General features: G+C 60.3%; 52 protein-coding genes and 1 tRNA gene (1 of these 53 cut by a window edge). 25 read left to right on the forward strand and 28 right to left on the reverse strand.

Features of this window, described 5'->3' with window-relative positions; translation table 11 throughout:
* Positions 1-97 precede the first annotated feature (97 nt).
* Positions 98-5494, forward strand: coding sequence for a PKD domain-containing protein (locus HNQ40_RS08745; RefSeq protein ID WP_221435437.1), 5397 nt, complete (start codon positions 98-100; stop codon positions 5492-5494).
* Entirely contained in the window at positions 5491-6444 is a 954-nt protein-coding gene (locus tag HNQ40_RS08750; protein WP_184677467.1) for a hypothetical protein, read from the forward strand. Before HNQ40_RS08745 ends, HNQ40_RS08750 begins: the two co-directional genes overlap by 4 nt.
* Positions 6445-6784: 340 nt before the next feature.
* Here the strand turns inward: HNQ40_RS08750 and HNQ40_RS18095 are convergent, their stop codons facing one another.
* Positions 6785-7003, reverse strand: a complete 219-nt coding sequence (locus tag HNQ40_RS18095; RefSeq protein ID WP_221435438.1) for a hypothetical protein — start codon at positions 7001-7003, stop codon at positions 6785-6787.
* A gap of 133 nt (positions 7004-7136) precedes the next feature.
* On the opposite strand from HNQ40_RS18095, the gene HNQ40_RS18100 reads away from it, so the two are divergent.
* Together HNQ40_RS18100 and HNQ40_RS08760 are read left to right on the forward strand one after the other, a co-directional pair.
* Complete coding sequence (locus tag HNQ40_RS18100; RefSeq protein WP_221435439.1) at positions 7137-7679, forward strand: hypothetical protein; 543 nt, start codon at positions 7137-7139, stop codon at positions 7677-7679.
* Positions 7565-8221 (forward strand): ABC transporter substrate-binding protein, encoded by a 657-nt coding sequence (locus HNQ40_RS08760; protein WP_221435440.1) that lies wholly within the window; start codon positions 7565-7567, stop codon positions 8219-8221. Before HNQ40_RS18100 ends, HNQ40_RS08760 begins: the two co-directional genes overlap by 115 nt.
* Positions 8222-8252: 31 nt before the next feature.
* Here the strand turns inward: HNQ40_RS08760 and HNQ40_RS08765 are convergent, their stop codons facing one another.
* From HNQ40_RS08765 to HNQ40_RS08800, 8 genes are all read right to left on the reverse strand, one after another.
* The gene (locus HNQ40_RS08765; protein ID WP_184677468.1) at positions 8253-8615 is read right to left on the reverse strand and encodes a winged helix-turn-helix transcriptional regulator; all 363 of its coding nucleotides are present in this window, start codon (positions 8613-8615) and stop codon (positions 8253-8255) included.
* Between the two features lie 230 nt (positions 8616-8845).
* Positions 8846-9634, reverse strand: a complete 789-nt coding sequence (locus HNQ40_RS08770) for a ThuA domain-containing protein (protein WP_184677469.1) — start codon at positions 9632-9634, stop codon at positions 8846-8848.
* Between the two features lie 76 nt (positions 9635-9710).
* The gene (locus tag HNQ40_RS08775; protein WP_184677470.1) at positions 9711-10256 is read right to left on the reverse strand and encodes a thioredoxin family protein; all 546 of its coding nucleotides are present in this window, start codon (positions 10254-10256) and stop codon (positions 9711-9713) included.
* Between the two features lie 59 nt (positions 10257-10315).
* The gene (locus HNQ40_RS08780; RefSeq protein ID WP_184677471.1) at positions 10316-10585 is read right to left on the reverse strand and encodes a hypothetical protein; all 270 of its coding nucleotides are present in this window, start codon (positions 10583-10585) and stop codon (positions 10316-10318) included.
* A gap of 123 nt (positions 10586-10708) precedes the next feature.
* Positions 10709-11128: a LolA family protein gene (locus HNQ40_RS08785; protein ID WP_184677472.1), complete on the reverse strand. Its 420-nt coding sequence runs from the start codon at positions 11126-11128 to the stop codon at positions 10709-10711.
* 82 nt (positions 11129-11210) lie between these two features.
* Positions 11211-11918 carry an SDR family oxidoreductase gene (locus tag HNQ40_RS08790; RefSeq protein WP_184677473.1) on the reverse strand — a complete coding sequence of 236 codons (708 nt, stop codon included), beginning with the start codon at positions 11916-11918 and terminating at the stop codon, positions 11211-11213.
* An 89-nt stretch (positions 11919-12007) separates the two neighbouring features.
* Complete coding sequence (locus HNQ40_RS08795; RefSeq protein ID WP_184677474.1) at positions 12008-12574, reverse strand: carboxymuconolactone decarboxylase family protein; 567 nt, start codon at positions 12572-12574, stop codon at positions 12008-12010.
* A 136-nt stretch (positions 12575-12710) separates the two neighbouring features.
* Complete coding sequence (locus HNQ40_RS08800; protein WP_184677475.1) at positions 12711-13307, reverse strand: TetR/AcrR family transcriptional regulator; 597 nt, start codon at positions 13305-13307, stop codon at positions 12711-12713.
* 274 nt (positions 13308-13581) lie between these two features.
* Here HNQ40_RS08800 and HNQ40_RS08805 point away from each other — a divergent pair, with 274 nt between their 5' ends.
* Both HNQ40_RS08805 and HNQ40_RS08810 read left to right on the forward strand, forming a co-directional pair.
* Positions 13582-13797 (forward strand): LexA family protein, encoded by a 216-nt coding sequence (locus tag HNQ40_RS08805; protein WP_184677476.1) that lies wholly within the window; start codon positions 13582-13584, stop codon positions 13795-13797.
* A gap of 128 nt (positions 13798-13925) precedes the next feature.
* On the forward strand, positions 13926-14525 hold the full coding sequence (locus HNQ40_RS08810; RefSeq protein WP_184677477.1) for a Y-family DNA polymerase: 600 nt from the start codon (positions 13926-13928) through the stop codon (positions 14523-14525).
* Positions 14526-14868: 343 nt separating this feature from the next.
* On the opposite strand, the gene HNQ40_RS08815 is transcribed toward HNQ40_RS08810, so the two are convergent.
* Positions 14869-15684, reverse strand: coding sequence for a DNA adenine methylase (locus tag HNQ40_RS08815; RefSeq protein ID WP_184677478.1), 816 nt, complete (start codon positions 15682-15684; stop codon positions 14869-14871).
* A gap of 41 nt (positions 15685-15725) precedes the next feature.
* Positions 15726-17798 (reverse strand): DGQHR domain-containing protein, encoded by a 2073-nt coding sequence (locus tag HNQ40_RS08820; protein WP_184677479.1) that lies wholly within the window; start codon positions 17796-17798, stop codon positions 15726-15728.
* 822 nt (positions 17799-18620) lie between these two features.
* On the opposite strand from HNQ40_RS08820, the gene HNQ40_RS08825 reads away from it, so the two are divergent.
* The 3 genes from HNQ40_RS08825 to HNQ40_RS08835 all read left to right on the forward strand — a co-directional run bounded on the left by HNQ40_RS08825 (position 18621) and on the right by HNQ40_RS08835 (position 21463).
* A tRNA-Gly gene (locus HNQ40_RS08825) sits at positions 18621-18692 on the forward strand.
* Between the two features lie 215 nt (positions 18693-18907).
* Positions 18908-20371, forward strand: coding sequence for an Asp-tRNA(Asn)/Glu-tRNA(Gln) amidotransferase subunit GatA (gene gatA, locus HNQ40_RS08830; RefSeq protein WP_221435441.1), 1464 nt, complete (start codon positions 18908-18910; stop codon positions 20369-20371).
* Between the two features lie 15 nt (positions 20372-20386).
* Positions 20387-21463, forward strand: coding sequence for an asparaginase (locus HNQ40_RS08835; protein ID WP_184677480.1), 1077 nt, complete (start codon positions 20387-20389; stop codon positions 21461-21463).
* 98 nt (positions 21464-21561) lie between these two features.
* Here HNQ40_RS08835 and HNQ40_RS08840 read toward each other — a convergent pair whose 3' ends face one another.
* From HNQ40_RS08840 to HNQ40_RS08850, 3 genes are all read right to left on the reverse strand, one after another.
* Positions 21562-22173, reverse strand: coding sequence for a hypothetical protein (locus HNQ40_RS08840; RefSeq protein ID WP_184677481.1), 612 nt, complete (start codon positions 22171-22173; stop codon positions 21562-21564).
* A gap of 163 nt (positions 22174-22336) precedes the next feature.
* On the reverse strand, positions 22337-23365 hold the full coding sequence (locus HNQ40_RS08845) for a UDP-glucuronic acid decarboxylase family protein (protein WP_184677482.1): 1029 nt from the start codon (positions 23363-23365) through the stop codon (positions 22337-22339).
* Positions 23366-23447: 82 nt separating this feature from the next.
* Positions 23448-23873, reverse strand: a complete 426-nt coding sequence (locus HNQ40_RS08850; RefSeq protein WP_184677483.1) for a hypothetical protein — start codon at positions 23871-23873, stop codon at positions 23448-23450.
* A gap of 146 nt (positions 23874-24019) precedes the next feature.
* Between HNQ40_RS08850 and HNQ40_RS08855 the strand changes: the two genes are divergently transcribed.
* A complete protein-coding gene (locus HNQ40_RS08855; RefSeq protein ID WP_221435442.1) occupies positions 24020-24616 on the forward strand; it encodes a hypothetical protein in 597 nt (198 codons plus the stop codon).
* Between the two features lie 53 nt (positions 24617-24669).
* The gene (locus tag HNQ40_RS08860; RefSeq protein ID WP_184677485.1) at positions 24670-25104 is read left to right on the forward strand and encodes a DUF501 domain-containing protein; all 435 of its coding nucleotides are present in this window, start codon (positions 24670-24672) and stop codon (positions 25102-25104) included.
* A 34-nt stretch (positions 25105-25138) separates the two neighbouring features.
* Here HNQ40_RS08860 and HNQ40_RS08865 read toward each other — a convergent pair whose 3' ends face one another.
* The 7 genes from HNQ40_RS08865 to HNQ40_RS08895 all read right to left on the reverse strand — a co-directional run bounded on the left by HNQ40_RS08865 (position 25139) and on the right by HNQ40_RS08895 (position 34916).
* A complete protein-coding gene (locus HNQ40_RS08865) occupies positions 25139-25573 on the reverse strand; it encodes a hypothetical protein (RefSeq protein ID WP_184677486.1) in 435 nt (144 codons plus the stop codon).
* A gap of 170 nt (positions 25574-25743) precedes the next feature.
* Positions 25744-26517: a DNA repair protein RecO gene (gene recO, locus HNQ40_RS08870; protein ID WP_184677487.1), complete on the reverse strand. Its 774-nt coding sequence runs from the start codon at positions 26515-26517 to the stop codon at positions 25744-25746.
* 89 nt (positions 26518-26606) lie between these two features.
* Positions 26607-29897, reverse strand: a complete 3291-nt coding sequence (locus HNQ40_RS08875; RefSeq protein ID WP_184677488.1) for a valine--tRNA ligase — start codon at positions 29895-29897, stop codon at positions 26607-26609.
* Positions 29898-30141: 244 nt separating this feature from the next.
* Positions 30142-31167: a sulfotransferase family protein gene (locus tag HNQ40_RS08880; RefSeq protein WP_184677489.1), complete on the reverse strand. Its 1026-nt coding sequence runs from the start codon at positions 31165-31167 to the stop codon at positions 30142-30144.
* 33 nt (positions 31168-31200) lie between these two features.
* Positions 31201-32469 carry a phosphoserine phosphatase SerB gene (serB, locus tag HNQ40_RS08885; protein WP_184677490.1) on the reverse strand — a complete coding sequence of 423 codons (1269 nt, stop codon included), beginning with the start codon at positions 32467-32469 and terminating at the stop codon, positions 31201-31203.
* Positions 32470-33032: 563 nt separating this feature from the next.
* A complete protein-coding gene (gene ffh, locus HNQ40_RS08890; protein WP_184677491.1) occupies positions 33033-34559 on the reverse strand; it encodes a signal recognition particle protein in 1527 nt (508 codons plus the stop codon).
* A 108-nt stretch (positions 34560-34667) separates the two neighbouring features.
* Complete coding sequence (locus tag HNQ40_RS08895; protein ID WP_184677492.1) at positions 34668-34916, reverse strand: hypothetical protein; 249 nt, start codon at positions 34914-34916, stop codon at positions 34668-34670.
* Between the two features lie 320 nt (positions 34917-35236).
* On the opposite strand from HNQ40_RS08895, the gene HNQ40_RS08900 reads away from it, so the two are divergent.
* The gene (locus HNQ40_RS08900; protein WP_184677493.1) at positions 35237-36169 is read left to right on the forward strand and encodes a flagellar hook-basal body protein; all 933 of its coding nucleotides are present in this window, start codon (positions 35237-35239) and stop codon (positions 36167-36169) included.
* 186 nt (positions 36170-36355) lie between these two features.
* Positions 36356-39136, forward strand: coding sequence for an isoleucine--tRNA ligase (gene ileS, locus HNQ40_RS08905; RefSeq protein WP_184677494.1), 2781 nt, complete (start codon positions 36356-36358; stop codon positions 39134-39136).
* A gap of 190 nt (positions 39137-39326) precedes the next feature.
* On the opposite strand, the gene HNQ40_RS08910 is transcribed toward ileS, so the two are convergent.
* On the reverse strand, positions 39327-40637 hold the full coding sequence (locus HNQ40_RS08910; protein ID WP_184677495.1) for a hypothetical protein: 1311 nt from the start codon (positions 40635-40637) through the stop codon (positions 39327-39329).
* 143 nt (positions 40638-40780) lie between these two features.
* Here HNQ40_RS08910 and HNQ40_RS08915 point away from each other — a divergent pair, with 143 nt between their 5' ends.
* From HNQ40_RS08915 to HNQ40_RS08930, 4 genes are all read left to right on the forward strand, one after another.
* Entirely contained in the window at positions 40781-41260 is a 480-nt protein-coding gene (locus tag HNQ40_RS08915; protein WP_184677496.1) for a hypothetical protein, read from the forward strand.
* Between the two features lie 101 nt (positions 41261-41361).
* A complete protein-coding gene (locus HNQ40_RS08920) occupies positions 41362-42186 on the forward strand; it encodes a sensor histidine kinase (RefSeq protein ID WP_184677497.1) in 825 nt (274 codons plus the stop codon).
* Positions 42176-43690 carry a sigma-54-dependent transcriptional regulator gene (locus HNQ40_RS08925; protein ID WP_184677498.1) on the forward strand — a complete coding sequence of 505 codons (1515 nt, stop codon included), beginning with the start codon at positions 42176-42178 and terminating at the stop codon, positions 43688-43690. Before HNQ40_RS08920 ends, HNQ40_RS08925 begins: the two co-directional genes overlap by 11 nt.
* Before the next feature lie 71 nt (positions 43691-43761).
* Complete coding sequence (locus HNQ40_RS08930) at positions 43762-44043, forward strand: DUF2007 domain-containing protein (protein ID WP_184677499.1); 282 nt, start codon at positions 43762-43764, stop codon at positions 44041-44043.
* 14 nt (positions 44044-44057) lie between these two features.
* Here the strand turns inward: HNQ40_RS08930 and murC are convergent, their stop codons facing one another.
* Positions 44058-45476 carry a UDP-N-acetylmuramate--L-alanine ligase gene (gene murC, locus HNQ40_RS08935; protein ID WP_184677500.1) on the reverse strand — a complete coding sequence of 473 codons (1419 nt, stop codon included), beginning with the start codon at positions 45474-45476 and terminating at the stop codon, positions 44058-44060.
* A gap of 170 nt (positions 45477-45646) precedes the next feature.
* Between murC and HNQ40_RS08940 the strand changes: the two genes are divergently transcribed.
* On the forward strand, positions 45647-47356 hold the full coding sequence (locus HNQ40_RS08940) for a glycoside hydrolase family 57 protein (protein WP_184677501.1): 1710 nt from the start codon (positions 45647-45649) through the stop codon (positions 47354-47356).
* A 3-nt stretch (positions 47357-47359) separates the two neighbouring features.
* Positions 47360-48094, forward strand: coding sequence for a non-canonical purine NTP pyrophosphatase (locus tag HNQ40_RS08945; RefSeq protein ID WP_184677502.1), 735 nt, complete (start codon positions 47360-47362; stop codon positions 48092-48094).
* Between the two features lie 21 nt (positions 48095-48115).
* On the opposite strand, the gene HNQ40_RS08950 is transcribed toward HNQ40_RS08945, so the two are convergent.
* Positions 48116-48406 (reverse strand): DUF1294 domain-containing protein, encoded by a 291-nt coding sequence (locus HNQ40_RS08950; RefSeq protein WP_221435443.1) that lies wholly within the window; start codon positions 48404-48406, stop codon positions 48116-48118.
* A gap of 16 nt (positions 48407-48422) precedes the next feature.
* Entirely contained in the window at positions 48423-48998 is a 576-nt protein-coding gene (locus HNQ40_RS08955) for a hypothetical protein (protein ID WP_184677504.1), read from the reverse strand.
* Between the two features lie 51 nt (positions 48999-49049).
* On the opposite strand from HNQ40_RS08955, the gene HNQ40_RS08960 reads away from it, so the two are divergent.
* From HNQ40_RS08960 to HNQ40_RS08980, 5 genes are all read left to right on the forward strand, one after another.
* Positions 49050-49331 carry a hypothetical protein gene (locus HNQ40_RS08960; protein WP_184677505.1) on the forward strand — a complete coding sequence of 94 codons (282 nt, stop codon included), beginning with the start codon at positions 49050-49052 and terminating at the stop codon, positions 49329-49331.
* A 109-nt stretch (positions 49332-49440) separates the two neighbouring features.
* Positions 49441-50916, forward strand: a complete 1476-nt coding sequence (locus tag HNQ40_RS08965; protein WP_246402820.1) for a 3-isopropylmalate dehydratase large subunit — start codon at positions 49441-49443, stop codon at positions 50914-50916.
* Positions 50917-51074: 158 nt separating this feature from the next.
* Positions 51075-51362 (forward strand): hypothetical protein, encoded by a 288-nt coding sequence (locus tag HNQ40_RS08970; protein ID WP_184677506.1) that lies wholly within the window; start codon positions 51075-51077, stop codon positions 51360-51362.
* Between the two features lie 984 nt (positions 51363-52346).
* The gene (locus HNQ40_RS08975) at positions 52347-54101 is read left to right on the forward strand and encodes a TolC family protein (RefSeq protein ID WP_184677507.1); all 1755 of its coding nucleotides are present in this window, start codon (positions 52347-52349) and stop codon (positions 54099-54101) included.
* 70 nt (positions 54102-54171) lie between these two features.
* Positions 54172-55029, forward strand: coding sequence for a hypothetical protein (locus HNQ40_RS08980; RefSeq protein ID WP_184677508.1), 858 nt, complete (start codon positions 54172-54174; stop codon positions 55027-55029).
* A 2-nt stretch (positions 55030-55031) separates the two neighbouring features.
* On the opposite strand, the gene cysC is transcribed toward HNQ40_RS08980, so the two are convergent.
* A complete protein-coding gene (cysC, locus tag HNQ40_RS08985) occupies positions 55032-55655 on the reverse strand; it encodes an adenylyl-sulfate kinase (protein WP_184677509.1) in 624 nt (207 codons plus the stop codon).
* 132 nt (positions 55656-55787) lie between these two features.
* On the opposite strand from cysC, the gene HNQ40_RS08990 reads away from it, so the two are divergent.
* Complete coding sequence (locus tag HNQ40_RS08990; RefSeq protein ID WP_221435444.1) at positions 55788-56309, forward strand: hypothetical protein; 522 nt, start codon at positions 55788-55790, stop codon at positions 56307-56309.
* 97 nt (positions 56310-56406) lie between these two features.
* Here the strand turns inward: HNQ40_RS08990 and HNQ40_RS08995 are convergent, their stop codons facing one another.
* Both HNQ40_RS08995 and HNQ40_RS09000 read right to left on the reverse strand, forming a co-directional pair.
* Positions 56407-57246 carry a CPBP family intramembrane glutamic endopeptidase gene (locus HNQ40_RS08995; RefSeq protein WP_184677511.1) on the reverse strand — a complete coding sequence of 280 codons (840 nt, stop codon included), beginning with the start codon at positions 57244-57246 and terminating at the stop codon, positions 56407-56409.
* Positions 57247-57323: 77 nt separating this feature from the next.
* Positions 57324-57671, reverse strand: partial view of an adenine phosphoribosyltransferase gene (locus tag HNQ40_RS09000; RefSeq protein WP_184677512.1) — the 3' portion only. The gene runs 168 nt beyond the window's last position; 348 of the gene's 516 nt are visible here — the last part of the coding sequence; the start codon falls outside the window, past its right edge; the stop codon is at positions 57324-57326.

The raw sequence follows: 57671 nt of genomic DNA on the forward strand, positions 1-57671 counted from the left end.
GGGATCGTATTCCAACCTGGTTTTTGCCAACGACCACGACATCGCTTCGCCGACAGCCGAATCGGTATTCTCAAACGTCAGGCTGTACGAAGAGCCGATGGCTCCTATTTTCTTCCCCAACTATTCGTTGCAGGGTGTGACGGGTCAGGATATTGAAGGCAGTAGCGTCATTGAGGACGGTGGTACGACACTCCGGCTGACCGGTAATCAGTGGAAGGCTATCGATCTTGGTAGCTATCAGATTACGGCCAACACCGTTTTGGAGTTTGACTTCAGCAGCTCTGCCATCGGTGAGGTTCACGGTATTGGTTTTGATAACGACATAACAGCCTACACGGGTGCGGTTGATGGCCCGCAGTACTTCAAGGTTGCGGGTACCCAGACCACCTCGGGTTTCAATGCCGTCTTCGACGATTATGATCCATCGGAAGGCACGAAGGCCTACAAGATCTACGTGGGCCACCACGCTTCGGGATCGTATTCCAACCTGGTTTTTGCCAACGACCACGACATCGCTTCGCCGACAGCCGAATCGGTATTCTCAAACGTCAGGCTGTACGAAGAGCCAGCTACACCGACGGTTATTATGGCCAACGCTACAGGGCCAAGTAGCGTTAATGAGGGCAGCCCCTATACACTTGCTCTATCGGCGTCCGGGGCAACCGTTACGACCTGGGAAATCGACTGGGGTGACGGCATGGTGGAAGTGCTTCCTGGCACCACGCAGTCCGCGACACATTTCTACGCCGATGGTGAGTCAGTACACAGCATTACCGCCACCGCGAGCAACGGTACGAACACATACAGCGTCAGCGGTTCGCAATCTGTTGGCGATTTCAATCGTGACGGATCTATAACGAACGATGACGGGCAGGCCGCGCTTTTCTTTTTGACACCATTAGGGTCGCTCAACGCGCCTTGGGATGTAGATTTGGTTGGCGACTTCAATGGTGATGGGATATTTAGCCAAGATGATCTTTCGCACTTAAGTGATGCGATCAACAATGGCACGCCGACGGGCTCATTTGTACCGGTTCAAGTCTTGGATGTCGCTCCCACGCTTTCGATTACTCGCAGCGCTGCTGTTGAAGTGGGCCAAGTTTACTCTTTGATGTTAGATGTTACGGATCCTGGTGAGGATGTGATCACTCAGTGGTCTATTGACTGGGGTGACAATTCGGTAATAGAAATTGAGCCCGGTTCCACTTCACTATTCACTCACAGTTACACGAATACCGGTACGTTTAAGATAATTGTTACTGCCGCGGACGATGCTGGTACATATACCAAATTAGTATCCGTTGAAGTAGTGCCACAGTTCACAGCTGATCCTAAAGGTATCGGCGACTTTAACCAGGATGGCCAGACTGATGCCGATGATATTGATATTCTTTACGGCTACATCAATGCGGTGGGGGTTGGCGGGCAGCCGCAAAACACGAGTCAACGAGCAGGCGATCTGTTTAACGATGGCGTCTTAGATCAGCGTGATATGGATCACTTGATTTGGGGCTTGCTCGGAACGCAATACGGTGATGTGAATCTGGATGGTATGGTAGACCATCAAGACGAAGATCTTATTGCTTCATACATGGGGGCCTCGGTAACAGGCTGGGAGTTAGGGGACTTCGATGGAGACGGCGATCACGATACCGCAGATCAAGCCGTTTTGGTTGCGAATTATGGGTTTCGTGCATACACCCCTGTCAATCTCACGGGAACCAATGGTAACGACATACTCTACGGTTTCCGCGGAGACGACGTAATTTCAGGTGGTGATGGTCATGACTTCCTCTGGGGTGGAGAGGGTAACGATACGATTGAGGGCGGGGTTGGCATTGACACAGTAGGGGGAATTTCAGCGGGAGATCTGGTACGTCAACATGAAGGCGTTGATCATGACGGTGACCGCATCATTAACATTCGTGAGGTTTTCGGGGTTGGGACCGATCCGGCAAGCTATCGAGACACAGATTTAGATGCGTTGCCCGACGATTGGGAGATCGCATACTTCGGGAGTGATCTTAGTGTCATCGGCAAAAACACAAATGGATCCTACAGCGACTTCGACAGTGACAACCTTACTGATTTTGAGGATTTTCTTTTCGGGACAAACCCGACTTTGGATGACAGTGACGGGGATAGTGTGTTGGATGGCGATGAGGTGCAGCAAGGATCTAACGCTCTATCATCCGCAGACGGCGGTATTGCACTAGCCTCTGATCATTACGAATACATCACGGTTAATGTGTATGATCCCAGTCTTACTGAACCCCACCCAGACCCGAATGTCACGTGGTATACCGGGGCGACGGAGCAGTGGGGAGTCCATCTTGGAAACATTTTCCATACATCATCTAATCCATTTAGTTTCCAAGAAGCAGAATCATATCGCTTCACTAAAGGGACAAGTCATGAAATACGTTTACAGCACCTATTGACTAAGCAGGAATTCCTAGATCTGGGTGGCGTGGCGGATTATGACTGGACTTTGAACTTCAGCGATTCTTCAGATTATTTTGTTATCGATAACAACACCCCTAAACTAACGGGTCTTCATTACAACTACGGCACCGACGGTTTCGACCTCACGCAAGGGTTGTCTGCAGACCTACACATCCCTCATTTTGATCTCGATATCGACTCTGATAATAATGAAGGCACCGTCCGTACGGATGACGAAGATCGTATTGAAGCTACCAATGATAAGCGAGTCGTCATTCATCGTGGCGACCGTGATGGCGATGGGGTTGTCGACACACACGACTATGATGGGGTCGCGGGCCTTGAGTTTACTCCTATCACATTGTCTTTGTCGGACAATCTACAATTCGCCAACGCCAGCGTTATCGATCTAACTTTTCACTATGATGCGGTCGAGCCCGTGGACTTGCTTGGCGCTGACACACCGCCGGTTGAGACTGGGGAGTTCCGGATTTGGAAGGCGAACGTAAGTGCAGACCGATCAGATTGGGCATCGTTTTACATCGAGCCCGACACCAAGATATCGGCGAGTTCTCTCGGGCTTCAGCCCGGCGGCTCGGTGACGTTATACCTCGAAGGGGTATATTCGTCGCCCGGCGAATCGCTGATCGTGGATGTTGATGTGACCGGCGAACTCTCGCCCGGCGAAACATGGCAAGGTACGTTGACTGACAAAGTACGAATCTCTTCTTCAGGGCTGGTAATCCATACGGATGCGGACAACGACGGGGATATTGACTATAACCGCCGCGAACATATCCATAAATATTGGGGCGCGGGTGGATTAACCGTGGTTAACCGCGGTGATATCGATGGTGACTCCATCCCTGATTTTGCCGACGGCATGAACCTCTTTGGTGCCTTTGAAGACACGGATGATCGGATCAAGGGTTTTCCGAAGTTCCAGAACCTGCGTGTAGGTATTCCGCAACTCAACAATACGGTAATCGATCAGGTCCGTTTTGTTTACAGCGATTCAGCCCCTGACCAAGTTCAACGCAATGAGATTGGTCAAATGGGTGATATGGTGTTCTCATCTTTCACCACGGAAACCCAAGGTCACTTCAGGGTGTGGTTGGCTGACGGGTATAGGAGGGATCCGGATGCGGTTAACGCCGCTGGCCCGGGCGACTATATACCTAGTGGAGAATGGTTGACCGCCCAGCAGCTCGATATCGAACTAGACGGCGGTGACACGCTTCACACCTATGTTGAATCGATAAACGGCTCTGCTGAGCCCCAGACCATATTGGTACAACTCCTCGCTAGCGACGGTACGCTCTACGAAGATATAGTCCGTTACACACCGTTCGACCCGGAAATCGTGGTTACGGAGGAGAAGATTGCTGGCTTCCAGGTGATTCATGGTGACGGTGTCAGCCCGATCTACGGAACATCAGGCAGAGATATTATATATGGTACCGCAAACGCGGATATCATCGATGCAGGAGATGGAGACGATCTTATCGTGACCTATGCCGGCAACGATAGCGTCAACGCCGGTGCGGGCGCGGATCGGATTTTCGCTTGGTCGGGCGACAAGATAATTGCGGTTGATTCCTCAGATATTGTCAGCCATCAGACGGGCATCAACCCAAGTGCGGTGTCTCTGACAAATAATGACGTGATTGATTTGGATATCGAAGTATCCGCTTCGGCTATTCAGGCTCAGGTCGTAGGGGCGGGTGGAGGTGGCCTAGCGGCGTTTACCGGCGAAGACATTATCGAAGCCTACAAATGGGCGTATGGAGATGATGATGTTTGGCTAGCAGCATATCAACATGCTGGTGGGGAAGTTCGCGGTGTAGCTGGGGATAACGTTTTGTTTAGTAAATGGAACTTCAACCGTTTGACAAACCCGAATACCGGAGGGCTTGTCGGTATGGAAGTCCTCATTCAATACAACATCGGCAACGTACTTGACGCTGCGATGGCGTTGAGAAAAGCCATCCTCAGCAAGGCTACGGTTTGGGGGCCCTCAGATTTCCAAGACTATATGAATATGGTTTTTGCTGATCCAAAAGTCGATCGGCAGACGTTTGATCAAACTATGCTGGCCTGGCGCGAGATGCGAAAACGCCAGATCGAGTATGTGAGGGAAACTACCTCATTGCTGGCATCTGTTTATCTTGAGGGTCTCACTATCGCTTTTGGTGCAGGAGCACAGCTAGCACTTGCTGTGATCGAATTACCCGACACAGTTAGAGACATTTCATCAGTCGCAAATGCTGCATTTAGCTTAGTGCGGAGTCTGCCTGGGCGTTTCGAAGATTGGGTTGATGACGAACCAGATCATAATGAAGGCCCATTGTTAGATGATGTTTTGCCAGGTGCTTCTTCAATTTTGGCAAACACCAATGCAAGCATAAATAATGAATCGGTCTCAAGTATTGATCTGGAATTTAGTGCCGTAGCTGCAGCTGGACAGAGGATCGCACGCGCATTGATTAAGCTTGGCGATTTTGGTGAATTCCGAGCTTATCGCGATGTTATCCGGCCAGTAATTAATGGGGTCGAGTCTCCTCTAGGATTTATATGGCGAAAAGATTTTGACCTTAAGCTTGATGTCAAGGAGTTTAATGGGCGACGCACTTTAGTCCTTGGTACGGCGCAAGAGACGGGCGGTACTCATGCAGCTACCATCAGCCGGATTACTAACGATATGCTTAAGAACGCCCCGGCACATAAAGAATATTTGTACGTCGGGTTGAATCGTTCGCTACGTACAATGCTGGACACGGGCGAGGCGTTAAATGGAAGTAAGCCCACGCGTTTGTTTAATGATCAGTTTTATCGTCACCGGCCTGATATCTTTGCGGTGTATCGTGATAAGAATTCGGGGTTGTTGAAGGTAGAGTTACATGAGGTAGTGTCGCAGACGCAACTCTCAGAGACTAGTCGTCAAGCGATTCAACAAAACTTGGATGATATGATGGCGCAAATAGGTAGACTTAGTGGAAGTCTTGTGACGCCTGTGACAAAACTCCATGATATGGATCCTGCATCATGAATATCGGTCCTGATAAAGAAGATTTAGCAATCTGCTTTGCAAGTCATTTAGGTTTAAGTGAGCCTCTGAAGGTTAAGTCGCTGTTTTTCTGGTTGTACCAGCAATATCTTGAACTTGGGTACCGTCCACACCACATGAGTTTCAAGGCTCAAGCGAGTGATCGGGTGCGTAAGTTTCGTGGTATCAATGACTGTAAAAACCGGATGACGGCTGATGAGTGGATGCGTACTGATAGTGTCGGATTAACTTATGGCGAGCCCCATCTCCGAAAGTCGGGCGGGCCAATCAGTTGGACGATGCAAAGCACTGTTAGTCGTCATTATGTGTCGGAATATGATCGCGAAGAATATTTTTGGATGAGATCGAGATGGGAGGCGGATTGGTGTGTATTTGCTGCGTGGAGCGGCATAAATGAAGCTGATGTGATAGCTAGGCAGATTGGTTTCGCCAAGCAGATAGTTGATGATTACGGTTATCTATTTTGGATGCGCCGCGGATCAGCTCCGAGTTTTTACATCGGCGGAACTGATTTCAGTACAGCCTGTCGAAATGAGGAACAAGCGAATAACGTGGGGGCGTGGCGGAATAATAAAGAGCATTTTAACGTCCCGCTTCTCCGTGACATCTATCCTTATAACTTTTTCACCAAGAAGTATCTCAACCTTCCGGTAGGTGACATAACCCTTGCGGGCTGGATCGACTCTGATCGTGGGCGGGGGGTGCTAACAAGGCTGACTGACAAAGTGATGATGTGGGAGCCTGTCGTTGAAAATATCCCCGCAATCCGGGAGACATTGTTCCGGGCAGGTGTGATGTTCTACTGGCGGTTCTACGCACAGGATGAATACTATCGCATGGACGGCCCCCGGTCGCTCCGAGACGACGAGGCAACCCCAGATATTTTCACGAAAAAATTTTATGAAGGACTTGATCCGAAATTGACATTATAGTTATCTGCAAAATCCCAGGTATCGGACCTGTGAGACGCGTTGTTCTGGGCTAAACCGATGCGTCGAACAACTCACTGGGCAGCCGGTTTGGGGTAGGCGTATTCGTGCGCCTGATTGACAATTGCTATTACGGTTCCCAGCTCATCGCAATCTCTTGGGGAGAACACCAGTACAAGACCAGGTGGCAACTTTCCCTGTTTAACCACGAAGTGATCTTCTCCCCACCTCTTTGATTTGGCTTCCTCGGCTTCCACGGCTTCCTTAGCTGGCAGCTGTACATGCTGCTGCCGCTGTCGGGGCGCGGGTGTATGTGTGCGGACTCCCGGCCCACAATGAAAGCCTAGTGATTGCACTCGACGTCTTCGTGCATGACCAGGGCGCGAGACCCGGGCACCGAAATGCCGCTGGGCTCGTTGTCGACGTGAGGTAACGAGAAGCACCATTCGTGCAGTTCATCGATAACGCCCTGCGGGCCGTGCTGGGTCAACTGCGAGTGAGGCAGGCTGCTGGTCGTCTCTGGGCTGGGGCCCGATCGCGGCTTTAGGCTGAATTGGCTCATGACTGACTCCATACAAGTAATTTTTAAAGCACTGCTATTTATATAGTACTAACTAAAAGTTAGTGTATAAAGGCAATTCGCCTCGGACAACCGTGGCTTAGACGCAATCTTTACAAACCAAGTACATACAACCATGACCATATTCAAAGTTGCCCTTATGGCCGTACTGTGCATCGCTTTAGGTGTTCAGGTTGCGGCATCCGATATCGAGACCCGCTCGCTCGATGAACTATACGCCGCAGCCCTAGCCCAAGGCGGGCATTTCGTTCTCCGCGCAGGTGGCGACAAGCCCGACCAGATCGATTACTACCTCGACAAGTTCAAGGCGCGATTTCCGGAGCTCAAAGTGACACACAGCGTGGACGTGAGTCTCAACCACGCGCCCCGCTACGACAACGCAAGGGAGGCAGGCGGTAAAGAGAATGTGCCTGATGTCATCCAGTTCCAGACACTGCACGACTTCGAGTACTACAAAGAGCACGGCCTGATCGAGGCCTACAAGCCTCGGCACTGGGACAAGGTGTTCCCGGATCACAAGGACCCAGCGGCTATTGGACCAGTTTGTACGGCGTCACCTTCAGCAACTACGTCAACCCCGAAGTATTGGGGGATACCCAAGCCCCGCGAGACGCCATGGACTACCTCAACCCCGCGCTCAAGGGAAAGATCATTCTGACCTACCCACACGACGACGATGCGGTTCTGTATCAGTTCTGGATGTTAAAGGAGCAATACGGCTGGGAGTACCTGGAAAAGCTGGTGGCTAATGAGCCGAAGTGGGTCCGGGGTACCGCCTGGCCGTATGTTGCCATCAACAATGGCTGGTACGCGGCGAGTTTCACCACGTTCTGGGCGTTTGAGCCTTTCCCCAATCAAAAGACCGAGTTCCTGCTACCCGAGAAGGACTTCTTCCTGACCTGGTTCCAGACGGGCGCCATACCCACGCAAGCCAAAAATAAGGATGCCGCAAAGCTGTACCTGAATTGGATGCTCTCCGAAGAGTTTCAGGGGACGTGGCTTCAGTTCCCGGTTCGCTATGACATCGAAGCGCCTGGCGGCTATCAATCGGTTCTCCACCACAACACCTCACCGGGCGATTTCCGGCGCTGGATGATTAAGAGGGACTTAGTTGAACGCTTCCGGCTGCAGATGAGACAGCTCATTGGCGAACCACAGGGCCCGACACCCGTAGACATCGACTACACCGTGAAGCCCTGATCGGCATCACTGTTCGCTCCCAAAACCCGTCTCACGACGGGTTGTTTTTCGCATATTTCTTTTGGGCTCTTCGGACGGTGGGCGCGTTGTCCTTGTACCACCTCTCAAGCTCACCGAAGATGGGTTCGAGTGTCTTAATCAGACTAGTGGCTTCATACTCAACATGAGGGGGAATGCTCTGGTGCTGGATTCTTTTGACGAGACCGTCACGCTGTAGCTCGCGTAATTGTTGGGCAAGCATTTTCTGGGAGACACCGCCCACGGCGCGCTGCAGCTCATTAAAGCGCAGACGCTGGTCCTTGAGGTTCCAGAGGATCTCTGGCTTCCACTTCCCGGCAAATACACCAAGGGTTTGCGCAATCGGGCAAGATGGCTGGCCGGCGTCTTTACTCATGGCGTCTATGCGGAACAACTCGGGCGGTTACGTTTTAGTTAGTGCTATCTATAGTATTGCGTCCCCATTCGCCAATTCAACCAAGGGTACCTAGGGAGCCACAGGATGGTGCTGGCCCGAGCCCTGTGGTGGCGCTGGGGTAGCGGAGCCTGTGCCAGAGACAAACTCAGAAAATACTCCTCCAGACATATTTGGCATAATTCGACTTTGGCTTCGCATTTGAAGGCAAATTACCGCGTCTGAGAGGGCTGGGATGCTGCCCAAGCAACCGAGTTGGCTTTTAAGTTCTGGTATTTCGTGTCTTCATAGATATCGGGTCCATGTCCCAACTGTAGATACGCGATGTCAGATTTGCGGGCCTGCTTTGTCCAGCCCACAAGGCTACTTCCTTCGGGATGGTCTTTAAACCCCAAACCTCCGTAACGGAATTGGTCCGGGGTCTGTTGGAAGTCCGTGCGAAGCAGCGGCGTGACCTTGTCCTCAAGGACCGCGTACATATAGGCCTCATCTTGAATCTCGAAGGTCTCTCCGAGCCCTTGGGTGATCGGGTGTTCGGTATCCAACACGGTGATGGTCTGGGGCACGTCGAAGCGGTAGCCGGAGCCCGGGTAGCTCTGACCGCCGAGTTCGCCGGGCCGGAAGTGGAACCTTCCTCCAATTAGCTCAGCAAACTCCGGCCAAGTCGGCCAGTCCGCGATCGCGTGATGAAGGAAGACCATGCCCTTGCCGCTATCCAACAGGCTGATGAAATCCGCCTTGTATTGATCGCTCGGATCGAAATGGGCAAACGGCGGGTTGTCCCGAGTGAAAACCACCCCCGGCATGTCGTAGAAGACGATGACGTCGAAAGCCGCAGCACGTTCGGGATGGAGCACCGCCGCGGCGGCAGGATGCTCGACATGTGTCCAGTGGATCCGGATCCCCGGCGACGGATACTTCAGCCGGTCAATCATCTTGAAGAAGGGCTCGCGTTCAAAGCTATGTCCCTTCGTGACCAGTAAGGCTTCAATGGTTTTCATGGATTCGCCTCTTGATTTGAGCGGTAAGTGGAAGACGTGCCTCCAGCGTTAGCCGAAGGCACGTGTGAAGTGGGGTTCATCGCCATTTGATCGAGCAGCCCATGCTCGGATGTTGCTGTTCCGGGCCTTGCCCTGTCTCGGCGATCTGACGCAGGGCATAAACCAGTTCAGGGGTCCGGCCTTCGCCGCTGCCCATGTGGGCGTCGTCTAGGCGGCCGCGGTACTGGAGTTCGCCATGACGGTTGAAGCCGAAGAAATCGGGCGTGCAGACGGCTCCGTAGGCTTGGCCGATACTCTGATCTTGATCGACCAGGTACGGAAAGTCGAAGCCGTGCTGTTCGGCAAAACGTTTCATGAACGGCGGGGCGTCAGACGGTACGTAGGAGTAGTCGTTGGACATGATCGCTACGGTATTGACGCCCTCAGCCTTGAGCGTCTTGGCGTCTTCAGCGAGCCGATCGGCGATCGCCTGAACATAGGGGCAGTGGTTGCAGATGAAGGCGATGAGTAGGCCGTTTGCGCCCATCAGGTCCTTCAGCGAATGCAGGTTGCCATCGGGATCGGGGAGCGTGAAATCGGTGGCTTGCTGTGCGGTATCACGAGCTGGGGTATTGAGCAGCATGTGGGTGTTCTTTCTGGGTTGGGTGTCGTTCGATTAATTGGAGGGAACTACATTAAGCCTTACTGACCAGGCGCAGTGGCTTCGACCGCCCCGGCGGGCTTCACGTAGGCGTTCTTCGGGGTGTCCACAAACGAGATATTCGAGACTTTCGCCGTGCCTTTGGGCGGGCCGTCGATGCCCGACTCGGGGTTCCAGTAGTGCAAGGTCCACGTCGTAGCGAAGGGGACCCCTTCGACGTCAACGAAGTCGTCGTACAGGATGATGCTGGGGGTCTTGCTGGCTTCTTCGAGCGCGGTGCCGTAGGTGACGATGTACGCGAGAGCGGTCAACCGGCCGTCGCCCGGATCGGCAAAAGCGATGTACCAGTCGTCGGGCGTATCACCAACGCCGGCATCGAACGTGACCCGCGTGCCGTGGAGGACTTCATCCGCATCGCGGACGACGTGTGGCCCCTAAGCGGCGTGACGGGTTCCCGCGTCATCGAGCTTGTAGGGCACCGCGATGAAGTAGGGCCACGTGACGACGTGGAATCGTGCCGGGGGTCCGGGGATTTCGGCGTCTGCGGGGCTCAACCATGCGGTCTTGCCGTCGTAGACGATGACTTGGCCGTCAACCAGTTCCAAACGGATCTTGCCGAGCGACGGCGTAAACCAAGCGGTGCCTTCGACGTGCATCGGGCCGAAGTCGATCACCAAGTCGGCTTTGATCGTGGACTGTTCTTGGTACGTATCCACGGCGTGGGCCTGTTCGATCGATTGGATCCGCTCTACCGCCTGATCGGCGGATGCGGTTTGGCTTGAGCCGGCAACTGCAGTTGCGACAAAAGCGATTGCGGGAAGGGAAGCACGGTTACGGAGGGTTTTGAAGTTCATGGCGGTAATCCTTTGCGGTAATTGGGGGGTTGAGTAACGGGTTGGAGTACTGTGTGACTAATGGGTACGGGCCAGACGAGGCTTACATGCTGGCAAACATCTCTTCTACGGCGACGGGGTTGTTACGCCAGGTGGCGACGACTTCTTGGGCCATCGCATCTGGGGCGATATGGGTTTCCCCGGCTTCGACGCCGTCCAGGATCGCCGCAGCGGCATCGGCCGGAGTGGCTTTAGCCATCGGCATGTCTTTCGCCATGTCGGTATCGATCGGGCCTGCGTACACGCCGTGGACCGAGACGCCGGACTCAGCCAACTCGGCCCGCAACGCCAGGGTGAGCGAGTGCGAAGCGGCCTTACTGACGCCATAGCTGGCGATCGGGGCCATGCTGGCCAGAGAGACCAGCGAGTTGAGGTTGACGATGGTGCCTTGGTTGGCCTTCAACGTTTCGGCGAGCGCCTGGCTCACCCGAAGGACGCCGAAGTAGTTGACTTCGAGGTCGCTGCGGTGGCCGTCGATATCGCCAAAGGCGGTGCTGGCCGCGTTGACGCCGGCGTTGTTGATGAGCAGTTCGACATCGCCCACGTCTTGAGTGGCTGCGGTAACCGATTCGTCGTCGGTTACATCGAGTTGGACCTTGACGACGCGGGGATCGGTAAACGGAAGCTTCGAGGTGTCACGGGCGGTGGCGTAGATTTTCTTGGCGCCGCCGGCGAGTAGTTCTTCAACGAGGGCCTTGCCGATCCCTCGATTGGCTCCGGTCACAAAAGCGGTGGTGTCTTGAATCTTCATGGTGTTCTCCTTCGGGTGAAAGTGGATCGGTGCGGAAAAGAGCTCCCGCGGCTTTAACGCCGCGAGGCCCTGGAGCATGGGTGGGTCTCTTAGACGCCGACCGCCTGTTTGGGCGACCAGGCGTTACGGGCGAAAGCCTTGTCGAGCGGGGTCTCCGCGACGTGGTTGGTGTAGTTCGACAGCACCTTGAGGCTCGTGCCGAGGATGACTTCGAGCACGGTCTGCCGGGTGTAGCCCGCGTCGAGGAACGCATCGAGCTGGGCTTCGCTGGGCCAGCCACGGGTCTCGTTGATCACCTCGGCGAACTGACGCAGGGCTTCGAGTTTGGGGTCGGCGATCGGGGTACCGTCACGTAGCGACTCAATCACGTCGGCCGGGACACCCGCGCCTTGCGAGATCGAGGTGTGGGCCGCCATGCAGTAGGTGCAGCCATTGAGACGGTTGTTGGTCATCAGGATGATCTGACGCTCGGTCTCCGTCAGGTCGGTCTTGTCGAAGATCCCGGCGAGGGTGGTGTACCCCTCGAGCAACGCGGGGGCCTCGGCCATCCCTGCGAACAGGTTGGGGACGAAGCCCATGGCGGCCTTGGCCCCTTCCAGGATGGGCTTGGAGGCGGCGGGGGCGGATTCGATGGAGTGGTTCGTGAATGAAGACATTGGGGGTTCCTTTCGTAAGGGGGTGAGTGGTGGCGGTATGTTTATACCGATCGGTCAATACTTCACTGGAACTTTAGTTTGTCTATACCGATTGGTCAAGACTTTTGCAAAAAAATATTTCGAGGCGGCACGCCCCTCAAAACGCCAGGGGCTGAGCCAGCATCCCCATCGCCTGCGTTTTGATGGCCTGGAGCCCGTTTTCGTCGAAAACACCCCTGGCCAAAACGCGCAGACCAACCACCAAAGTCAGCAGGCCTTTTGCAGTCACGGGGGCGTCGATCGACGCAGAAATATCACCGCGTTTCTGGGCGACCTCAATCCCACGACGAAAATACGACTCAAAATCCTGCAACCCACCGGTAACGATGGCTCGAATCTCGCCGTCGTGGCTGGGTAGTTCAAGGGCGGTATTAACCAGTAGGCACCCTTTTTTCTCTTTGTCAGCGAGACTTTCTGCAATTAGGCCATCGAACAGCATCCCAAAAGCCCGGATGGGATCATCCAAAGCCTCAAGCTGAGCGATGGCCTCGCGGCGGTGTTCCAGGTCGTACTTCAGGACCGCCTTCACAAACAGCGCCTTCTTACCCCCAAAAGCGTTGTAGAGGCTGCCTTTATTGATCCCCATGGCCTTTGTGAGGTCCGCCATGGAGGTGGCGTCATAGCCCTTGTCCCAGAACACCTTCATGGCTTGCTGGAGGGCGAGGTCGGTATCGAAGTTCTTTTCCCAGGGCATGGTGGGCACCTTTCATATCGGATAATCGAGTGAATTATAGCCCAAGTTTATACCGATCGGTAAGAATAATTGTTGAGGTGGCCATAGCGACCCGGCAATGGATCGGAATGAAGATGTCGCATGGCGACAAGCGTACGCTTCAGAAAGTAGTTGCTCTGAAGGCGGTTTTGTCGTGTTTGAATTGAGACTGGAAGTGGTATCCGCAATTGAACCCGCTTTGTGCTACGGGACTGTATGTTTGGATTAAGTTTGGTATTTTTTTGGTGTGGAGTATTTGCCCACCAGCTTCGTCTTACCTGTTTGGGGTGCGATCCCCGGCGGCTATCCCAGTCCTGCCCAGGGCTACGAAGACGATCCGCTGGATCTCCACGCGTTGTTGGTGCGTCATCCCGCGGCCACCTTCTTTATGAAGGTCCGCGGCAACCATCTCCGGTCCGAAGGCATCCGTGACGGCTCGATCCTCGTGGTCGACCGGAGCATTACCCCATAACCCTCAGAACTCACCGTGATGGATGTCAATGGCGAGCGGGTTGTCCGCCGTCTGGCCCATTCCCGGAGCGATATGGAAGAGTGCAAGGTCTGGGGGAAAGTCACCGGCATTGTGACGAGGTTGTAGTTGTGTTCGCTTTAGTCGATGCCAACTTGTTCTACGCTTCGGTCGAACAAGTCTTCGACCCCGATGCCGCTAAACGGCCGGTGGTGGTGCTTTCCAATAACGACGGCGTGGTGATTGCGGCCTCTCGTGATGCCAAGTCGTTGGGCCTGGAGATGTTCAGGCCTTATTTCGAGATCAAACACCTGCTCCACGGAAAGAACGTCAAGGTGTTATCTTCCAACTACACCCTGTACGACGACATGAGCCGGCGGCTGGTGGACATCTACCGTCAACACGCCGAAGCGGTTGAGATCTACTCCATCGACGAATGCTTCTTAACCCTGGGTGGGATCCCGCCGCGGCGTTTGTTGCACTGGGGGCGTGAGATACGGCGGCAGGCTTTGCAGTGGACCGGAATCCCGACCGGCGTGGGGATCGGCCCATCCAAGACGCTGGCCAAACTGGCCAACCACATGGCCAAACGCGATCCCATGCCGGGCCAACCTGAAGGCGTGTGTGTTCTCTCTTCTGACCATGCGATCGGCGTAGCCCTGGGCCGGATCGAGTTGGGTCAGTCGATGACCTTGGGTGATGCTGGATCGTGCCCACAACCCGTAACCTGAAACCCCGGCCCGTATGCCACGGTCCCGTCACCTAGACGTTATGGGATACGGGTTATGGTTAGCTCGGATACTGGCTCAGCAGTTATGGCTGTAATTTGGCTGTAAACAGGGTGAGGGCGAATAGTGTTCGCTTCAGGGGCATAAGGCAAAGCATTGCTGCGACTGGATTAATGGCCCTGCCCGTAGAGTTTTGCTTTGGTTGAACGTTACCTAGGGGAGGCGACGCTCTACCAACGGCCTTCGCGCGGGCGCGCGAGCCCCGCCCTGGATAGGCGAACAGCGGGAATCCGTAAACACTAAATGAGGTAAACACCATCCATTATCTGTATCAATGTGCTTGGGCCTAACCGACTGAGAAGTTCTTAACAACAATTTCTGTCGTCAAGCATCGTTTTGTACTGTCGGCAGCAAGGATGCTGCTGCGTCCTACAGTCTCGATAAATCCGATCTCCTCGTACAGTTCACGCACACTGAAATGATCTGCATTAGACACAACAAATAATGCACCTCGTTCTCCGGCCTTCTCAAGGCATTTCGCAAGACGTATTTGATCTGACCAGCTAAACAGCTTTTCATTGTATTTCAGGAAGCCGTTATTGTTATGGTTAGCTGTATAAGGCGGATCAGCATAGATCAGATCACCTTGACCACATAGGTCAATAATCGATTCGAAATCCGACGTAAACAGTTTTGCTGAACTCAAAGACTCCGCGACAGCTTCAAAATCGTCGTCGTCAAACAAAACCGTATCTTTGCTACCTCGTGGGACATTAAATTCACCTTTGCGATTTACTCTGTAAATGCCATTGAAACAGGTTCGATTTAAGTATATGAATTGGGCCGCACGGCCAGCCTTACTGGTTGGTTTACTCGATCTCACGCGATAGTAATAATCATCACTATGATTGCGCGCATGTGCTCTGAGTTTTGTCCAAACGTTCTTCCATTCGGATTGGATTGCCTCATACATTTCAATTAGGTTTGCATTTGCATCGCTCAATAATGCATCCTCAGGATTTAGCGCAAAGAATAATGCACCAGAGCCGACGAACGGCTCAACATACCGATCCGCATCTACCTGCATAAGATCGAGGTATTTGTTAGCGAACCATCTTTTTCCACCCGGCCATTTCAGAATTGGTTTGACAGCAGAATTCATAATAGTGCCCCAGTTCAGTATTCAGAATTGCCACTCAGCGCCTAATCGATACGGCGATCAACTTCTTCATGAATGAAGTCGATGAAATCAAAATCCTCGTTTCGATATCTGCGTTTGTCTGTGGGGTGGGCAGGGATTCTTCTTAGCTCATTGACTCTGGTCATCCATTTAGTGTTTTTCGCCACACCCTTATCGCCAGGAAGCGGAATGTTAAAGACAGGCTTAAACCTCTCCCAGAGAGGTTTGCTCTCGATTATTTTTTTGTAATCAATGAAATCAAGATAGTGTTCCAGTTGGAGTCGGTCTTCGGTGTTGACGTCTAAAGACTTTTCGTAGGCTCCCGTCTTAATCCTCTTGTCCGTTACCCCTTTATCCCAATAGGCGTCATTCTCCTCGCCGTATATCTTGCGAAGCTCGTCAAAGATATATTTTTGAAGTCGCATTTGCACTTCTTTTAGGCGGCGATCTGCAAGATCAATACGCTCTTCTGATTGCTCAGATTCCCATTCTTCAAACCCCTCTGGCAGAAAGTCGCTGTACTCGGATTTAACGATCTTGCAAAGTCGGAAGTAAAATTCTTTGGGGCCGCCTGAGCCAAATTGAACCTTAAAACTGCGTTCTAGTACATCGTCACGTGCGCTGGTGACAAAATCCAGGACTGGCTGAAAGTACTCTTGGACTTCAAGAACAATTTCTTGAGCTTCAAGCTCAGCCGCATTGAATCCCTTGTTGGCTTCCATATACCGAATTAATGAGCTAAATAGCATTAAGTAGGCTTGGATTGACACGTTTGTGCACAGATAGCCTCCTCGTCCTTTTTCCCACTGCGAATTATTTGATTCACGCAAGGCATTGAAAAACAAATTGATTGCTGATCTGGCTCTGTCGAGAGTTGCAGCGTCAGACTTACCGCTTAATGGGCCCATCTCATAATTCTTGGGCTTGACAAGGGCTCTGCCGAGAAGCCCTGATCTGCGCAGACCGTCCTTGAATGCAGGGACCGTCAAGCATGTGTGGTCTGTAGTTTTTATTCCTTGAGCTGTTACGCGTCCGTAAAATGCCTCACCCACATCTAGGTTTAAAACTCCGACAAGCCGCGCACTCATTGCGCCTATTCGTTCTGTCGGAATAGTGGAACCCCAATTGAGCTCGCCTTCTAAATCTTCTAGAAGTGTTTTCGGGACTGTCCGTTGTTCGTGGTTGATAGTTACGAATAGACGGGCTTCCTCTTCTTTAGGTAGCTTTTCAAAAGCAATTACTGCGAGATTTTGGTCTAAATACTTGTCTTCCAAATGGGCATAACCATACAGCCTGTGTTGGCCATCAATTATCCAGGTAGATTGGTATTTGTCGGGAAGGTGCAGGTTTCCATAAGAGATGTCTACGCCACTTGCTTTTTTGACTACATCAAAGCGAATGTTGTTGGTGAAGTTCACAAGAACATTAGTGGGAAAAAAGCCGCCTTCTTCTAAAAAACTTCCTATTTTCTTCATTCTTGAACGGTCGATGAGGCGCTGATAGGCCGGGGCGCCATCTGGATCGCTAAGAGATCTGTGATTGACGAATGCAATTTTCAGAAGGTGTCTTGGTGTGCAGACAAAGCTGTAAAATTTACGTCCGCCGAGCTTTCCACGTATCGCAGGAACAATCTGATCCTTTAGCTCCGGAATTTTTTGATTCTTTAGGAACTCAGCTAGAAACTGGTACCTCGCTGCCATACCTAGGTGGTCTGCGATTTGCTGGTAATAGCGTACTTCTCTCTCTGTTACAGCGTGTATTTTATTCTGGTCGGCTCGCTCGCGATCTGGTCTGGACCAGATAATATTTTCGGTCGCAAAGATCCATATTATTTTTGGTTTGAACGATCGTCCGTAATGCTTGTTGATCGCTTTGGCTATTGGGCCCTTGGCCTCATCGTATCTTTCTAGATCACGGCGCAGGCTCTTTTTTTGAAGGTGTGTTGCGGACTTAGTTCGTACGACGACTACGGTTTCTTCATCACGAGCGAAGACATCGGCTTCTTCGAATTTCTCTACTCTTTTACTTGTTTCCGTGGCTATAGAAAAATTACGCCCTTGATTCATTTCGGGATAGCCCAGCTTATAGAGAAGCAACCAAAGGCGATCTTCGAACCGCTCTTGAATAGGCTTCAGGCGCCTAAGGCGTACTGTTTTCTTGAGACGCTTCTCAAACTCCCAACCATCAGCTTGAGCTGCCTCAAGGTCTTCCGGAGGAACAGATTGGGTGTTGTGTTGCTTACGCCTCTTCCGCGATTCGGCGGCTAAGCTTTTTGGTTCGTCAAGAAGAGGTTTAGAATCTGCCCGATATCATTTGTCATTGGTTTCCCCAGACTGTGTATTCCTTCGTGATATTCGAAAACAATCGAAGGTGCAAACCGATCATGTTGAATCCTGTAAGGGGCGTGAGTCATACATCCACATAACCCCAGAACCATACTTCTCGTCAGGCTTGCGTCGTTTGCAAACAGGGTTTCGTGTTGCCGGCCCATAAACGGCTCCCGTTGCTCCCCAAGCCAGTTCAGCGAGCGCCGCTCAGCAGGGGGCGAAGGTGGGCGAGGGGAGCGAACTCAAGGGTGAACACCCGGCCGAGCCAGGTCGTCCCGGCCGTCCCTAGCTGCCATTCCAGCCTCCTTAAGATGACGGGGATCTCACGGCGGCCCCAGGAAATTTGTGACTGAAATTACAATTGTGGTGGCGGCCCAACCAGCGACCCTAGATCTGACATACCGGTCACTTTCGGGTCATCTACAGGTCATCTAGAGCGAGGGGTGGCACGAGTCGTATTTATTTGGTATAGTTCGCGGCCCGAAAAGTGGTTTGGCTGTAATCGTGGCTGTAAGGCTTCCTGAGCAACCAAAACCCTAACTTTTCGAAAAATCGTAAGTGCCTTCGAATGAATGCCTTACGTCACCGTTTGCGGGTGTAGCTCAGCGGTAGAGCGTTACCTTGCCAAGGTAAATGTCGAGAGTTCGATCCTCTTCACCCGCTTTCTCGGCCAACGGTCGAAAAAGCCCCTCAAAAACCTGTTTTTGACGCGAAACGCACCTTTCACGGGTGCGTTTTTGGGTTTTGGGGTGAGTTTTTGCGTGGACGGGGCCGCGGCGGGCTGCGGGGGGCGGGGTGTCGTGATAGGCTGTCGGGCCGTAGTTCGGGCGGGCTGTTTTTCGGCCGTCCGAGCGATCCCCGCTTTGTGAAACCGTTGTGTGAGACTGCATTTGAACCTCTGCCAACAGACCGCTGCCACGTTGATCCCGATGCTCGAAGCCGGCCAAACGTCGTGTGTGGCGGTGATGGAATCGGTGCTGGACCAGATCGAGGCGCGGGAGGCCGAGGTGCACGCTTTTGTGAGCGTTCGCGGCCGGGATGAGCTGTTGGCCGAGGCCAAGGCGGTGGACGAGATGCGGGCGGCCGGCGAAGAGGTCGGCCCGTTGGCGGGGTTGCCGGTGGCGATCAAGGACAACATCTGCACGAAGGGGCTGAAGACGAGCTGCTCGTCGAAGATGTTGGAGAACTTTGTCCCGCCATACGACGCGACGGTGATCGAGAAGGTGGTCGCGGCGGACGGGATCATCCTGGGCAAGACGAACATGGACGAGTTTGCCATGGGCTCGTCCACCGAGAACTCGGCGTTGGGGAACACGAAGAACCCGCGCGACCTCGAACGTGTGCCGGGCGGCTCGAGCGGCGGCTCGGCGGCGGCGGTCGCGGCGGACATGACCATCCTGGCGCTTGGCTCGGACACCGGCGGGTCGATCCGTCAGCCCGCGTCGTTCTGCGGCGTGGTGGGGATGAAGCCGACTTATGGCCGGGTGTCGCGCTACGGTTTGGTGGCGTACGCCTCGTCGCTGGACCAGATCGGACCGATCGCCAAGTGTGTGGAAGACGCGGCGCTGCTCATGGGCGTGATCGCGGGCCACGATGCGAAAGACTCGACGTGCCTAGATGTGAACGAGCCGATCGTCGCGGACCTGGACAACGGTGCGGGCAAGTCGTATCGCATGGGGGTCCCGGCCGAGTACACCCAGGACGGCACGGATCCCGCGGTGCAGGCGGCGGTGGATCAGACGATCGCGAAGCTCGAAGCACTCGGCCACGAAGTGGTGCCGGTCGAGTTGCCGCACACGGATTACGCGATCCCGACGTACTACCTGATCGCCTCGGCGGAGGCGAGCTCGAACCTGTCACGTTACGCGGGGTACGCCTACGGCCACCGCGCCGAGGACCCCGAATCCATCGACGACATGATCGCCCGCAGCCGCGGCGAAGGCTTCGGCGACGAGGTGAAGCGGCGGATCATGCTCGGCACCTACGCGCTGTCCTCCGGCTACGACGAGCAGTACTACGAGAAGGCGCTACGGGTCCGCCGACTGATCCAGCAGGACTTTGATGCGGCGTTTGCGAAGTGCGACTTCATCGTCCACGCGGTCGCGCCGCACCCGGCGTTCAAGCTCGGCGAGAAGACGGACGACCCGCTGGCGATGTACCTCGAAGACATCTTCAGCGTCACCGCAAACCTGGCGGGTCTGCCCGCGATCAGCGTGCCCGTGCCGCAGGAAGACGGAACCCCGCCGATCGGTGTGCAGTGTGTCGCCCCGGCGTTGCGGGAGGCCGACCTCTTGGCGATGGCCGTTGCGATGCAGAACGCCGTTGCGACGCCCGCGGTCTGACGCGAGACTCGTTACATGAGTGATCGTAAACCCCGACTCTGTGTCATCACGACCGGCGGCACCATCGGCATGGTGCGCGACGCCGATGGGATCGCCCACCCGCCGGTCGACCACAGCGATTTTCACAACCTGCTTGGACCGATCGCAGGGCGGTACGACCTGACCGCGTTGCCGCTGATGAACCGCGACAGCACCAACATGCTGCCGAGCGATTGGTCGCGGATTGCAGAGCACATCGACCAGAGCCGCGGCGAGGGATTCGATGGCTACGTGGTCACGCACGGCACGGACACGTTGGCCCACAGCGCGGCCGCGGTGGCGTTTGCGTTGGGCCCGCCGCCGCTGCTTTCCCCGGTGGTGTTCACCGGCGCGATGCACACGCCCGATCACGACGACTACGACGGCTTGGCGAATTTGCAGACGGCTTGCCGTGTGGCCTCGGCCAACCTGGGGGAAGTGGTCATCGCCTTCGGATCGAGCATCTACCGTGGCGTGCGTGTCGAGAAGGTCAGCGCGACCGAGCTCGATGCGTTCGCTTCGCCCGAGTCTTATGCTTTGGGACGCGTGGCTGAGGAAGTGGTGCTTCACGACGACGCGGTTCGGCGGGGCAACGAAGCGGAGCATCCGCATTGGCCAGCCGAGACCGGCTTTGCGGATCGGGTCGCGACGGTTTCACTGACGCCGGGTTTGGAGCCCGCGTTGTACGAATCTTTGTTGGTATCCGATCGGCCCTGCCGAGGCGTGTTGCTGCGAACGCTGGGGGCGGGCAACGTCTCCAGCCGAGAGACAACGGATTGGGTGCGGTGGATCGCTCGGGCCACGGAGCAGGATATCCCGGTGGTGTTGACCAGCTCGTTTTTTGGCGGGCGGACGGACGCGAGTGGTTACGCGTTGGGTCAGGCCGCGATCGAAGCGGGCGCGATCCCGCATGCCGGGCTGACGGAACCTTGTGTGGAGGTGAAGCTGCGGCACTCGATCGCGGCGGCGCAGCGGCACGGCGTGGCGGCGTGCGAGTTTGTGCGGAACGTGATGGCGCACAACTACTTTGGGGAGCTCGGGGGTTCGCCGCAGAGTACGACCGAGGATGAGTGAGTAGGGGGGTACCAGACGCTTCGCGGAGATGCCGCTCAGTGTCGGCGTGGGGGAAAAGTTGTATCGGGTTTTGCGCGGGGGCGTGAGGCAGAAAAGATTTACTTGAGCCTTGCGGGCAGCCGGGTGAACACGAGGGGTTCGGTGTGGTCGAAGAGTTCTTCCGCACCGCGTCCCACGAGCATGGCGGCGAGTTCCTCTTCAGCAGCGGGATCGAGACGGGTGCATTCACCGTCGGCCTCGCCGGGGAGTTCGCCCCTTCGGACCAGGTCCGCGAAGACGGATTCGCGGGGCGCGGCAAAGACCAGTGGATTGGGCGGATTGGCGGCGGCGTTCTGGTCGATGGCATAAGCGAACAGCCAGCGTTCGAGCTGGTCAGGGTCTTCGTTATCGTCGGGTTCCACCGATGAGGCGTCGTAGTTGAGACGGACGTAGGCGATGGTCTTGCCGCCCCAGTAGCGCAGCTCGATGTCCACCACCATCATCCGGAAACCGTCGCGTTGATCGTACTCAACCCACGCGGCCTGGAGCGTTGAGTCGCCGGTCTGCTGGACCTGAATCACGCCCTCGCCCGTGCTGTAGTGGCCGACGTAATGGGCAGTGTGGTGTTCGACAAGGCCACGACCAAACGGCTCGTCAACGTACACCACATCACAACCCGTTGAAATCAGGACCGACAGACTCAGAAGCAGCAAAGGGGTGAATCTAGTCACGGCGTCTCCTTTCGACATCGGCACCACGAGGCAAGTCGCATTGCTCCCAACCTTGAGCATATCCAACCCCTCGGTGATCCCAAGCAAAGATAAAAAACCGCCCTCCCACAATTGCGAATGCGGGAGGGTGTGGTTTGGTTTGAAGTTGTGCGGTCGCCGCGTTTTACACCTTGGTCATCTTGCTGTTCTTGTGGGCGTCGTGGTCGGTGGGCTTGCGGAAGCTGTCGAGGTCGACGCTGCGGAAAAACTCGATGGTTTTGGCGAGGCCCTCGGCGAGCGGGACTTTGGGCTCCCAGTCGAGTTCTTGCTTGGCCAGCGAAATATCGGGCTTGCGCTGTAACGGGTCGTCGTTGGGGAGTGGTAAGTAGGTGAGCTTCGACGAGCTGCCGGTGAGTTCGATGATCTGCTCGGCGAGCTGTTTGATGGTGAATTCGCCGGGGTTGCCGATGTTCACCGGGCCGACAAATGCGTCGGCGGGGTCGCCGCTCTCCGGCTCGTTGTTCATGTGGGCCATGATGACATCGACCAGGTCGTCGCAGTAGCAGAAGCTGCGGGTCTGCGAACCATCGCCGTAGAGCGTGAGGTCTTCACCCTTGAGGGCCTGGACGATGAAGTTGGTGACCACCCGGCCGTCGTAGGGGTGCATGCGCGGGCCGTAGGTGTTGAAGATGCGGACCACGCGGATGTCGACGCCGTTGGACCGGTGGTAGTCGAAGAAGAGCGTCTCGGCGGCGCGTTTGCCTTCGTCGTAGCAGGCGCGGATGCCGATGGGGTTGACGTTGCCGCGGTAGGCTTCGGTTTGCGGGTGGTGCTCGGCGGTGGGGTCGCCGTAGACCTCGGAGGTCGAGGCCTGGAGTATGCGGGCGCCCGTGCGCTTGGCCATGCCGAGCATGTTGATCGCGCCCATGACGCTGACCTTCATGGTCTTGATCGGGTTGTATTGGTAGTGCACCGGGCTGGCGGGGCAGGCCATGTTGTAGATCTGGTCGACCTCGAGCGTGATCGGGTGGGTCACATCGTGGCGGATGAACTCAAAGTTCGCCGCGTCCAACAGGTGGCTGATGTTGCTCTTCTGGCTGGTGAACAGGTTGTCCAGGCAGATGACATCGTGGCCGGCCTTGACCAGGCGTTCACAGATATGGCTGCCGAGGAAGCCGGCGCCGCCGGTGACGAGGATTCGTTTGGTGCTCATAGGGTCTCAACCGGGTCTATGGGTCTGGAAGTCTAATCGGTCAGACCGCAGGGGCCAGTGAATTTGGGGTAAAAGATTGATTTCAGTCGATTTGCGGCTTGAAGACCGCGCCGGCTTCGACGTCGAAGCTGGCGATCTGGCCGATCGAGAACTGCTCGGTGCTCTGGCGTTCGTCGCTGAGCGTACAGATCAGCGTGGGGCCGGCTTGGACGTAGAGGGTGCGACTCGGCCCGTGTCCGCCGACGATCCGCCCCTGCACCCGGCGCGGTCGGCCGAAAACAGGCTCGACAAACTTGCCGCCCGCGGGGATGACGTCCACCCGGCGGGCGGTGGCGTGGATCGTGCCGGTGATCTTTTTGCCCACAGCGACGGGTGGCTCGATCTCGACCACCAGCTTCATCCGATAATCCGTGCCCGGCAGGCCAATCTCGATCTCGCCCTCGCGGTGTTCCAAGAGCTTGCCCGAAACGGTGGGCACCGCAGAAGCGGTCGCGGGGTTATCGGCCATGTCGTGGTCTCCGGCTTGTAGCAGTGGGGGCTAAGGTTATCGTGCGCGGCGTACGCCAAGCGGATTTGCCTCGCGGCGAGGTGCAGCGAAGCATTGCATCGGTCAGTAAGATAGCTGCCTTGGGCCAGCGTTTCGAATCGTCGCCCATGCCACCCGCCCACGGACGCCGGCGGACCACCGTGCCTAGGATGCGGCCGTTCACCCGATTCAACGCGAATCCCCAGAAGTACCCACCCGTGGCCACCGACCGCTCGATTAACAAGTCGTATTGCACCAGCAGCATCCGCGTGGACTACGCCCACGTCGGCCTCTACGACGTGACCGATCGTCAGGCCTGGATCGCCAAGAAAAAATGGGGCACCGTGCCCGTCCGGGTCTCTCACGCCCGATTGCTCAAGGGCGGCACCAACGACACCTCCACCGCCGACAAAGACAAGTTCGTCTGCTACTGGTACCACACCCCCGGCACCGGCGAAGGCTACGTCCACGGCTACCCCATCGAGTGGGACGAAGGCCACCTGCTTATCCGCCTCGACCCCAACTGGTCCTACGCCCAAAAGAAGTTCATCCCCAACACCGACTCCCGCCGGGTCGAGAAAAACATCGAACAGCAGTACGCCTGGGGCCAATCCATCTTCGACACCTACGCCAAGAAGAACCCCGATTTTCCGCTGTCCTGGCACATGGTCGGCCCCCGCGCCGCCGACTCGATGTTCTACATCCAACGCGTCGAGCCGTCCTGAATCCGGTCTTCCCCTACGCGGCGTGCGGGCTTCAGCCCGCATGCCTTCTCCCCATGTCCCGCGACATCTCCCTCGATCAATACGACATCGTCTACCCGCTGCGTCGATTCCCCGACCACGTTGAGCCCTTCCCCACGATCTACTATCTGACCGATCCCCAGTTGCTCCACGCGATGTCCGAGCTCGAACGGCTCAACACCGTCGGGCGTTTGGAAAAGCGCTTGGCGGAGGATGCCGAGCTCCGCGCCGCCTACCACGCCGACCACGCGGAATATCGTGACACCCGTTGGGCGATGCTGACCGAGGAAGACCGCGCTGCCGTGGAGGCTTCGCCATCGTTGGCTAAGAGTTTTGCGTGGGGCATCGCGGGCATCGCCAACTTCGATACCGTCAAATGCCTCCACGCCCACATGGCTCACCATCTCGCCAACGCAGAACGGGGTGGAACCACCATCGGACGGTGCATCGAAGAACTGCTCGATGGCTAGTTGAATGGCTTGCTTTTGCTGCCCCGGGTTCGTTTTACATGGGGCGACCCATCACGGTGACCAAAGCCAAGCCCATCAGCGGGGCGGCCAGCAAGCTGACGCAGCGGAGCCTGCCGCGGAATCGACCCGCGTCGCAGTACTGCCCCCGCCACGGGGTGGTTACGAGCCCGAGCACCGGGGCGACCAGCCAACTTATCGCCAGCACGCAATCCATCACTCGCGTCTCCAGGCCATCGGGCGAAGTGCGGTTCAGATAGATCGCGGGCACCAGCACAGCATACGGAAGCCAGATGCATAACAGGTTAGTCGCGTTGAGCTTCCACAAATAAGGCAGCCCGACAAACGAAACCTTTTCCAACGCCACGCCACACGCGGGGCAGCGGGGTTGGGTTAGCTGTCCCACCGCTGCGCCGCATTCCGGACAGTGGGACCGGCTGCCGATTCGCAGCCACCAGGCATCTTCACTCATAGCTTTCCATCTCTGACCGCTCTTCACGACGACCAAGCTGAATCGGCATCGCGAAACACAACCGGGATTGGCGCGGACTCAGGATTCATGAAACACACGATTCTCTAACATTTTAGTCCGAGACAGCACCCCCGCAACCGCCGACGCCGGTAGCCTGACGTCCCACGGACCTACTTGGCAGCCCCGCCCAGCACCACACCCATAGTCGGCAACTCCTTGTCGAGGATCGTCCGGGCGTACACGCACAGCAGCCGATTCGCCCGTTCGAGCGTCGCGGGCTCAAACCCCGAGAGTTCGCCTTCTTCCGCCACGGCCCGCAACGCTTCGACGGTCTCGCTCCGCACCCGCCAGTCGGCGATCCCTTTGTCGCTGGTCAGCCCGCCCGCGACGGGATCGAATGTGTAGGTCTTCACTGTTGCGAGTTCCTCATCTCGCCGTACATCCCGCGTCAGCTCCGGCTTGTACCCGCAGTCCGCCAGCAACCCCCACTGAAACCGAAGCAGCGCCCCCTCCACCCCCGGCGTGCGGGCTTCAGCCCGCATGCTGTCCCCCCCACAAAGCGCAACCAACAAATCCCGCAACAACCTGAACGACTCCGGGTGCGGATCCAGGTCCGCCAACATCGCATGGCACAGGTCCGCCGCATACATCGCCACCCGCTGCGCCCGCAGGTCACGTCGCAGCGCGAAGTGGTCCTGCTGCAGGTCCCATTCGGTGATGGACGCCAGCTCACTGCTGGGGCGAGAGGTCGCGATCACTTGGCCCGCGGTGAGCAATTCAATCCCGCCGGAAAACCGCTGGATGCTCGACGGGGATTGCCGTTTGCTGCCCTTGGCCAATCCCCGCACCTTGCCACGCGTCTCGGTCAGCAGCACCACCACCTGGCTGGACTCCGACCAGTCCAGGTCGCGGATGCAGATGGCTTGGTCCTTGAAGCGGGGCATAGGGCAATCATATCGATCCGGTCATTGGGAGAGCGGATCGCCTGCGCGGCGAGCGGCAGGGGCGCTGCCCCTGCACCCCGTACCGAAACTCAACCCAGCGCTGTTAGCTGCTCGACCACCCGCTCCAGTTCCGCGGCGGCGTCGGCCCGTTGGTCGCGGGTTTGTTGCACGAGGTGGGCAGGCGCTTTGCTGGTGTACTTCTCGTTGCTCAGCCGGCCATCCAGGGTCTTGATCGATTTCTCGAGTTCTTCTTTGCGCTTGGTCAGGCGTTCGCTTTCCGCATCGTTGTCGATCTCGATGTGCAGGTAGCCCTCGCCCACCGGGGCGGTGACCACCGCGGCGTTCTCGGGTTTCACCGTGTCGGGGCCGACGCCCACGATGTTCGTGTTGGTCATCGCGCTCATGAGCGAAAGCCCCTCTCGGATCGTCCCGGCCACGTCTTCGCCGACCTTCACCGAGAAGTCCAGCGTCTCTTTCGGCGAGACCTTCGCGCCGTTGCGTACCTCGCGGATCATGCCGACCACTTCCTGGATTCGGCCGAACCGTTGCTCGGCGTCCAGGTCGATCAGCGCCCGGTCCGCCACCGGCCAGTCGGCCGTCACGAGCAGGTCGTTCTCGTTGGGATCGAGGCCTTCCACGCCACGCTTCGGGCACACGGCGCTGAGCGCCTCCCACAGCCGCTCGGTCACGAACGGCATCACGGGGTGCAGCAGACGCAACGACACATCCAACACCGTCGCCAACACCTGCCGACTCCGCGCCCCCTCGGGCTTGGTGATGATCGGCTTCACCGCCTCGATGTACCAGTCGCACACCTCGTTCCACACAAACTGATACAGCCCGTTGGCGTAGTTGTGGAAGTCGTAACCGGCCAGGTGCTTGTCGGCCGATTCCACCGCTCGCACGGTGCGCGACAAGATCCAACGGTCGGCCACGCTCATCCGCACGCCCACCGCGTCCGGCTCGGCCTCGGCGAGGTTGCCCAATGCAAACCGTGTGGCGTTCCACAGCTTGGTCGAGAAACGCTGACCCACGTCGAATTTTTCCGACGTGTTGCGGGCCGCGGGCGTGTCGTCGGTCGGCTCGGCGGTACCCGAAGCGATACCGTAGGACGAGACCATCTTCTTGCCGTTGTGTTCTTGTTCCGGGGCAGCGACCTTGTAGCCGCCGGGGCCGGTGATGAACTTGGGGGTGAAGGTTTCGCCGGTGTGCGGGTCGATGGTGTCGACGGGCAAGCGGACGTCCTGGGTCTGGGTGGTCATGGCGGTGAGCGTGTAGCGCATCGCGTCGCTGCCGTGGGAGTGGATGATGTCGATCGGGTCGACGCCGTTGCCCAGCGACTTGGACATCTTCTGGCCGTGGCCGTCCTGGATCATCGCGTGAATGAACACGTCCTTGAACGGCAGCTGATCGAGGAAGTACAGGTTGAACATCACCATCCGCGAGACCCACAACGTGATGATCTCCCGCGCGGTGCAGAGCACGGACGTGGGGTTCCACAGCTCGAGGTCCGGCGTCTTCTCCGGCCAGCCGAGCGTCGACATCGGCCAGAGGGCCGAGGAGAACCAAGTGTCGAGGACGTCGGGGTCTTGGACGAAGCCGCGTTCTTGCAACAGCTCAACAAGAATTGTTTCTTCTGCAGAATCTAGCGATGCGGGTACGCAAACAAAATCTTCAATCTGAGACGACCCCGACTTTGCTAATACAGTGGAGACTCTTCTATGTGCAGCGCCGAGGCGTACATATTTAGAATCGCTTTCGGCTAGAAGTGCGTTGGTAATCTTTCCGACCTCGGCATTTGCTGTCTCGCCAGGCTTGAGTTTCACCTTGAGCGTTTGTGCGCGGCTCCAAACCGGAATCCGGTGTCCCCACCACAACTGACGTGAGATACACCAGTCACGAATGTTTTCGTGCCAGGTCTGGAACGTCTTGGCGTAGCGTTCGGGGGTGAACTTCAGGCCCGTTGCTTCGGCGTGGGCCTTGGATTCAAAGGCCTCGTCTTCGCTGGGCTGACGCTGCGACTTGTCCATCGCGCGGAGGGCGGCGCCCTTGAGCTTGTCATCCGTCACCTTGAGGTACCACTGGTCGGAGTAGTACGGCTCGACCGGCACGTGGCTACGGTAGCTGTGGCCCACGGCGTGGCGGTAGGGCTTGACCTCCTGCATCAGGTCTTGGTCTTTGAACCAGCGCACGATGGCCTTGCGGGCGTCTTCGCGGGACAGGCCGACGAAGGGCTGGAGGGTGTCGTTGGCGTCGGGGTTTTCCTCGGCCGGCCAGCCGTGGTTAATCGAGATCGATGCATCGGGGGCCATCACGTTGATGATGGGCAGGTCGTGGCGCTGGCCGATGTCGTAGTCGTTGGGGTCGTGGGCGGGGGTGACTTTGAGGAAGCCGGATGCCATCTTGGCTTTGCTGTCGACCGGGGTACCAGACGCTTCGGCGGCCTCAGCGTCGGCGTCGGAGACGGGGATGACCACGTAGTCGTCGCCGATGATGGGGATCACGCGGTCGACGATGGGCAGCTTCACGAACTGGCCGATGTATTGGGCGCGGGACTTGTCGTCGGGGTTCACGGCCACGGCGGTGTCGCCGAGCATGGTCTCGGGGCGGGTGGTGGCGACGGTGGCGAAGTCGCCGGTCTCTTCCCAGAGGTCGGGGTTGGCGGGATCCGGGGCTTTGTCGCTGCGCTCCGCAGCCTCCGGCTTGGGGCGGACGATGGGATACTTCATGTAATAGAAGTTGCCATCGATGTCTTCCATCTCGACTTCGTCGTCGGCCAGAGCGGTCTGGGTCACGGGGTCCCAGTTCACCAGGCGTTTGCCGCGGTAGATCAGGCCGTCCTTGAAGAGCTGGAAGTACGCTTCGCGCACAGCCTTGGCCCGCGGCTCGTCCATGGTGAAGGCTTGGCGGTCCCAGTCGCAGGAGCAGCCCATGTCTTTGAGCTGTTGGGTGATGCGGGCTTCGTATTCGTCTTTCCAGTCCTGGACCTTTTCGATGAACGCGTCGCGGCCGCCTTGGCCCTCGGCCTCGTCGAGCTTGTACTCTTTGAGGGCCTTTTGGCCGGTGGCTAGGAGACGTTTGTCGACGACGGACTGGGTGGCGATGCCCGCGTGGTCGGTGCCGGGGAGCCAGACGGCGTTGTGTCCTTTCATGCGCGCAGCCCGGGTGAGCACGTCCTGCAGCGTGTTGTTCAGGGCGTGGCCCAGGTGCAGCGCGGCGGTGACGTTCGGCGGGGGAATCGCGATGGCGTACGGATCGCCCGCGTCCTCGGCCGAGGCTTGAAAGGCTTTGGCAGCGATCCAGCGTTCGGTGATCGACGATTCGACATCGGCGGGGACATATTTGGAAGGCAGGTCGTGGGCGGCGGTGGCGTTGCTCATGGCGAGGCTCGGATAACGATGCGCGGGGCGGCGCAGGGGCATAGGGCTAGGGCAATGGGTGGGGTGTCCCGCTTCGGTGACGTCGAGGCGGGGCGGAGAAGAGGGGGTCGTCCCCTCAGCTAACGGGGACGCTGGCGAGGTTGGTGGCGGCAGCGAGCATGCGGGAAGTATACCAGACGCTTCGCCCCGGATTGGGGCTCAGCGTCGGCGTGGGTTGCCGGGGTTGTGGGGTTTGCTGCGGAATTCAGCGCATGTGGCTGTTTTGAATCTCGTCGATTCGCTTGCGGACCGCGGCTTCCCAGGACTTGGGGCCGGTGCGTTGGGCGACGGCGTATTGCAGCCAGTTCGAGACGCCCCAGCGTTTGCTGTTGAACGTCACGCGTCCCCAGCGGTTGCCCAGATTGAGGCGGAGCTTCTCGAAGGCGCCGGGCGGCGTCGGCTCGCCATCGGACAACTCGTAGCCGCGGGCTTTCATGAGGTCGAGGCATTGGTACTCGACAAGCTGGCGTTCGCGGGGCGACTGCTTGGTGCGCCACTGCTCGGCGAGCTTGGGGTCGGGGCGGGAGTAGGTCGTGTCCACATCCAGCGCGAGCATGGCCGGGTCGTAGGTGAGGCCGAGGAACTCGCAGACGCGGGTCAGCTCGGCCTCGGGTTCGCGGACGAGGTCTTCGTATTTGACATCCAGCGTCTGTTCGGGCTTCACCTGCGAGCAGAGCTTGTCCCAGTGTTCTTCGGGGCGGATCCAGTAGTCGGCCCCGCCGTGGACGTTGCTGGCCCAGCCCATGCCGATGCACGAGCGGGCGACGTCGCGCGGGTCACGTAGCGTGTGGATGAACTTGGCGTTGGGCCAGAGCTTGGGCAGCAGGTCCATCCGGCTGTGGATGGTGCCGCCGAGCACGGGCAGCTGGCCGCCGCGGTCGTAGGCCTGGGCGATGAAGCTGTGCATCAGCGCGGGGTAGTCGAGTGACGGGTCGACCTCGAAGCCGTTGAGCAACATCATCCGGTCGGTCTTGGCGAACTCGTGGTAGCTCGCTATGTCCGGCCAGTTGTCGCCGACGGCTTCGGAGACGCAGCCCTCGAACTCGCCAAAGATGTAGGCCTGGGGGTGGTGGTCGATGAGCAGACGCAGCAGGGTGGTGCCCGAGCGGAGCGGGCCGACGATGAACACCGGCTCGTTGAGGACGCGATCACGCTGGCTGTCGTCGGCGACGGGCGCGGCGGCGGATTCGGGGTTGGTGGGGGCGGCCGGATCGGGCGGGGCTGCGTTCATACACGCCTTATCGGTTCATCGGCTGGGGCCGGTTCAGTCGGTTTGGGCGGTCCTTTGGCGGTCACGGACGCCCAGGAGGTAGAGCACCGCGTCGAGGCCGAGCGTCGAGACGGACTGCTCGGCCTGTTCCCGGACGATCGGCTTGGCGTGGAAGGCGATGCCCAGGCCAGCCCGGTTGAGCATGGGCAGGTCGTTGGCCCCGTCGCCCACCGCGACGACTTGCTGCTCGTTGATGCCTTCGGTGGCGGCGAGTTCGCCGAGCAGCTCGGCCTTGCGTGGGCCGTTGACGATGGTGCCCAGGACGTTGCCGGTGAGCTTGCCGTCGACGATTTCGAGTTCGTTGGCGTGGACGTGGTCGAGGCCGAGCTTCTGCTGGAGGTGTCGGCCGAAGTAGGTGAACCCGCCCGAGAGGACCGCGGTCTTGTAGCCAAACGCCTTGAGGTTGGCGAGCAACGTCTCGCAGCCCTCGGTGAGCACGAGACGCTCGGCCACGGTCTGCATGGTCGACTCGGGTAGGCCGGCGAGCGTGGCGGCACGCTGACGGAGCGAGGCGTCGAAATCGAGCTCGCCCCGCATCGCGGCCTCGGTGATGGCGGCGACCTGATCGCCCGCGCCAGCCTCCTTGGCCAGCTCGTCGATGACCTCGGCCTGGATCAGCGTCGAGTCCATGTCGAACACGACCATGCGACGCGACCGCCGGTACACGTCGTCTTTCTGCCATGCGATGTCCAGCGACAGGTCGCTGCCGAGCTGCATGAAATGGCCGTGCATCGCATCGGCATCGCGCAGCTCGCCCCGTAGCCAGAACTCGATGCAGGCGCGACGGGGTTGGCCGGTGTCGGCCTCGCTGCCGGGGCGGGGCGGTCGACCCGAGAGACGGTGGATCACGTCGATGTTCAGGCCTTGCGCTGCGATCACCGAGGTCACCGCAGCGAGCTGCTCGGCGGTGAGGCTTCGGGTGAGCAGCGTGAGGATGTGCCGGGGCTTGCCCTGCCGGCCGACCCAGTGGTCGTAGTTCGCGTCGGCGATGGGCTTGGCTTTGAGCTTGAGGTCGTGGTGCTTGGCGACCTTGCGGATCGCCTTGAGGGTTTTCTTGGTCTTCGCCTCGTCGCAGACCAGATCGTCGGGCAGGCGGACCATCATGCCCAGCAGCAGCGACTGGTGGATCACGGCCTGGTTGATGTCCAACACCGTCGCGCCGAGTTGGGCGAGGGCGTCGGACAGCTCGGCGGTGAGACCGGGCCGGTCCTCGCCGGTGAAACGCAGGAGATGGGTGGTCGTGATGGTCGGTTTCTCCGCCATAGGCGCGGGAGATTGTAACGTCTGTCTCATTTCACCTTGGAGGGTGGCTTAGGGTGAGACCAGAAACAGAACATGATGACAAGCAGAACTGCTGCCCAGAAGGCAATTCGGCCGCACCAATCTGCTGAGATGTAGGTTTTTGCGGGCTGCAACAAGACAGAAAGTGCTGTCCATGCCACGACAAATAGGGTGAGGCCAAAGAAGGCGCGATCCTTCCGGCTCAATCCCTGATTCGCCCACACCCCGACTTCGCGGAGGTCAGCATGGCATTCGGGGCATTGGAACCCTTGTTCGGGATGGATGCCATAGCCACAGTTTCCACAGACTGAGCTATCCACCCGCCGAACGCCGTGAGTACGGAGGTGCCGCCAGTATTTGCCAAAACTCCCATAGATGGGCTGCCGTCGCGATACGCCTGCTTGTCGCAGATCACTCCCGCAGTGCGGACAATCCCAGGTCTTGACGTACCCGGTAGGTTTCCGACACCGGCCACAGGCCTTCCCACGAGCCGTGACGGAGTTGTCGACGATCGGCATGACGGTTTTTCTGGCCATCCCGGAGTGTTATCTCTTTTTGCGTTTCCGCTGCTTGAACTTGTTGTTCTTCTGCTGGGCTTTGGACGAACCTTTACGGCCTGGGAGTCCGGGCATGCCACCCATGCCGGGAGGGCCACCGGCGGCGGCCATGTTCTTCATAGCGCTGAGGCGGTTCATCGCGCCCATGCCGGCCATCTGCTTGGACATGCCGCTGATCATGTCGAAGCCCTTGACCAGTTGGCTGACGTCCTTCTGATCCGTGCCCGAGCCGCGGGAGATGCGGCGGCGGCGGGAGTTGTCCAGCAGCTTGACGTCTTTGCGCTCGGCCTTGGTCATCGAGTTGATGATGGCTTCGGTGCGGTCGATCTGCTTGTCATCCAGGTCGATGTCTTTGAGGGCCTTGCCCACACCCGGGAGCATGCCCAGCAGGGACTTCATGCTGCCCATCCGGCGGAGCTGCTTGAGCTGCTTGAGGAAGTCCTCCATGGTGAGCTGGCCCTTGGCCATCTTTTCCTGGAGGGCCATCGCTTCTTCTTCGCTGACCTGCTCTTGGGCTTTTTCGACGAGCGAGACGATGTCGCCCATGCCCAGGATGCGGGACGCGATGCGGTCGGCGTGGAACTCTTCGAGGTTGTCGAGTTTTTCGCCGACGCCGATGAAGCGGATGGGCTTGCCGGTGACGGACTTGACCGAGAGGGCGGCGCCGCCGCGGGTGTCGGAGTCGAACTTGGTGAGGATGACGCCGTCGAGCTCGAGCTGGTCGTTGAAGGCCTTGGCGGAGTTGACCGCGTCCTGGCCGGTCATGGCGTCGATGACCAGGAAGATCTGGTGCGGCATGACCGCGGCATTGACCCGGCGGAGCTCGCCCATCAAGTCTTCATCGATGTGCAGACGCCCGGCGGTGTCGAGGATCAGCACATCGACCTTTTCACGCTTGGCGGCCTTGAGCGCGTTGCGGCAGACGTCGACCGCCACGCCGACGGCCTCGCCGTAGGCCGCGACCTTGTCGGGCTCGCCGTAGAACTGCACGCTGCCGGTGCCTTCGACCTCGGCCTCGACCTGTTCGGTGAGCACTTGGAGCTGGGTCACCGCGGCGGGGCGTTGGAGGTCGGCGGCGCAGAGCATGACGCTCTTGCCTTTTTTCTTGAGGTAGCCTGCGAGCTTGCCGCAGGTGGTGGTTTTGCCCGAGCCCTGGAGGCCCGACATCATGAGCACGGTCGGGCCGGGCTCGACGTACATGATGTGTTCGGGGGCGATGATCTGGCCGGTTTCGGGGTCGACCGAGCGTTCGCCGCCGAGTAGTTCGATCAGCTCGTCGTTGACGATCTTGATCATCTGCTGGCCGGGCTCGACCGCGTCGAGGACTTCGGCGCCCACGGCCTTGTTCAACACGTTGCCGCAGAACGACTCGGCCACCTCATAGTGGACATCCGCCTCGAGCAGAGCCTCGCGGACTTCTTCCATCGCCTCGCGGACGTTGGACTCGGAGATCTTGCCTTTGCCGCTGAGCTTACGCAGCGCGCCTTCGAATTTGTCAGACAGGTTGTTGAACATGGGGATCCACGACCGGGGTGTGGATCAGGCTCTGACCGGAGCGGTCAAGAGTATAGCGGGCCGCGTGGAGATCGCGGGTGGACGCGGGATTGAGGATGGGCTGGAGGATCAGGACGCGCGGCGCCGATGCGAGGCCGGCAGGGGGGGCTCATCGGCGAGGATCATCACCTCGGGCGTGGCGAGGGCGTCGGCGGCATCGAGGAACGCGGAGCCCGTCTCGGCCGGGGCTTCGGCTTCGGTCGATTCCTGGCCGTCGTCGATCTCGGACTCGTGGAGCGTGATCGGCTCGCAGGGAACCAGGAAGATCGAATCCGGCTCGCCGACGGCGGTGATGGTGAGTTTCAGGGTCTGGTGCATGATGCGCATCTTCCTTGAATGGCGTCACAGGCTTTCTGAATCATAGCGGAGTTATCGGACAATCGGTTGAGGATTCCAGGTTGCCCACCAAATTTTCGACCAAACCCCCTAGACCGCGTGAAAAGTTTGGCGATCTGCCGAAGCTTGGCGGCCAGCGAAGGTTGCGGCCCGGCAGACGGGGATGCCGATATCGGAACATGGAGCGGATCGGCGGGTGGTGAATATTGTTTGCCCGAGTGCAGGCCAGAAGGGGGACTGGCCGATAATATGTTGCACTTCAAGCACGGATCGGTGATTTCTGGTGTTGTAAGGATGCGACGATGAAAACCTTGGGCGTTGGCCTGACTGGTGTGATGATGATCGGGATGTTGGGCCTTACCGGCTGCGGGGAGCCGCAGGGGGCGGCCGCCGCGTCGGCACGCTTCGCCCACTCCGACGAGCGATCCATGGAGTCTCAGCGTGAGACCTACCAGCAGACGCTGGACGGGGTTTACGAGGCCTACGACGTGGTCCTGAACAACCTCGCCCACGCCCAGACGCCCGGCTACCGCGCGATCCGCCCGATCTTTGAAACCGCTTCGAGTGAGGTCTCCGGCCGCAACGGCGTGCTCCAGCCCGTCATGCTCCGCGACCCCAGCCCCGGTCGACCCGTGAAGACCGGGCGTTGGCTCGACGTGGCGATCCAGGGGGCGGGCTACCTCATCCTTGATGATCCCGCGGCCAACGGCGTGGATGGCCTGGCCTACAGCCGGGCGGGGCAGCTCTACATCAGCCCCGACAGTGTGCTGGTCGCGGGCTCGCCCAACGGCCCCCGGCTCGAGCCGATCGTCGTCTTCCCCGACGAGTTCCACGACATCCAGATCAAGACCGACGGCACGGTTCAGGTGCTCGCCGGCGCCCGGCCGCGCTGGACCGCCATCGGCCAGATCCACCTGGCCCGCTTCGCCAACGACGCGGGGCTGGTTCAAGCCACCACCGGCCACTACATCGCCACCGCCGAGTCGGGCCCGCCGCTGGTCGACACCCCCGGCGGCCTGGGCTTGGGTACCCTCCAGCACAAGCATCTGGAAGGCTCCAACGTGAACGTCGCCTCCGAATTGGCCGAGCTCAACCGTCTCAAGGACTGGGGCGAATCCCTCGGCGAAGGCCTGGGCATCGAGCCCGAGTTCAAGGCCCCTGCACCCGCCGCCGCGACCTGGGACGCCCCCGTCCACGCCTCGTCGGGCCCCGTCATCTCGGATCGGCACCGCTGATCGGGTATACTCCCGCCCATGGCTAACGCCCTCCGCCCCGATCCGCGAATTATTATTGGCATCCCCAACCTCCGGTAGGGCGGTCCTCCCACGTTCCAGCAATCAACCCGCCCTGCCCACCGGCAGGGTTTTTTATTGCCTCGCCCGACCTCACGCCTCGCCCCTCATTCCTCAGACCTCCCCACGATGTCCGACACCACCACCCAACCCGAAAAGCGTTCCTACAAAAAGACGCTGAACCTGCCCAAGACCGCCTTCCCCATGAAGGCCAACCTCGTGCAGAACGAGGCCGCCAGCCAGAAACGCTGGGACAAGCTCGGGCTCTACCAGAAGCTCCGTGACCAGGCCCCCAAGGACAAGCCCTTCGTCTTCCACGACGGCCCGCCGTACGCCAACGGCGACATCCACCTCGGGCACCTGCTCAACAAATGCCTCAAGGACTTCGTCGTCCGCAGCAAGACCATGCTCGGCTACGACACGCCCTACACCCCCGGCTGGGACTGCCACGGCCTGCCCATCGAACACAAGGTCATGCAAGACCTCGGCGACGCCGCCAAGACGATGGAACCCATTAAGATCCGTCGGAAGTGCCAGTCGTATGCGGAGAAATTCGTCAAGACCCAGAGCAAGCAGATGCAGCGTCTGTTGACGATGGCCGACTACGACGATCCGTACCTGACCATGGCCCCGAAGTACGAAGCGGGCGTGCTCGGAGTCTTTGCCGGGCTGGTCGAGAAGGGCGTCGTCTACCGCGACCTCAAGCCCGTGCACTGGTCGATCGATAACCAGACCGCGCTCGCCGAGGCGGAGCTGGAGTACTACGACCGGGAAGACACGTCGGTGTTTGTGAAGTTCGACTGCGTCGGCAAAAAAGACCAGTCGCTGATGATCTGGACCACCACGCCGTGGACCCTGCCGGCCAACCTCGCGGTCGCGGTGCACGAGCGCTACGAGTACGGCCTGTACCAAGCGGGCGACCGCAAAGTCGTCCTCGCCACCGAACTCGCCACGAAGGTCTTGGCCCTCGGCGGGATCGACTCGGCCGAGCCGCTGGAAACCTTCCCCGGCCGAGACCTCTTGGGTGTCGAATACACCCACCCGTTCATCGACCGCGTCGGCAAGGTCTTCCACGCCGAATACGTCACCCTCGAAGACGGCACCGGCCTGGTTCACACCGCGCCGGGCCACGGGGCCGAGGACTACCAGACCGGCCTCCGTGAAGGGCTGGATGTGTATTGCCCCGTGCTGCCGGACGGCACGTACGACGACACCGTGCCCGAATGGCTCGTCGGCAAGTCGATCTGGAAAGCCAACGACGAGGTGGTCGAACACCTCCGCGGCTCGGGCCACCTGTTCCACGACCAGAAGTTCATGCACAGCTACCCGCACGACTGGCGCGGCAAGAAGCCCGTCATCTTCCGCGCGACCGAGCAGTGGTTCGTCGGCGTCGATAAACCCGTCAACGCCGACGCTGAGCAAAGCGAAGCGTCTGGTACCTCGATGCGCGACGCAGCTCTGGCGCAAACCGCATCCGATGTCGACTTCCTCCCCGACTGGGGCCGCAACCGCATGCGCGGCATGCTCGAATCCCGCCCCGACTGGTGCATCAGCCGCCAGCGGTCCTGGGGATTACCGATCCCTGCGTTCTTCAAAGCCGACGGCTCGCCGCTGCTCAACCCCGACAGCGTCCGCGCCGTCGCCAAAGTCTTCGCCGAGAAGGGCAGCGATGCGTGGTTCTACATGGAGCCCGCCGACCTGCTCGTGCACTACGACGAAGACGGCCTGGACAAGTCCACGCTGACCAAAGGCAAAGACACCTTCGACGTTTGGTTTGAATCGGGATCGTCCTGGAACGCGGTGCTCCGCGAAGGCTGGCGTGACAAGCAGTCCGGCGACGCCTACCCGGCCGACCTCTACCTCGAAGGCAGCGACCAACACCGCGGCTGGTTCCAGCACTCGCTGCTTCCCGCCCTCGCGGTCACCGGCCAGTCCCCGTTCAAGACCGTGCTCACCCACGGCTTCATGGTCGATAAAAACGGCCGTAAATATTCGAAGTCGCAGGGCGACACGATCGATGACCTGATGAAAAATCACGGCGCGGATGTTCTGCGATGGTGGGTCAGCGGCCAAAACACCGACAATGACATCAAGGTTGATGAAAGCTTCTTCAAGCTCGCCGGTGAGGAATACCGCAAGGTGCGCAACACGCTGCGTTTCCTGCTGTCGAACCTCGATGGTTTCGATCCCGCCAATGCTCACGCCTTCACCGAAGCCGACGCAGCCAGCCTCGACGCCTGGGCGATGGGTGAGCTCGGCAAGTTGATCCAAACGGTGCGTGCAGCCTATGAGGGCTTCGCCTACCGCAAGGCCACCGAAGCGATCTTCAACTTCTGCAACGACACGCTCAGCGCGGTCTACCTCACCGCGGTGAAGGACCGGCTGTACTGCGACGCTGCGGACAGCCCGCGCCGCCTGCGTTCGCAGACCGCCTGCTTCAAACTTGCCGAGGCGTTGTGCCAGATGCTCGCCCCGGTCTTGCCACACACGGCTGACGAAGCCTGGCGGGCGCTGCCCGGCAAGGGCGATGACGATTGTGTGCATCTCCAGCTGCTGCCCGAGGCGTCCGACGCCAGCAGTGTCATGGCCGATCCGCGTTGGGCCCAAGCCATGGCCGAGCGTGATGTTTGGCTCAAGGCGATGGAAGACTTTCGTCAGACCAACGATGTGGACAACCCGCTCGACCTGGGCTTAATCGTTTCCGGCGATTGGTCGGCTTTCGCATCCGAAGACCTCGCCGACCTCTGCGGCGTGAGCCGGTTCTCTTCGGGCAGCGACCGTACTTCCGTCGAAGACCTGTCGAACGAGCCGCGCTGCGAACGCTCGTGGAAGCGTGACGGCACGGTCAAGGAACGCTCCGACGGCGGCCAACTCTCCGACCGCGACGCCGCGGCACTGGGCCTGAGCTAAGAAGTTGTTCGAGAAGCGATTGCCATGGTCCCCTCTCCCCCCGGGAGAGGGTTAGGGTGAGGGAGGCTGGGATGCTATGTGGCTGGCATCGGCGCAGATCACTCCGGACTCGAGTGCCCTCACCCCAGCCCTCTCCCGGGGGGAGAGGGGGTAAAACTAGTCTTCCTGTACATGCCCGAAGCGTGGTTGTTTAGCGATCGACCTCCACCCACTCCCCACGCCCGTCGAGCGCGGAGTAGGCGTCCGGTGGGTTGAGCCCGTACCACGGGTCGTTGATCGGGGCGAGGAACAGCTCAGCGTAGATGTAGCGCGTCAAAGCCTCCAAGTCGTCGGTCTCGCCGCCTTGCGTCACGTAAATGTGGAACTGTCGGTGCAGCCGGTGCTCGTTCATTGCCGTGTCGCGGGCAAGCGAATCTTCGAACCGGCGTAACGCAGCGATCGCGGGGTCTTCCATGCGTCGCTTGGCCACGGTGATCTCGTTCGCCTGAGCGGCGCGGCCTTCTTTCTCGAAGAACAAGGCCCGGCTGGTCTCATCGAGGGCGGAGCTGTCCCGGTATGCCGCGGCGAGGGTGTCCCAAGTCGCGTCGTCATCGGGCAGGTCACGCACGGCGATTCCTTGGAACGCGGCTAACGGCGCAACCTCGACGACGCTTTTTCCGATGGTCAATCGATCGGCCGCGAAAGCATTGGCGGGTTCCTCGACCCAGACGGCCGAATCGGGCAAGGCCGGGGTGGCGGCTGCGAGCAGCATCGACTCGGTGAGGCTGAGTTGTTGCGAGGCCTCGGTGTGGAATTCAGTCAAGAGCCGGCGGAAGTCGGCATCGCTATCGATGCCGCCCGAGCCCTGCGCGAACGACTCGGCCCTTTGCAACAGCTCCTGGAACACCACGGGGTTGTACAAGCCTGGCAAGACATCAACCATTCGGCCCCGCGGGTCCAACACATAGTGGAACGAGTTACCCGTGATGGTTCGACGTAGCGTTCGCCCGTCGCCGAACTCGATGGTCATCACCGGCACGGGGCGAACGCTTTCCCAGTGCAACACGTAGTGATCTCTCAGGTAGTCCGCGATGGCCTGGTTGGCGTACAGCGCGGTGCGGAAGAAGCGCGAGTTGGCACAGGACAGGTCGTTGTCGAGTCGACCCAAGAGACGCAGCGAAAGAATCGGCCGACCACTGGCCTCAGCTTCGGCCAATGCGGCGTCCAGATCGCGGTGCCAGAACAACCCCGAAGCCCAGGCGTCGCGTTGGCCTGCCAGTCGGTCGATCTTCTGTCGGACTAGGGTGTCGTCGATCAGCTTTTGAGCTTTGGCGAAGGCCATGACCGCGTCCAAGCCGGGTTGCCCGGCGGCGAGCAGCGGTGTCTCTGCGTCGATCGCATGGCTCTCGGTTAGATAGGCCGTCGCCCATTCCGATAATTCAAACGGTGGCTCCAGAGCCTGAGCCCGACCCACGAAAACACACCAAGACACCAACCCAACCCACAAGATGACCTGTCGCATGGCAACTCCAAATGAGTGTGTGAGGATGTGACGCTCTTTATTGGACGGTTGGTACGGGAAAAAGTTCTGTGGTTTATGGGAAACCCTTAGCCGGCTCAGCCGTGGGTCGATTTGCGTCGATAGTTGGAGTGGAGTTTGCCCGCATGCCCATTGAGTTCCGCGAAGTGCGTTGGGAAGAGATCGACGAGGCGTTGGCGTTTGCCAACGGCCTGGGCGGTGATATCGCCAAGCCCGCGCTGCGTCACCAGCTCAGCCTCGTGGCGACCAACTCGGAGAAGGCCATCCTCGGCTCGGCTTTGCACGAATCCGCGGCGGACGGGCGTCGGCTGATCCATATCCACCTCAAGCCCGACACCCACCCCGGGCTGGGCCGGTTGCTCATCGACCGGGCCCTGCGCAAATCCGAGGGGGCGGACGTGACGACCGCGACCGTGAAGATCCACCACGAAGAGGCCGAGCAAACCACCTGGTCCAGCACCGATTGGCTCAGCCGTCTGCGTCCGACGACACCGCCTGCACTCAGCAGCGATGAACAGCCCGATCCTGCGGAGGCCTCCGAGGAGTCCGAGCAGGTCCCGGCCGAGCCCGTGTCGCCTGAAAACGACACCGCAGACGCCGCCTGAGCGTTGTCGCGTTAACGCGACATCCCATCCGACAAAAAGTGTTGCCGCCACGCCACATCGGGCTAAATCCCGGTGGGGTTTGCGACGATAGCAACCTCAAGATGTCGCTTAAACACCACAACGCCAAGGCCTCCGGGACCGCACCCGCGATGACACCCTCCCAACTCGCCCACGAACTCAACAACCTGCTCGACGGCTCGCTCCGACAAGTGGGCCGGGTGATGCGTGAGCTCAAAGACCTCGGGGCCGACCCGGCCACCCAGGATCAGTTGGCTCAGCAGCTGCGCACGGCCGACCAATCGATGCACCAGATGGCGGATGTCATCGAACGATACGCCAACGCGCCGCAGATCACCGACAGCGATCCCGACACGCTGGGCTGCTACGCCGAAGCGCCCACCACCACCGGCGAGATCATGGAGGCCCGCGGCACCCTGCTCGATGTGTTGACCCACGCGGTCAACGTCTACGGGCCTTCGATCGAACAATCCAGCATCCAGTTGCAGACCCGGCTTGATCCCGCGGTCACGGACCTCCCCGCCGGGCCGATCTACACGGTGCTCGCCAACGCGATCAATAACGCGATCCAGGCGATTCAGCGGTGCGACCAGGGCGCGAGCGCGCACTGCATCGCCGTCAGCATCACACCGACCGATCAGGACGTGGTGGTCAAGATCACCGACACAGGCGTCGGTCTCGACCCCGTGTTGTTCGACCGCCATGGCAGCTTCCGTTTCGGCGTGACCACGCGACGCAACGGCCACGGCATCGGCCTGGACCTCTGCCGACGGATCGCCCGCGACCTGGGCGGACAGCTCCAGCTCTCGGCCAACCCCGTCGGCCGCGGCACCCAACTCACCCTGCAATACCCTCACCCCACGGCAAGTGTCGCCCCCTCGGCCGAGGAGGCCCGACGTGCCGGGTAAGACGCGTATCCTCATCGTCGACGACGACCCGATCGTTGCGGACAGCCTGGCCGATGTGCTCCGCGACGAAGGCCACGACACCGCCACCGCGCACGACGGGCGGGAAGCTTTGGCGTTGATCGACGAGGTGCAGGACAAGTTCAACCTGCTTATCACCGACCTTAACCTGCCGCGCTGCGACGGGCTGGAATTGCTCAAGGAACTGCACGACCGCGAGAGCGACATCGTGCCTATCGTGATCACCGGGTTCGGCAAGATCGAGACCGCGGTCAACGCGGTGAAGCTCGGCGCGGCCGATTACCTCACCAAGCCGGTCGTCGATGAAGAACTCCGTTTGGCGGTGAGCAAGGCGGCGAACCGGCAGGCGTTGCTCGCAGAAAACCAGTCGCTCAAGGATCAACTCTCCGAACGCTACGGCATGGCGAATCTGATCGGTAGCGACTACCGCATGCAGAAGGTGTACGACCTGGTCGAGGCCGTCGCCGATTCGAAAACCACGGTGCTGATCTCCGGCGAGTCCGGTACGGGTAAGAGCATGGTTGGCCGGGCTATCCACGCGATGAGCGCCCGTGGGGCTGATCGTCGTAGCGCCAATCCCGCGCCGCGTGCGAAACATAAACGCCAGGTCGAGCGCCGTGACCCCCAACGCCGCGGCTACCCCGGCGGGCCGTTCGTGACGTTTGCATGCGGCTCGATCCCCGAGACGCTGCTGGAGAGCGAGCTGTTCGGCCACACGAAGGGCGCGTTCACCGGGGCCGACACCGACAAGCCCGGCAAGATCCTCGCCGCGGATGGCGGGACGCTTTTCATCGACGAGATCAACTCCGCCACCCCCGCGCTGCAGCTCAAGTTGCTCCGCGTCCTCCAAGAGAAAGCGTTCGAGCCCGTCGGCAGCACGCAGACCATGCACGTCGATGTGCGGTTCATCATCGCGACCAATCAGGACCTCAAGCAGCTCGTGGCCGAGGGCAAGTTCCGTGAAGACTTGTACTACCGCATCAACGTGGTGAACCTGCAGATGCCGGCGCTGCGTGAACGCCCCGGCGACATCCCGTTGTTGGCCGAGCACTTCCTTGAGAAGTACACGCGTGAAGCGGGCAAGAGCCGGACGTTCTCGCAGGAAGTCATCGAAGCGTTGCAGGCCTACGACTGGCCGGGCAACGTGCGTGAACTGGAAAACGCGGTCGAGCGTGCCGTGGTATTGAGCAAGGGGCCGCAGATCGCGGTGGCCGACTTGCCCGAGCAGGTGCTCGACGCCTCGGGGCTCGCACCGATGCGTGGCCGGGGGGTGGACGCGCGTGGGGGCGGGATGATCCCCGCGCTCGCCGACGGCTGGACACCCACGCCGCTCGCTGAGGCGTTGCAAGACCCCGAACGCCAGATTCTGCTCGCCGCCCTCGAAGCCAACGCGTGGAACCGCCAGGAAACCGCTCGACAGCTCGAGATCAACCGCACCACGCTCTACAAAAAGATCAAGCAGTACGGCCTCGACGAGCCCGGCTAAGCCGATCGCCCCGGCATATTTCTCTAGGTTGCAGCGCTATGCTTTGGGATAATGAAGCTAGGAGCTCTGCCATGGATATCCCCCTCGATGACAAACTGGTGACCCTCGCAACGCTGGCCGGCGAAATCGAAGCGACGCTGCTGGCCGACGAATTGAAGCGGCAAGGCATCGCGGCCCAGGCCAGCGGTCTGCTCACCGCGGGCTTCCGTGCCGAGGCCCCGGGCAGCGTGAAGGTCCTGGTCCATGAACAAGACCTGAACGAGGCCAAGGCGGTGATGGCGGACTACTACGCTTCGAAAGAAGAGATCGACTGGGATCAGATCGATGTCGGCGAAATGAGCAGCGACGTCTGACCCTTCGCTGGCGATCAGTCGGCGGTATCCAGAAACGCCCGTCCGATTTTCCATACATCCCCTGCGCCCATGGTGACGACCAGGTCCCCGGGCTTGGTCAGGACTTCGAGCTGTTCGACGATGGCTTCGAAGGGGTGTAGGTGCATCGCGATCACGCCTTGCTTGCGGAGGCGATCGACCAAGGCCCCGGCGGTCACGGCCTGTCGCTCCTTTTCGCTGTCCCGCACGAAATAGATCTCCGGCACGATCACGATGTCCGCGGCGCTGAAGCTCACGGCGAACTGTTCCATGAGGTGGCGGGTACGCGAGTGCTGGTGCGGCTGGAACACGCAGATGAGCCGTTCGGGCTGGTGGTGTTGGCGCAGGGCACGGAGGGTGGTGTCGATCTCGGTGGGGTGGTGGCCATAGTCGTCGAGGACGAGGATGTCGCCCCGGCTGCCGACGGTCTGCATGCGTCGGTCCAGGCCGCGGAAGCCGGTGATGGCCGGGCCGATCTTGTCCCAAGGCGCACCGAGTCGGTTTGCGGTGACCGCGGCGGCGGCGGCGTTGTAGGCGAAGTGGTCGCCCGGCAGCGGCTGGGTCCACGCACAGACCTGCTTGCCGTGTTCGTGCAGCGTGACCTGATCACCGTCGACCTTGATCCGCCAGTCGGCCTGGGACGCGAAGCCGAGCGTTTCGACCGCGGCGTCCAGCCCGGCCGTGATGCTCAGGCGGTGGGGCGATTCGTGGTGGATGAGCAGCGAGCCCTCGGGATCGATCAGCCGGGCAAAGGTCGCAAAGCTCTCGAAAATCTCGTCGATCGACGAATACAGGTCGAGGTGGTCGGCCTCGACGTTGAGGATCGTCGCGTGGGTGGGGCGGTAGTTGTGGAAGCTGCGGTCGTATTCGCAGGCCTCGGCGATCAGCGTGCCGTTGTTGCCAGCTCGCGACCCGCCGCCGATCTGTTCGCAGTGGGCACCGAGGATGAAGCTGGGGTCGAGGTCGGATTGCAGCAGGGCGTGGCAGAGGATCGAGGTGGTGGTGGATTTGCCGTGGGTGCCCGCGATGGCGACCCCTGTGGTCTGCGGCGAGGCCATGAGCCTGCCGAGCATCTGGGCGTATTTCACGACTTCCACGCCACGGCGTCGCGCTTCAACCACCTCGGCGTGGTCGGGGGGGATGGCGGCGGAGATCACAAGCGTGTCGCATGCCTCGGGCACACTCTCGGCGGTCTGCTGGAACAATACGTCAATTCCGTTGGCGCGGAGGGCGGCCACGGCGGGGGAGTCGCCGCCTTCGGGCGTGGCCCGGTCCGACCCGGTGACGATCGCCCCGCGTTGCTTGGCGAGCTTGGCCAAGCCCGACATGCCGCTGCCCCCGATGCCCACGAAGTGCAGGCGTTGGGCGGCGAGTGTTTGGGACGAGGCGGCGGCAGAGGCGGCGGGTTGGGGCATCACGTGATTTTAACGGGTGGGGCGGCGTAGGCAGTAGGCGACAGGCAGTAGGCAGTAGGGATGACGCAAGCGACGGCCCAAGTGCTTGAGCGATCCGCCGCCGCTTACGTCCGGCCTACTCCCTACTGCCTGCCGCCTCCACAACCGCCCCCGCGCGGTAACATGCCTCCATGTCAGAATCCCTCGGATCGTTCTGTCTGGTCCTCCACGGCCACCTCCCCTACGTCCTGCGTCACGGCACATGGCCGCACGGGGAAGACTGGCTCTACGAAGCCGCGGCCGAGACGTACCTGCCGATCCTTTCGATGCTCGACGAGTGTGTGTTTTTCAACGCCACGCCGAAGCTGACCATGGGGCTGACGCCCGTGCTGCTCGAGCAGCTCGCCCACCCGCACTTCAAGCATGGCTTCGAGCACTACCTCAACGACCGGGCGGAACGCGCTCGCCTCGACAAGGCCGAGTTCGAGAAACTCGGCAACGGCCACCTTGCCTTCCTCGCCGGCGAGTGGGAAAAGACCTTCACCAAACTCTCGGCCCAGTTCAATGACATCGGCCAGGACATCCCCAAGGCCTTCGCCAAGATGGCCGAGCGCGGCCTGGTTGAGATCATCACGTCCAACGCGACCCACGGCTACATGCCGCTGCTGCTCACCGATGAAGCCATCCGCGCCCAGGTCCGAGCGGGCGTCGCCACCAGCGAACGCATCCTCGGGTTTAAGCCCAAGGGCATGTGGCTGCCCGAGTGCGCCTATCGCCCTAGCGGCCAGTGGAACCCGCCGATCCAGTGGGGCGAGGGACGCGTCCGCTGCGGCATCGAACATATCGTGGCCGACGAAGGCATCAACCACTTCTTCGTTGAGTCGCACCTCATCGAAGAGAGCAAGTCCGAACAGGTCTTTAATGACGGCCTCTGGTACAAGGTCGGCTGGGACGAGGCGAGCAACTACCCCGACCGCGGCTGGCGTTCGGTGAACGAACCGCATGGTGTGAACTCCGACGGCACCGGCCTGGCCCGCGCCTTCGCCTTTGCCCGCGACAACGAGGTCTGCGAAAAGGTCTGGTCCGGCAGCATCGGCTACCCCGCCGACGGCGTGTACCTCGAGTTCCACAAACAGTGGGGTCCGCGTCGTGGCCTGCGTTACTGGAAGATCACCGGCGCCAAGACCGACCTCGGCGACAAGCACCTGTACTACCCCGACAACGTCCCGGGCAAGCTCCACGAACACGCCCAGCACTTCGTCTCGGCGATCAAGGACCGCCTGCGGGCCCACAAGGACAAGACCGGCCGCAACGGCATGGTCTGCTGCACGTTCGACGCCGAGCTGTTCGGCCACTGGTGGTTCGAAGGGCCACGCTTCCTCCGCGACGTGATGCTCCAGCTCAACGCCGACCCCGAAGTTGAACTGAAGACCACCCAAGAACACCTCGATGAAGTCTTCGTCGACAAGGTCGTCACCATGCCCGAGGGTTCGTGGGGCGAAGAGGGCGACCACCGAGTCTGGACCAACGACCAGGTCAACTGGATATGGGAGATCGAGTACCGCTGCGAAGGCACGATGCTGCGTCTGCTGCACGAGCTCGACTGGCGGAACAAGCCCGAGGTGAAAGAACTGCTCGAGAAAGCCGGGCGGGAGTTGCTGTTGCTACAAGCCTCCGACTGGCCGTTCGTCATCCGCCGCGGCCAGGCGGTGGACTACGGCATCAAACGCTACATGCAACACGTCGCCCGCTTCGAGAACCTCACCGACATCGCCGAGAAAGTCGCCGCCGACTCGAAGTACCTCGGCGGCCTGACCGAGGTCGAGAAACACGAGATCGCCGACGCGGACATCCACGACGTGATCTTCCCGGAGATCGATCTGAATTGGTGGAGTCAGTAAGCCGTGCAAGTTGTCCTCGCCACGTCCAACCCTCACAAGCTCGAAGAAATCCGCTCCGTGTTCGACGGTGAGTCGCTTGCCCAGGCCATCGACTGGAAGCTCTTCAGCGACCTCGACCCCGAGTACCAGTACGGCCTGAAAGAACCCGTCGAAGACCAGCCCACCTTCGAAGGCAACGCCGCGCTCAAGGCCCGGCACTACGCTAAGTTCACCGACAAAATCTGTTTGGCCGACGACAGCGGGATCGAAGTCGATGCGCTCGGCGGTGCCCCCGGCGTGATCAGTGCCCGCTACTCCGGCGTCCGTGGGCCACGCACCGAAGTGGATCCCGCGAACAACGTGAAGCTGCTCGAGGAACTGCAGGGCGTGCCGATCGAGAAACGCACCGCTCGGTTTGTCTGCGCGATGTGTCTGTTTATCCCCGGGCCGTTGGTGGCGAGCGTGCCGGGTGCGGCCGGGTTGGTTCAGCCGGGCGACGAGCATGTTCAGCTCATCGTGCGGGGCACGGTGGAGGGCCGCATCATTCTGCCGGAAGAGGCGGCGGACCCCGCTTCGCCCGAGAAGGGCCGGGGCACCAACGGCTTCGGCTACGACCCGCTGTTTGTGCTGCCCGACGACCACGAACACGCGGGCCTCACCACCGCCCAGCTCGAGCCGTCGCAGAAGAACGCGATCTCCCACCGCGGCCACGCGTCACGGCTGCTCCTGGAAGCGATGAAAGCCAAGGGCCTGCTCTAAACTCTCACGGCCGTGGCTGCGCTACCGCACCCACAACCAAACGATTAGCCCCACGCCCACCGCGTGCAGCGCCACGATCAACCCAAACACCAGGCGATACGACTTCTTCACCGACTTGTGCCGCAGCCACCGCATGGCTAACCATGCCCCCGGCCAGCCGCCGAGCAGCTCGAGGGTGTGCAGGGTTTTCTCGCTGACCCGCCAGCCCTGATGCTTCGCCCGCCGTTTGTCCCACGCAAACACCGCCAGCGTGACCACGCTCATCACAGCCACCAGGCCGACGTAACCCATCAACACGAGGTCGTATCGCATGCGTGCAAGATACCCGCTACGCGTCGAACGCCTCGGCATCGGGGTCGAGGTGCTGCCAACCCTTGGCGGCGGCTTCGCGCATCACCGAGTCGATCCGGCGGGCGACGGTCGACCCGCCGGTTGAGCCGGACGAGGTCTTGGCGGTCGTGGTTTCAGACGTCGAGGCGTCTTCCCCCGCCGCGGCCTCTTCCTCATACGTCGGCAGCAACGCCCGGCTCTCGGCGAGCATCGACGCCAGGATCTTCATCTGTCTGGCATCCCGGGGCCGGGCGACGATCCAGCCCGACGGGCCCAGCGTTTTCCAGGGGTGTTGCTCGACCCATTGGTATTGCTTGACGACCTCGGCGGCCCGGCCCTCTTCCGGCGTGCCGGGCATCTTGAACTGGCAGTGCCAGCCGTGGTTCTTGCCGTCGACGATGTAGCACAGCATCTTCGCCCCGCCCGTACGCGACGAGGTCTTCTTCGTGCCACCCCGGCCGACGACTTTATAGACCCACCCACCCCATTTGATCTCCTCAAACACCCCGGGCAACGCCAACGCGATCTCGGCCATCGACTGGCGGAGCTTCGGGTTGCGTTTGTCCATGGGCATGGGGCAATCATATTCCAAAGCCCCGGCCGATCGACGCCCGATAACCCGGATATGACCACGCTCGTCTCCGCCATCCGCACCACCGCCCGCGGCGTGCTGGGCCTGTCGAAGTCCGCGTTGGACCTCGAGCCCGTGCCCGAGGAGATGCTGCGCGACCGCCGGAAGGCTTGTGCCGCCTGCCCCGCGGCGATGCGGACCAAGCAGCTGGGCGTCGCCTCCTCGGCCGGGAAGCTCCACGTGCTGACGCCGATGAGCACCTGCTCGGTGTGCAAATGCAACCTTCACGCCAAGACCCGTTTGGCGAGCGAGACCTGCCCCCGGCACCACTGGTAAGCCCTTTGCGGGCTCTGAATCAGGATCAGGCGGTTTTTTCGGCTATACTGCTGAATCCCCCAATACCAGCCGTCCCGGCGTCGCCGTGAGACGTTTTTGGAGAGTTGCTATGCCCCGCCCGATGACCATCACCGAAAAGATCTTCGCCGCCCACGCCGGCAAATCCGAAGTCGCCCCCGGCGACAACGTCTGGGTCGACGTCGACGTCCTCATGACCCACGACGTCTGCGGCCCCGGCACGATCGGCATCTTTAAGCAAGAGTTCGGCGAAGACGCCAAGGTCTGGGACACCTCCCGCATCCCCATCATCCCCGACCACTACATCTTCACCGCCGACGGCAAGTGCCACCGCAACATCCAGATCCTTCGCGACTTCGTGAAGGAGCAGGGCATCCAGTACTACTACGACCCCGACTTCCTCGACACCGACGAAGCCTCGGGCATGCCCAACCCCTACCGCGACCCCACCAAGACCTCGTACAAGGGCGTCTGCCACAAGGCCCTGCCCGAAGAAGGCCACTGCCGTCCGGGTGAGATCCTGCTCGGCACCGACAGCCACACCTGCACCGCGGGTGCGTTCGGCCAGTTCGCCTCGGGCGTGGGCAACACCGATGCCGCGTTCGTCGTGGGCACCGGCAAGACCTGGCTCAAGACCCCGCCGACCATGAAGTTCACCTTCCATGGCGAGATCCCACCCTACCTGACCGCCAAGGACCTGATCCTCGCGGTCATCGGCGAGATCGGCGTCGCCGGCGCAACCTACAAGACCATGTACTTCGCCGGTGAGGGCATCGGCAGCCTCACGCTTGAAGACCGCATGACCCTGACCAACATGGCCATCGAGGCCGGCGGTAAGAACGGCGTCTGCGACGTCGACCAGAAGACCCTCGACTACGTCAACGCCCGTTCCAACCGGCCCGCCGGCAGCACGTTCGAAGGCTCGTCGCGTCACCCCGACATCCCCTACGCCGACGCGTCGGGCTGGGAGGTCTACACCGACGACCCCGGTGCGTCCTACTGCTTCGAGCACGAATGGGACCTGTCGATCATGGAGCCCATGGTCGCCAAGCCCCACAGCCCCGACAACAAAGACACCGCCCGCAACTGCTCGCACGTCGAGCTCGACCAGGCCTACCTCGGCAGCTGCACCGGCGGCAAGATCACCGACATGATCTTCGCGGCCAACATCCTCCGCGGCAACAGCGTCAAGATCCCCACCTTCGTCGTGCCCGGCTCGACCGAAGTCCACCAGGACATGCTCACCCTCGGCCTCGACGGCGAACCCGTCCGCGACGGCGAGCCCTCGGTCTACCAAGCCCTCGAAGAGGCCGGCTGCACCATGGGCCCGTCGGGCTGCTCCGCCTGCTTGGGTGGCCCGAGCGACACCTTCGGCCGTCTCAACGAGCCCAAGGCCTGCATCAGCTCGACCAACCGCAACTTCCCCGGCCGGATGGGCCACAAAGAAGCCGGCGTCTACCTCGCCAGCCCGCTGACCGTCGCCGCCAGCGCCCTGACCGGCAAGGTCACCGACCCCCGCGAGTTCGTCAGCGAACCCATCCTCACCGGCAACGCCGGCGTGGTGTAACGGCACCCATAATTCTTCCGCTACCCCGCGAGCCGGGCCGTATCGGCCCGGTTCTTTTATGCGCACACCATGCTCACTCCCACCCGTCCGGGGCGACACGCCCCGGCTCGCCGCCGTTGCGCTTCCGTTTGTCGTAGACGACCGCTATCCTCGACCCCATGCCGGGGCCGCCTCTCAAACTCGATCCTGCGCGTCGCAGTTGGCACATCACCTTCGGCACCTACGCCACCCGTCTCCATAACGACCCGCGCCCCACGATCGATCGCCGGCACAACCAACCTGACACACCTTTCCCACCACCCGACCCCGACAAACAGCAAGCCCCCGCGAATGCCCCGGTCTACCTCACCCGCGACCAATGTCTCCACATCGAAAACGCCCTGCCGGCCATCTGTGACCGAGGTAACTGGACCTACCGCACCAGCGCCGCCCCCTGCGACATATAGCCCCCAAGCGAGCCGGGCCGTGTCGGCCCGGTTCCTCCAGCTCTCATAGGCCACCACGTCCACCTCCTCCTCGACGCCCCGCGCGACAAAGCCCCCAAAGCCATCCGTCAATGGGCTAAGCGTTGGCTCACCGAATCACTGAACGACAAATTCGCCAAACCGCCTCAAGGTTGGTGGGCTGAAGGTGGCTCTACTAAACCCGTCACCGAAGAAAGCTATCGCCGCAACGTGATCCGCTATATCGAGCGTCAGCGCACCACCCCGCCCGATTGAACCGCCACGCCCATCCTGCCGCACAATGCAATGACATCGCACTTCAAGCGAGCCGGGCCGTATCGGCCTGGACCCGGAGCGACACGCTCCGGCTCGCACAACGCCGAAAATTTAAGCCGTGGAAAATATCCTCGCCTTGCTCTATGTCTTGGCCCCCGCGCAACTGTGCCATCTGGGGAGATGGCACAGTTAGCCTCCTCCGGACTGGAATTGTTCGTCACGGTGAAGCGGTACCCAATGAACCACCTTCCTTAAACCTCCGCCCGCCATCGCAACTGTGCCATTTCGCCAGATGGCACAGTTATCGCAAGCCCGATCTGCGATTCGTACTCCCTTTGGGTATCACGGTCTACACACAGCCCGCAAGGATTTTATACGTGACAGGACGCGTATAGAAGCTTGTCTGGCAATCAATAAGACGTCTTGTAAGTCGATCGCGGTGCTGGATCGTTTACATCTTGGAGGAAAACGTGGCCGCGAGCTCAACACTGCCATTTCGCGTAGATGGCAACCTTGCGAGATCGACATGGCCATGGTGTTCACGTGCAGGCCTTGCGCAACTGTGCCATGTCGTGGGATGGCACACATGCGCAACTGTGCCATTTCGCCAGATGGCACAGTTGTCGGTGGCACGCCTCGGAATCACGGTAAGCCGCGGGGGATGTTCAGCAGGGCGGGCCGAAAGCGGGGTGGGGTGATATCCTATGAACCATGATGAAGATGACTACACGGGTGTTGTTGGCGGCGGCTCTGGGGATGCAGCTCACGGCGTGCGTTGGGCCGTTGGATCAGTACGGCGGGGCGGACGCGTCGCTGCGGAACGCGGTCGTGGTCGAGCACCGCAAGCACTTGCTTGCCCTGGCGGATGAAGAGGGCGGGGGCGTGGTCATCGAGGTGCAACGCGACACCAGTGACGTGGAAGAACGCTTGGACCAAGAGCGGGTCGACGAGCTGAACGAGATCAGCGGGGCGTCGGCGTATGTGGGGGTGAAGGTCGAGCCGGGCGTGGACCTGGCGGGGCAAGACGATTTGAAAGTGGTGCGGGTGTCGCTGGACGAAGCGATCGCGATGGCGGTCGCGGGCAACCTGGATTTGGAAGTCGCCCGGCTGACGCCGAAGATCGCCGAGCAGCAAGTCATCCAAGCCGAGGCGGCGTTCGACAGCGTGTTCTTCGCCGACCTGGACTGGCAGAAGCTCGACACCCCGCAGCCCGACGGCGTCACGCCCGGCCTGAGCAACGACATCCAGCAGGAGAACATCAGCCTGAACACCGGCGTGCGGAAGCTGCTGACCACCGGCGGTACGCTGCAGGTCGAAACCACGATCGACAACCAGGAGCGGACGCCGTCGTTCTTCAACGTGAATGATTTCTACGACGCGGATTTGCTGGCGTCGCTGAACCAGCCGTTGCTGCGGAACTTCGGGTCGGAGGTGACCACGTCGCAGATCGTCTTGGCAAAAAACGCCGAGGAAGACGCGGACGAGCAGCTGCGTCAGGCGATGAACGAGTTAGTCAATAACGTCGAAGCGGCGTACTGGAACCTGGATTTGGCCCGCCGTCAGGTGCTGATCCAGCAGCGGCTGCTCGACCGCACGATCGCCGAGCGCGACCGTTTGGAAGACCGGGCGGACTTTGATGTGAGTCCCGTGCGGATCACCGAGGCGAACAGCCGGGTGGAGCTGCGGCGGTCGGATCTGATCCGGGTGCGGGCGGCGGTGCGTGAGGCGTCGGACCAACTCAAACGGCTGATCAACTCCGAGGAGTTGGCGTTGGCCGACGAGACGCTGGTGCTGCCCAACGATGCGCCGGTGGACGCGGCGATCAGCTTCAGTTTGCTGGACTCGGTCACGACAGCGCTCGAGCGTCGGCCGGAGCTGGCGCGGTCGTTGTTGGCGATCAGCGACGCGGAGGTGCGTCAGCGCTTGGCGGACAACGCGGTGCTGCCGCAGCTGGACCTGACCGCGGCGATCGGGCTGAACGGGATCGATGAGGACGAGTGGATCGACGCGTATGGCGATTTGGCCGACGGCGACTACATCGACTACATCCTCGGCCTGAGTTTCGAGCAGCCCATCGGCAACCGCAGCGCCAAGGCGTTGGCGGGCCAGCGGGCCTTCGAGCGCAACCAAGCGGTCGTGGCGTATCGCCGGGACGCGCAGGACGTGGTGCTGGAGGTGAAGAACGCGTTGCGTGACGTGCTGACCAACTACGAGCTGGTCGGGGCCACGCGGGCGGCCCGCTGGGCGGCGGCGGATAGCCTGCGGTCGATCAACGTGCAGGAAGAGGTCGGCGTGGCGCTGACCGACGAGTTCTTGCTCGACCTGAAACTCAACGCCCAGGAACGCTTGGCGGATGCGGAGTTCCAGGAAGCCCAGGCGTTGGCGAACTACATGATCGCGATCGCCGAGATGGAGCGGGCCAAGGGCGTGCTCATCGATCGTTACGGCATCGAAGTGACGGACTGATCGAGAGTGGTCGAGCGTCGATCTGCGATCGACAGCTAAACGGGGGAGGGTTTTGCGCCTAGCATCGGGTATGCGAAGCGTCCTCTCTGCTGTGATCGTGTTGTTGGTTACGTGTTCGACCGGGTGCATCAACCCGTTGCCTTCGTCCTTGCCCAGCGACGTGTCGGACCCCGCGGCGTTGGAGCTGTTGCGGGCCTCGGCCGAGGCGCACGGGGGTGACGCAACGTTTGCTGAGGTCGCGGCGATCAACGTGAGCTACGACGGCGAATGGCTCAACAACGTGTGGAATCTTCAGCCGATGCTGGTCGACCGCGAACACCGCAAGTCGTCGGTGGAGCGGATTGAATACGGAAGCGGTTGGCCGGTGGTCACGCAAACCCACACCGGGCCGGCGGGGGCGACCAAGGATGTGCGTTGGCCCGCGGCGGATCCGGCGGGCGAGACGTATGGCGGCGGGGCCTCGGTGAGGTATGCGGGCAACCGCGTGGAAGACCCTGAAGAGGGGGTCCGCGTGGAAGAAGCCGCGGCGATGGTCGCGGAGGCGTACCGGATGTTCTTGACCGGGCCGTTCTACTTCACGCAGCGCGGCGGTGAGATGACCGCGGTGATGGCATCGGCCGACACGGTGCTCGGCGCGACCTGCGACGTGGTATTGGTCGAGCTGCGTCCAGGCTTCGGCACCTCGAAAGTAGACCGCGTTGAGATCGCGATCGATCAGGAGACGCAATATGTCCGCCGGGTGCGGTTCAGCTTGGATGGGTTCCGCAAGACGCGTGGGGCGACGGCGGATGTTGAGTTCAGCAACTTCGTTGAACGCGAAGGTCTGGTCTTCCCCACCGAGTTTCTCGAGATCGTCGTGCACCCGATCAATCGTGAGGTGCACCGTTGGTGGGTGACGGACCTGAGTGTTGAGCTGAAGTCGGAATGAGGTCAGATCACGCCGTGGGCTTTGAGGGCTTCGACCACGGCGGCGGCGGAATCTTCGAGCGGCATCTCGTGGGTCTTGAGATGGATCTCGGGTGACTCGGGTGCTTCGAACGGAGCGCTGATGCCGGTGAAGTCTTTGATCTCGCCGGCCCGGGCTTTCTTGTACAGCCCCTTGGGGTCGCGGGACTCGGCGACCTCGACCGGGACATCGACAAAGGCTTCGAGGAAACTGAGTTTGGGCTCGGCTGATTCGTGTAGGCCGCGCACGAGTTGGCGGGCTTCGCGGTAGGGGCTGACGAAGGAGCAGAGGCAGATCATGCCGGAGTCGGCGAAGAGCTTGGCGACCTCGCCGATGCGGCGGATGTTCTCGTCGCGGTCTTCGGGGCTGAAACCGAGGTTGCTGCACAGGCCGTAGCGGACGTTGTCGCCGTCGAGGCGGTAGACGTGTCGGCCCTGTTCGATGAGCAGTTTTTCCACGGCCACGGCGACGGTGGACTTGCCGCTGCCCGAGAGCCCGGTGAACCAGACGGTCGCGCCGCGTTGGCCCATGTTGGCTTGGCGGGCTTCGGGGGAGACCTGGCCGGCGTGCCAGGTGATGTTGGTCGAGGTGGGGGAGTTGTCGCTCATGGGACGGGCATGGTACCGGCTAAGGGGGCGGGGGAGGAAATCTTCGGCGTTCTCCGATATAAACGGGGATCGGGGCTTGCGACAGGGACGCCGCCCGGCCGTGTCCCGCTTGGAGAGACCAACACGATGAGCATGAATCTGACGACCGACTTTGAAGAAGCCATCCGCCCCGTGCTGGATGCGCTGCCTTTCGAGATGGCCCTGCGCCGCCTGGTGGTCGACGGCCCCAGCGAGCACACCGAAGCCTCGGCCGCCGTCGCCAAGGCGATCCAAGACCCCGCCGTGGCTGAGCGCCCCGACCTCATCGCCGGGCTTTGGATGTACGTGGACGAGCTCGACAAGTCCCACGAAGCCAGCCAAGACCTCAACACGCCGACGGGTTCGTACTGGCACGCCATCATGCACCGCCGCGAGGGCGATTTTTCGAACTCCAAGTATTGGCTCAGCCGTGCCGTGCACCACCCGGCCATGGGCCTGATCGACCTCACCGGCGGCGGCGCGGGCTCGGGCACCGCGGTCGCCGCGTACGACGCGGTGGACTTCGTCGACCGGGTCCAACGCGCCCACGAACGCGAAGATGGCTTCCACCCCGAACTCGTCTCCGCTCAATGCAAAGAGTGGAAGGCGTTGTTCGAGTGGTGCATCCACCAGTAAAGGCAGAGGGATGAGTGAACAGTGACGAGTGATGAGTACAAGGCAATGCGCCGTTGTACTTATCACTGTTCACTCGTCACTCATCACTGAAACACGTTTACGTGTTTCGGAAGTGCGTCGCGATGACCATGACGTCGTAGAGCGCGTGGGTGGCGGCGACGATGCCGAAGCCGCGGTAGACGTAGATGGCCGCGAAGTACAGCCCCGCCAAGGTGTAGAACGCGAATCGGCCCCACTCCAGGCTGTCCCACTGCCACGGGTAATGGCTGTCGAAGGGGTGGTAGAGCGCAAACAGGATCGCGGAGATCGCGATCGCCCCGCCGGCCGACCAGCTCTTGGGCAGGGCCAACACGTCGCTGAGCAGCATGTGCACGAGCGCGATCACGATCAGCCGGAAGACCAATTCTTCGTAGATCCCCGCACCGATCGAAAAGATCACGCCCTGCCGCCAGGACTCGACACCGTCCAACCCGCTGGCGAGCATGGGTAGCCAGCCGGCGGCGCCCACCATGGCGGTCGCTTCCGTGGGCGGCCGGGTCATCATGATGCTGAAGATGAACAGCGGCGCCGCGAGGATCGCCGACTCGATGAGCATGACCAGGTACAACCGCGGCTCGGGCTTCCACGGGTCCCGCCGGGCGAAGTGCCAGCACAGCAAGATCACCGCCGTCGCGATGCCCGGCAGGTAGTAGCCGGTGACGCCGGTCCACTCGAAGAACCGCCCGAGCATGCGCTCGGCATAGATCTGCGGCAGACGTTCATCGCCCTCGGGCGCAAACATGACCGCCCCGAGTTCATAGCCCAATAGCAACGGCAGCAAGAAATACAGCGACTGCAACGGCCAGAGCGTCCTCTCCCAGTAGGACGTCACCTGGTGCCGGGGCGACTTGTCGTCGAGTCGTTTGCGTTGGTGGCCGCGCGTTTCCATGAGGGGCATTGGGCGATCGGGTGATTTGGCGATTTCGTGATTGATTCCAATCGCCAAATCGCACAATCACCAAATCACGAAATGAATCAATATTGAATCACCGCGTGGACGTTGTCGTAGGGCTTGATCTTCTCTCGGCCGTTGAGGAACGCCAACTCGATCGCCACGGTCACGCCGACCACGTCTGCGCCCAGGTCGTGGACCAGGTCGAGGCAGGCCTTGAGGGTGCCGCCGGTCGCGAGCAGGTCATCGACCATGAGGACTTTTTGACCCTGGCTGATGGCGTCGGTGTGGATCTCGAGGGTGTCGGTGCCGTATTCGAGATCGTAGGACTGCGAGGCGGTTGTGTGGGGGAGTTTGCCGGGCTTGCGGATGGGCACGAAGCCGGCCGAGAGGGCCTGGGCGATGGCGGTGCCGAAGATGAAGCCGCGTGA

The organism is Algisphaera agarilytica, from assembly GCF_014207595.1.
Classification (GTDB): domain Bacteria; phylum Planctomycetota; class Phycisphaerae; order Phycisphaerales; family Phycisphaeraceae; genus Algisphaera; species Algisphaera agarilytica.

Coding starts and splice junctions, on each gene's coding strand:
- ileS (WP_184677494.1), top strand. CDS start 36,356: ATGTCCGACACCACCACCCAACCCGAAAAGCGTTCCTACAAAAAGACG.
- HNQ40_RS08920 (WP_184677497.1), top strand. CDS start 41,362: ATGTCGCTTAAACACCACAACGCCAAGGCCTCCGGGACCGCACCCGCG.
- HNQ40_RS08875 (WP_184677488.1), bottom strand. CDS start 29,897: ATGAGCAACGCCACCGCCGCCCACGACCTGCCTTCCAAATATGTCCCC.
- HNQ40_RS08865 (WP_184677486.1), bottom strand. CDS start 25,573: ATGAGTGAAGATGCCTGGTGGCTGCGAATCGGCAGCCGGTCCCACTGT.
- HNQ40_RS08975 (WP_184677507.1), top strand. CDS start 52,347: ATGATGAAGATGACTACACGGGTGTTGTTGGCGGCGGCTCTGGGGATG.
- HNQ40_RS08900 (WP_184677493.1), top strand. CDS start 35,237: ATGAAAACCTTGGGCGTTGGCCTGACTGGTGTGATGATGATCGGGATG.
- HNQ40_RS08950 (WP_221435443.1), bottom strand. CDS start 48,406: ATGCGATACGACCTCGTGTTGATGGGTTACGTCGGCCTGGTGGCTGTG.
- HNQ40_RS08980 (WP_184677508.1), top strand. CDS start 54,172: ATGCGAAGCGTCCTCTCTGCTGTGATCGTGTTGTTGGTTACGTGTTCG.
- serB (WP_184677490.1), bottom strand. CDS start 32,469: ATGGCGGAGAAACCGACCATCACGACCACCCATCTCCTGCGTTTCACC.
- cysC (WP_184677509.1), bottom strand. CDS start 55,655: ATGAGCGACAACTCCCCCACCTCGACCAACATCACCTGGCACGCCGGC.
- HNQ40_RS08860 (WP_184677485.1), top strand. CDS start 24,670: ATGTCCCGCGACATCTCCCTCGATCAATACGACATCGTCTACCCGCTG.
- HNQ40_RS08895 (WP_184677492.1), bottom strand. CDS start 34,916: ATGCACCAGACCCTGAAACTCACCATCACCGCCGTCGGCGAGCCGGAT.
- HNQ40_RS08955 (WP_184677504.1), bottom strand. CDS start 48,998: ATGCCCATGGACAAACGCAACCCGAAGCTCCGCCAGTCGATGGCCGAG.
- HNQ40_RS08845 (WP_184677482.1), bottom strand. CDS start 23,365: ATGAGCACCAAACGAATCCTCGTCACCGGCGGCGCCGGCTTCCTCGGC.
- HNQ40_RS08965 (WP_246402820.1), top strand. CDS start 49,441: ATGCCCCGCCCGATGACCATCACCGAAAAGATCTTCGCCGCCCACGCC.
- HNQ40_RS08815 (WP_184677478.1), bottom strand. CDS start 15,684: ATGAATTCTGCTGTCAAACCAATTCTGAAATGGCCGGGTGGAAAAAGA.
- murC (WP_184677500.1), bottom strand. CDS start 45,476: ATGCCCCAACCCGCCGCCTCTGCCGCCGCCTCGTCCCAAACACTCGCC.
- HNQ40_RS08790 (WP_184677473.1), bottom strand. CDS start 11,918: ATGAAGATTCAAGACACCACCGCTTTTGTGACCGGAGCCAATCGAGGG.
- HNQ40_RS18095 (WP_221435438.1), bottom strand. CDS start 7,003: ATGAGCCAATTCAGCCTAAAGCCGCGATCGGGCCCCAGCCCAGAGACG.
- HNQ40_RS08970 (WP_184677506.1), top strand. CDS start 51,075: ATGCCGGGGCCGCCTCTCAAACTCGATCCTGCGCGTCGCAGTTGGCAC.
- HNQ40_RS08960 (WP_184677505.1), top strand. CDS start 49,050: ATGACCACGCTCGTCTCCGCCATCCGCACCACCGCCCGCGGCGTGCTG.
- HNQ40_RS08940 (WP_184677501.1), top strand. CDS start 45,647: ATGTCAGAATCCCTCGGATCGTTCTGTCTGGTCCTCCACGGCCACCTC.
- HNQ40_RS08800 (WP_184677475.1), bottom strand. CDS start 13,307: ATGCCCTGGGAAAAGAACTTCGATACCGACCTCGCCCTCCAGCAAGCC.
- ffh (WP_184677491.1), bottom strand. CDS start 34,559: ATGTTCAACAACCTGTCTGACAAATTCGAAGGCGCGCTGCGTAAGCTC.
- HNQ40_RS08995 (WP_184677511.1), bottom strand. CDS start 57,246: ATGCCCCTCATGGAAACGCGCGGCCACCAACGCAAACGACTCGACGAC.
- HNQ40_RS18100 (WP_221435439.1), top strand. CDS start 7,137: ATGACCATATTCAAAGTTGCCCTTATGGCCGTACTGTGCATCGCTTTA.
- HNQ40_RS08750 (WP_184677467.1), top strand. CDS start 5,491: ATGAATATCGGTCCTGATAAAGAAGATTTAGCAATCTGCTTTGCAAGT.
- HNQ40_RS08785 (WP_184677472.1), bottom strand. CDS start 11,128: ATGAACTTCAAAACCCTCCGTAACCGTGCTTCCCTTCCCGCAATCGCT.
- HNQ40_RS08795 (WP_184677474.1), bottom strand. CDS start 12,574: ATGTCTTCATTCACGAACCACTCCATCGAATCCGCCCCCGCCGCCTCC.
- HNQ40_RS08850 (WP_184677483.1), bottom strand. CDS start 23,873: ATGGCCGATAACCCCGCGACCGCTTCTGCGGTGCCCACCGTTTCGGGC.
- HNQ40_RS08880 (WP_184677489.1), bottom strand. CDS start 31,167: ATGAACGCAGCCCCGCCCGATCCGGCCGCCCCCACCAACCCCGAATCC.
- HNQ40_RS08770 (WP_184677469.1), bottom strand. CDS start 9,634: ATGAAAACCATTGAAGCCTTACTGGTCACGAAGGGACATAGCTTTGAA.
- HNQ40_RS08745 (WP_221435437.1), top strand. CDS start 98: ATGGCTCCTATTTTCTTCCCCAACTATTCGTTGCAGGGTGTGACGGGT.
- HNQ40_RS08835 (WP_184677480.1), top strand. CDS start 20,387: ATGAGTGATCGTAAACCCCGACTCTGTGTCATCACGACCGGCGGCACC.
- HNQ40_RS08930 (WP_184677499.1), top strand. CDS start 43,762: ATGGATATCCCCCTCGATGACAAACTGGTGACCCTCGCAACGCTGGCC.
- HNQ40_RS08855 (WP_221435442.1), top strand. CDS start 24,020: ATGCCACCCGCCCACGGACGCCGGCGGACCACCGTGCCTAGGATGCGG.
- recO (WP_184677487.1), bottom strand. CDS start 26,517: ATGCCCCGCTTCAAGGACCAAGCCATCTGCATCCGCGACCTGGACTGG.
- HNQ40_RS08990 (WP_221435444.1), top strand. CDS start 55,788: ATGAATCTGACGACCGACTTTGAAGAAGCCATCCGCCCCGTGCTGGAT.
- HNQ40_RS08915 (WP_184677496.1), top strand. CDS start 40,781: ATGCCCATTGAGTTCCGCGAAGTGCGTTGGGAAGAGATCGACGAGGCG.
- HNQ40_RS08765 (WP_184677468.1), bottom strand. CDS start 8,615: ATGAGTAAAGACGCCGGCCAGCCATCTTGCCCGATTGCGCAAACCCTT.
- HNQ40_RS08910 (WP_184677495.1), bottom strand. CDS start 40,637: ATGCGACAGGTCATCTTGTGGGTTGGGTTGGTGTCTTGGTGTGTTTTC.
- HNQ40_RS08775 (WP_184677470.1), bottom strand. CDS start 10,256: ATGCTGCTCAATACCCCAGCTCGTGATACCGCACAGCAAGCCACCGAT.